Consider the following 56,023-nt stretch of genomic DNA (forward strand, 5'->3'; position numbering starts at 1 on the left):
CTCAACGTCGCGCTATTGGGCACCGGCGAGATCCCGGCCTTCGCCGGGATGACGGATAATCATTTCTCGAAAACAAACTCGCGAAAACTGTCCATCAGCGACGCCCAGGTGTTGAAGGTTTCGCCGACGTTCGCGCGCGGAATGCCCTCGAAATCGAGGTCGACGTCCATCTCGAGCACCGGATCGCCCGCGTCGTCACGATAGGCGCGGGCGAATCGCTTTTCCTTGTTCCATTGATTGAGCCGTTCCAGCGTGACGTCCTTCGCATCGCTGAAGCCCATATAATATTGCAGCGTCTTGCAGCTTTTGCCTTCGTCGCAGTTCATGAAGAGGACGAGGAATTTGAGGCCGTCGCGATTGCTTTCGATATAGGGATCGTCACCCTCCTTCGCGATGATCGTCGCAGGCCAGCCCTGTGATTCGACGATTGCCTTGATCGTTGCCGGATTTGTCGCGTTGACGAGCTCGGCCTGTGCCGGAGTCGCCGGAACGAGCGCGACGGCGGCAAGTGCGAGGGCTGCGCGAACGGTAATTGGTCCCATGGAAGCTTCCTTTATCAGATCGGGGCCGGAATGCCCGGTAGAACGACCCATTTCCGGTGGCCTATCACAGCGATAGACCCACTCGCCAGCGCGCAATATGCATTTGGTCACTCGCGAAACGAAAATCCTGCCCACAGCGCTTGCGACGCGCGGCGCGCTGGCCTAAAGCGCCCCGAAACCGGGTGCACGTCACCCCAAAAACTGCACAACGGAACTGCGAGCTCCCATGGTCGATCTGACTCAGTATCTGCCGATCCTGATATTCCTGGTCATTGCGGTCGGGTTGTCGGCGGCGTTCGTCTTCCTGCCGATGGGCGTCGCGCGGCTGACGGGGGCGCACAAGCCCGATCCGGCGAAGCTGACCGAATATGAGTGCGGTTTTCCGGCGTTCGAGGACGCGCGCAGCCAGTTTGACGTGCGTTTCTATCTCGTCGCCATCCTCTTCATCATTTTCGACCTCGAAGCCGCCTTTCTCTTTCCCTGGGCGGTGAGCCTCGAGGAAATCGGCTGGGCGGGCTGGGCCACGATGATGATTTTCCTCGCCGAGCTGACCATCGGCCTGATTTATGCCTGGAAGAAAGGGGCGTTGGATTGGGAATGAGCAACAGCACCATCCTGATGCCCGGCCAGATGCCGGTGGCGCCGGGGACCAACCCTGACCAATCGTTTTTCGACGATTTGAGCAGCGAGGTCGGCGACAAGGGCTTCCTCGTCACCTCGACCGAGGATCTGTTCAACTGGGCGCGCACCGGCTCGCTCTGGTGGATGACTTTTGGCCTCGCGTGCTGCGCGGTGGAGATGATCCATGTCAACATGCCGCGTTACGACATGGAGCGTTTTGGCGCCGCGCCGCGCGCGTCCCCGCGCCAGTCGGACGTAATGATCGTCGCAGGCACCCTCTGCAACAAGATGGCGCCCGCACTCCGCCGCGTGTACGACCAGATGTCGAACCCCAAATATGTGATTTCGATGGGCAGCTGCGCCAATGGCGGCGGCTATTATCATTATAGCTATTCGGTTGTGCGCGGCTGCGACCGCATCGTTCCCGTCGACATCTATGTCCCCGGATGCCCGCCGACCGCCGAGGCGCTGCTCTATGGTGTGATGCAGTTGCAGCGGAAGATCCGCCGCACCGGGACGATCGAACGCTGATGGCCCATCCCGCTCCCCTGATCGCGCCCCGTGCGGGGCTTGCCGCCGCGCTCGAAAAGCTGCTCGGCGACGATGTGCTCGCGCATGTGTTCAACGCGGACGAAGACAGCATCACCGTCCGCCGCGAGTCCGTCGCGGGCGTGATGATCGCGCTGCGCGACAATCTGGATTACCAGCAGCTCATGGAAATCGCCGGGGTCGACTATCCCGACCGCGCCGAGCGGTTCGAGGTCGTCTATCACCTGCTGAGCGTCACCAGGAATCACCGCCTGCGCGTGCGCGTGTCGACCGACGAGGCGACACCGGTGCCGAGCATCGTGCCCGTCTGGCCGGTTGCCGGCTGGCTCGAACGCGAAGTGTTCGACATGTATGGCGTGCTGTTCGCGGGCAACCCCGACCTCCGCCGCATCCTGACCGACTATGGCTTCCAGGGGCATCCGCAGCGCAAGGATTTTCCGCTGACCGGTTATACCGAACTCAGGTACAGCGAAGAAGACAAGCGGGTGGTGTACGAACCCGTGCGGCTGGCGCAGGATTTCCGCAATTTCGACTTCCTGTCCCCATGGGAAGGCGCCGATTATGTGCTGCCGGGCGACGAAAAGGCTGGCGGGACGGGCGAGGCGCCGGGCAAGGGCGCGCCCACGCCGATGACGTCGAAGGAGGTCAAGGCCGCCGACGACAAGGCGAAGGCTGCGCCGTCGCCGACTCCCAAGACGACCGAGAAGCCCGCCGACACCGGCGCGGGCAACAAGGCGAACAAGGCTGCCGCCAAGCCGAGCAAGGACGGGGCGAAGGCGAAAGCCGACGGTGAAGCCAAGACGCCCGCGACCAAGAAGGCCGAGAAGGCTGCGCCCAAGGCGAAAGCGCCCGCCAAGCCGCGCGCGCCGCGCAAGCCGAAAACAGGAGGTGACGCATGACCGATTCTCCTCAGGTCAAGCACCACGGCAGCGACATGTTCGAGGGTTATCCGGTCGACACCGCGAACACCGCGGGCGATCAGGCCGTCACCAATTATACGATCAACTTCGGCCCGCAGCACCCCGCGGCGCACGGCGTGCTGCGCATGATCATGGAGCTGGACGGCGAGATCATCGAGCGCGTCGATCCGCACGTCGGGCTGCTGCACCGCGGCACCGAAAAGTTGATCGAGTACAAGACCTATTTGCAGGCTTTGCCCTATTTCGATCGGCTCGATTATTGCTCGCCGCTGGGCATGGAGCATTCTTACGTGCTCGCGATCGAAAAGCTGCTCGACCTGGAGGTGCCCGAACGCGCGCAGTATCTGCGCGTGCTGTTCGCCGAGCTGACGCGCATCTGCAACCATATGCTCAACATCGGCAGCCACGTCATGGACGTTGGCGCGATGACCCCGAACCTGTGGGTGTTCGAGCTGCGCGAGGATTGCCTGAACTTTTTCGAACGCGCGTCGGGCGCGCGGATGCACAGTGCCTATTTCCGCCCCGGCGGGGTCCACCAGGATGTCCCCGAAAAGCTGCTCGTCGATATTGGCGAATGGTGCGAGACGCGGCTGCCCAAGCTGTTCGGCGACGCGATGAGCCTGGTGATGGACAATCGCATCTTCAAGCAGCGCAACGTCGATATCGCGACGGTGTCGAAGGAAGACGCGCTGGCCTGGGGTTTCTCCGGCCCGATGATCCGCGGCAGCGGCATCGCGTGGGATCTGCGCAAGTCGCAGCCCTATGACGCCTATGCCAAGATGGATTTCGAAATTCCGGTGGGGACGAAGGGCGATTGCTACGACCGCTTCATCGTGCGCGTTCAGGAAGTCTATCAGTCGGCGAAGATCATCAAGCAATGCCTGCGCGACATGCCAAGCGGCCCGATCGCCAGCCTCGACCGCAAGGTCGTGCCGCCGAAGCGCGGCGAGATGAAGCAGTCGATGGAATCGCTGATCCATCACTTCAAGCTCTACACCGAGGGTTTCCACGTCCCTGCGGGTGAAGTCTATGTCGCGACCGAAAGCCCCAAGGGTGAATTCGGCGTCTATCTGGTCAGCGACGGCACCAACAAGCCATACCGCTGCAAGATCCGCCCGACGGCGTTTTCGCACCTTCAGGCGATGGATTTCATGTGCAAGGGCCACATGCTCGCCGACACCACCGCGATTATCGGCGCGATCGACGTCGTGTTCGGGGAGTGTGATCGGTGAGCGATCTTCCCCGTTTCTGGAATCAGGTTCACGCGCAGGACGCGAAATTCGGCCGCGCCCCGAAGCAGGCGCCTTCGGTTTTCTGGGAGCGTTATCTGTTCTTGGGCGCTTTTGTCGTGGGTATCACCGCGATCTGGCAACTCTACGCATTCGGTCAGATGCCGCTGAAAGCAAGCCTTCAGAACCTGGCAGTGATCCTGTTTCTGACCGCTGTGGGGTTTTATCTGCGTAAGCGGAGGCAGCGTTTGGCGCTGGCCGAAAAAACATTCTACGCTGGAAAGATTACGGCGCATGGCTGACGCACCCCAAATCCCTGACGAAGCCGAAACCCGCGCGCGCTGGGGCGCTTTTGCGTGGACGGCGGAAAATGCCGAAAAGGCGAAGGCGATCATCGCGCGCTACCCCGCGGGGCGCCAGCGTTCGGCGGTGATGCCGTTGCTCGACCTTGCGCAGCGGCAGGTCGGCGCCGAAACGCAGACGCAGGGCTGGCTGCCCGTGCCGGTGATCGAATATGTCGCCGCCGCGCTCGATATGCCCTTCATCCGCGCCTATGAGGTCGCGACCTTCTACACGATGTACAATCTCGTCCCCGTCGGCCGCTATCATGTGCAGGTCTGCGGCACGACGCCGTGCCTGCTGCGCGGGTCGGACGATGTCATGGCCGCGTGCAAGAATCGCGGCATGGTCAAGGGCAAGACCACGCCCGACGGCCTGTTCACCTTGAGCGAGGTCGAGTGCATGGGCACCTGCACCAACGCGCCGATGGTCCAGATCAACGACGATAATTACGAAGATCTTGATTACGACAGCATGACGCGCATTCTTGACGACCTTGCCGCGGGCAAGACGCCGAAGGCGGGCACGCAGATCGCCGGACGGCATACGAGCGAGCCCGAGGGTGGTCCGACGACGCTGGTGGCGATGGTCGAAGGCAATCACGACTATCGGAAGGAGTGGGGAGCATGATCAACGCTTCATTCCTTCGTCATGCTGAACTTGTTTCAGCATCCATTTTTTCTTCGCCTGTTGGCGTGCGCGCCGAATGGACCCCGGATCGAGTCCGGGGTGACGATATGGGAGGGGCCGCATGAGCCTCCAAGACAAAGACCGTATCTTTACCAATCTCTATGGCTTTCAGCCGTGGAACCTGAAATCCGCGCAGGCGCGCGGTGATTGGGACAATACCAAGGATTTGATGAAGCGCGGCCAGGACGCGATCATCGAGGAAATCAAGGCGTCGGGGCTGCGCGGCCGCGGTGGTGCGGGCTTTCCGACCGGGCTCAAGTGGAGCTTCATGCCAAAGGAGCCGCGCGCCGACCGACCGAGCTTCCTCGTCATCAACGCCGACGAATCCGAACCCGGCTCGTGCAAGGACCGCGAAATCATCCGTCACGATCCGCACAAGCTGATCGAAGGCGCGTTGATCGCTGGCTATGCGATGCGCGCGCGCGCCGCGTACATCTATATCCGCGGCGAATTCATCCGCGAGGCCGAAACGCTGTTTGCGGCGGTGCAGGAGGCGTATGACGCCGGGTTGCTCGGCAAGAATGCGGCGAAGTCGGGCTATGATTTTGACGTCTTCGTCCACCGCGGCGCCTGCGCGTACTTTTGCGGCGAAGAAACCGCCATGATCGAAAGCCTCGAGGGCAAGAAGGGCCAGCCGCGCCTGAAACCGCCGTTCCCGGCGGGTGCGGGCCTCTATGGCTGTCCGACGACGGTGAACAATGTCGAAAGCATCGCGGTCGTCCCCACGATCCTGCGGCGCGGCGCGTCGTGGTTTTCGTCCTTCGGGCGCGAGAATAACAAGGGCACCAAACTCTTCCAGATTTCGGGCCATGTGAACAAACCCTGCGTCGTCGAAGAGGAAATGAGCATCCCCTTCCGCGAGTTGATCGACAAGCATTGCGGCGGCATTCGCGGCGGCTGGGACAATCTGCTCGCGGTGATCCCCGGCGGTTCGTCGGTCCCGCTCGTCCCCGCGGCCGAGATCATGGACTGCCCGATGGACTTCGACGGGCTGAAAGCGGTAGGATCGGGGCTTGGCACCGCCGCCGCGATCGTGATGGATAAATCCACCGACGTCGTTCAGGCGATCAGCCGCATCAGCTATTTCTACAAGCATGAAAGCTGCGGCCAGTGCACGCCGTGCCGCGAAGGCACCGGCTGGATGTGGCGCGTGATGGAGCGCCTGCGCACCGGCGACGCCGACATCAGCGAGATCGACACTTTGTTCGACGTGACCAAGCAGGTCGAAGGTCACACCATCTGCGCGCTCGGCGATGCGGCGGCGTGGCCGATCCAGGGCCTGATCCGACACTTCCGCCCCGAACTCGAACGCCGCATCCGCGAGAATGGTGGTGCGCTGGAGGCGGCGGAGTGAAGCCAAACCTCTCTTTCCTCGTCACCCTGAACTCGTTTCAGGGTCCATGGCCGGTCGGTGCGGCAAGCGCAGCGGCTATGGATAGCGATGGGCCATGGATGCTGAAACAAGTTCAGCATGACGAATTTGGGGCGAGTACCAATGCCTAAAGTTACCGTAGATGGCGTAGAACTCGACGTTCCGCAGGGCGCGACCGTTCTGCAGGCGTGCGAGATGGCGGGGAAGGAAATCCCGCGTTTCTGCTACCACGAACGCCTGTCGATCGCCGGCAATTGCCGCATGTGCCTCGTCGAAGTGTCGCCTGGGCCGCCGAAGCCGCAGGCATCGTGCGCGCTGCCGACCGCCGAGGGGCAGGTGATCCGCACCGACAGCCCGATGGTCAAGAAGGCGCGCGAAGGGGTGATGGAGTTCCTGCTCATCAACCACCCGCTCGACTGTCCGATCTGCGATCAGGGCGGCGAGTGCGATTTGCAGGACCAGTCGGTCGCCTATGGCCGCGGCGCGACGCGCTATGACGAGAACAAGCGCGCCGTCACCGAGAAATATATGGGTCCGATCGTCAAGACGGTGATGACGCGCTGCATCCAGTGCACACGCTGCGTCCGCTTTGCCGAGGAGGTCGCGGGCGTCGAGGATATCGGCGCGATCTATCGCGGCGAGAATATGCAGATCACGTCCTATCTGGAACATGCGATCCAGAGCGAACTCAGCGGCAATGTCGTCGACCTCTGCCCCGTCGGTGCGTTGACGTCGAAACCCTATGCGTTCGAGGCGCGCCCGTGGGAGCTCACCAAGACGCTGGGCATCGACATGATGGATGCGGTCGGCACCAATGTCCGCATCGACAGCCGCGGGCGGCAGGTGCTGCGCGTGCTGCCGCGCGTCAACGACGATGTGAACGAGGAATGGGCGAGCGACAAGACGCGCCACCATGTCGACGGGCTGGTCCGCCGCCGTCTCGACCGTCCCTATGTGCGCAAGGGCGGCGCGCTCGTCGAGGCAAGCTGGGCCGAGGCGTTCGATGCGATCAAGGCGGTGAACGCTGGATCGTCGGTCGCGGCGATCGCCGGCGACATGGCCGATTGCGAGACGATGTTCGCGGCCAAGGTGCTCGTGAATGCACTCGGCGGCAGCCTACTCGAAGGACGCCAGACCGGGCTCGATTACGACGTCACCAGCCTGTCGGCGGTCAATTTCAACACCACCATCGCCGAGGCCGAAAATGCCGACGTGATCCTGCTCGTCGGCACCAACCTCCGCTGGGAAGCGCCGCTGATCAACACGCGTGTCCGCAAGGCGGTGTGGAAGAAGGGGGCAAAGGTCTTTGCGATCGGCCCCGAAACCGACCTCACCTACAAGACCGAATGGCTCGGTGACGACGCCTCGCTGGTGGCGAAGCTGCCGAAGCATGTACTCGACGCGCTGAAGGGCGCCGAACGGCCGATGCTGATCTTCGGCGGCGGCGCGCTGTCGGTGCCCGGCGTCCACGGCGCTGGCCTTGCGCTCGCCAAGACGGTGAATGCAGTCAAGGACGGCTGGAACGGCTATAACGTCGTCCATTTCTCGGCCGCGCGCATGGGGTCGCTGATGCTCGGCTATGGCCTCGCCGGCGGGATCAAGGATGTGATCGCGGCGAAGCCGAAGCTCGCCTTCTTCCTCGGCGCCGACGAGGTTGATTTCGCGGCGTTGCCCGATACGTTCAACGTCTATGTCGGCCATCATGGCGACAAGGGCGCGCATGCCGCCGACGTCATCCTGCCCGCCGCGGCGTGGACCGAAAAGGACTTCACGACGGTCAACACCGAAGGCCGCGTCCAGCGCAGCGAGAAGGCGGTGTTCGCCCCCGGCGATGCGCGCGAGGACTGGAGCATTTTCCGCGCGCTTGCCGACGCGCTCGGCGTCAGCCTCGGCTTCGACAGCTTCGACGAATGCCGCGCGGCAATGGTCGCCGCGGTTCCGGCGCTCGGCGTCGAGGGGCTCGCCGATTATGGCTGGACGGTGCCCAAGCTGCCCGCCAAGCCCGAGGCGCGTGCGATCCCGTCGCCGATCAAGGATTTCTACCTAACCAACGCCATTTGCCGCGCGTCGCCGACGATGCAGCGCTGCTCGGAAGAGCTGATCCATGGCGTCGATTTTGCGGAGGCCGCGGAATGACCCCGGTACATGCCATCGCGTCTGTGCTGTTCGTCAGCATGGGCTACGCAGTCTGGCGCGGCTTCAACCCCAGGGGCAAATCCGAAAAGCCCGGCCCGCATAACGGCTGGCGCAATCAGGACGGGGCGGGGAAATGAGCTGTGTTCTGAAAATCATCGTCATGCCGGACTTGCTCCGGCATCCATCGACCCCGGACCAAGCCCGGGGTGACGACAGGGGGTCGTCGCTGTGACCGAATTTTTCCAATCGCTTGGCATGTCGTACGAATGGGCCTGGGGGCTCGCGACGATTTGCGGAATTTTGCTCATCGCGCTTCCGCTGATGCTCGCCGTGGCGATGATCATCTATGCCGACCGCAAGATCTGGGCGGCGATCGCGCTGCGCCGCGGCCCGAACGTCGTTGGGCCCTTCGGCCTGCTCCAGTCGTTCGCCGATGGTCTGAAAGTGTTCCTGCAGGAAACGATCATTCCGAGTTCGGCCAACCGCGGCCTGTTCCTGATCGCGCCGATCATCACCTTCACCGTTGCGCTGCTCGCCTGGGCGGTGATCCCGTTCAATTCGGGTGCGGTGCTCGCCGACATCAACGTCGGGCTGCTCTACATCCTCGCCATCTCGTCGCTCGGCGTCTATGGCGTGATCCTGTCGGGCTGGTCGTCGAACTCCAAATATCCTTTCTTCTCCGCGCTTCGCGCCTCGGCGCAGATGATCTCCTACGAAGTGTCGATCGGCTTTATCCTGATCGGCGTTGTGCTGTTCGCCGACAGCTTCAACATGAATGAGATCGTGAAAGCGCAGCAGGGGCACGGGCTCGGCTTCGTCAACGCCTTCGGCTTCAACCTGCTGCTTTTCCCGCTCGCGGTGATGTTCCTGATCTCGGCGCTCGCCGAAACCGCGCGCGCGCCGTTCGATTTGACCGAGGCCGAGAGCGAGCTCGTCGCGGGCTATCAGACCGAATATTCATCGATGAGCTTTGCGCTCTTCTGGCTTGGCGAATATGCGAACGTCCTGTTGATGGCGACGCTCAACGCGCTGCTGTTCTGGGGCGGTTGGCTGCCCCCGGTCGATTGGGCGCCGCTCTATGCCGTTCCGGGCATCATCTGGCTGTTCGCGAAGATCCTGTTCTTCTTCTTCGTCTTCAGCTGGGTCAAGGCAACCGTCCCGCGCTACCGTTATGACCAGCTCATGCGGCTGGGCTGGAAAGTCTTCCTGCCGATTTCGCTTCTCTGGATCTTCCTGATCTCCGGCTACCTGATGCTGACGAGGTATTCATGAGCACCATCGCCCACTTCGTCAAAAGCTTCACCTTGTGGGAGTTTGTGAAGGCGCACGCCCTCACGCTCAAATATTTCTTCAAGCCGAAGGCGACGATCAACTATCCGTTCGAGAAGAACCCGCTGTCGCCGCGGTTCCGCGGCGAGCATGCGCTGCGCCGTTATCCGAACGGCGAGGAACGCTGCATCGCGTGCAAGCTGTGCGAAGCGGTGTGCCCGGCGCAGGCGATCACGATCGAGGCCGAGCCGCGCGACGACGGTAGCCGCCGCACGACGCGCTATGACATCGACATGACCAAGTGCATCTATTGCGGCTTCTGTCAGGAAGCGTGCCCGGTCGATGCGATCGTCGAGGGGCCGAACTTCGAATTCGCGACCGAAACGCGCGAGGAACTGCTCTATGACAAGGCCAAGCTGCTCGCCAACGGCGACAAATGGGAACGCGCGATTGCGGCGAATCTTGCCGCCGACGCGCCCTATCGGTAAGGGCGCGCGCACATGATTCAGCTTATCGCCTTTTACCTTTTCGCCAGCGTCGTCATCGCGTCGGGCGCAATGGTGATTTTTGCGCGCAATCCGGTCCACAGCGTCATGTGGCTGATCCTTGCCTTTTTCAATGCGGCGGGGCTGATGCTGCTCGCGGGCGCCGAGTTTATCGCGATGCTGCTCGTCATCGTCTATGTCGGTGCGGTCGCGGTGCTGTTCCTGTTCGTCGTGATGATGCTGAATATCGATTTCGCCGAGCTCCGCGCCGGTTTCGTGCGCTATTTGCCGCTCGGCGCGCTTGTGGCGATCATCCTGGCGGCCGAGTTGGTCTTCGCGGTCGGCGCGTGGAGCGCGGGCGGGGTCGATCTTGCAGCACGTGCCGCGCCGGTCGTCAGCGACAAGAGCAATATCCAGCAGGTCGGCGAGCTTCTGTACACGCGCTACATCTTCCTGTTCGAGGCGGCGGGTATCGTCCTGCTCGTCGCGATGATCGGCGCGATCGTGCTGACGCATCGTACGCGCGGCGGCGTCCGCGCGCAGAATATCGCGCAGCAGGTGCGCCGCCGTCCACAGGATGCGACGCGCCTGGTCGATCCGGGCACCGGGCAGGGGGTTGAGCTGTGATTTCGGTCGGGCATTATCTTGCCGTTTCGGCGGTGCTGTTCACGCTGGGCGTGCTCGGCATCTTCATCAACCGCAAGAATATCATCGTCATCCTGATGGCAATTGAGCTCATTCTGCTGGCGGTGAACATCAACCTCGTCGCGTTCAGCGCGGCGCTGGGCGACATGGTCGGCCAGGTATTTTCGATGTTCGTGTTGACCGTCGCGGCGGGCGAAGCCGCGATCGGTCTCGCCATTCTCGTTATCTATTTCCGCGGCCGCGGCACCATTGCCGTCGACGATGCCAACCGGATGAAGGGGTAAGCCGGTGATCCAGGCGATCGTATTCCTGCCGCTCTTGGCGGCGCTTGTCGCAGGCCTTGGCCAGCGCGCCATCGGTACCACCGCGTCGAAAATCGTGACGACGGGCGCGCTCTTCACCAGCTGTGCGCTGAGCTGGCCAATCTTCCTCTCGTTCGTGATGGGCACCGGCGAGGCCGAGGTCGTCACCGTGCTGCACTGGGTGAGCTCGGGCGCGCTCCAGTTCAACTGGGAGCTGCGCGTCGACACGCTGACTGCGGTGATGCTCGTCGTGATCACGACGGTGTCGGCGCTCGTCCACCTCTATAGCTGGGGCTATATGGAGGAAGACCCCGACCAGCCGCGCTTCTTTGCCTATCTTTCGCTCTTCACCTTCGCGATGCTGATGCTCGTCACCGCGAACAATCTGGTTCAGATGTTCTTCGGCTGGGAAGGCGTCGGTCTCGCCTCCTATCTGCTCATCGGTTTCTGGTACAAGAAGCCGAGCGCGAATGCTGCGGCGATCAAGGCGTTCGTCGTCAACCGCGTCGGCGACCTCGGCTTCATGCTCGGTATTTTTGGTACCTTCCTGGTGTTCGGTACGGTTTCGATCCCCGAAATTCTGGCCGCTGCGCCGGGCATGGCGGGCAGCACCATCACCTTCATGGGGATGCGCCTCGACACGATGACGATCCTCTGCCTGCTGCTGTTCATCGGCGCGATGGGCAAGTCGGCGCAGCTTGGCCTTCACACTTGGCTGCCCGATGCGATGGAAGGCCCGACCCCGGTGTCGGCGCTGATCCACGCGGCGACGATGGTAACCGCGGGCGTCTTCATGGTGTGCCGCCTCTCGCCGATGTTCGAAACGAGCGAAGTCGCGCTCGGCGTGGTCACCTTCGTCGGTGCCGCAACCTGTCTGTTCGCCGCCACCGTCGGCACGACACAGTGGGACATCAAGCGCGTCATCGCTTACTCGACCTGCTCGCAGCTCGGCTATATGTTCTTTGCCGCGGGCGTCGGCGCCTATGGCGCGGCGATGTTCCACCTGTTCACGCATGCTTTCTTCAAGGCACTGCTGTTCCTCGGTGCGGGCTCGGTCATCCATGCGATGCACCATGAACAGGACATGCGCTATTACGGCGGCCTTCGTAAGCATATCCCGCTGACCTTCTGGGCGATGATGGCGGGCACGCTGGCGATCACCGGCGTCGGGATCGCGGGCGTCGCGGGCTTTGCCGGCTTCCACTCGAAGGACGGTATCCTCGAGGCGGCCTTTGCTGCCGGTGGTGGCGGCGGCCAGGTCGCTTTCTGGGTCGGCATCTTCGCTGCGCTGCTGACGAGCTTCTATTCGTGGCGCCTTGTCTTCCTGACCTTCTACGGCAGGCCGCGCTGGGAAGAGAGCGAGCATATCCAGCACGCGGTTCATGGCGAGCATGAAGATCCCTCCGAAGAACATTCGGCCGACGATCATGCCCATGCGCCCCACCCCCACGACGCGCACGGCGACGGCACCGCAGGCTATCACCCGCACGAAAGTCCGCTCAACATGCTGATCCCGCTCGGCGTCCTGTCGATCGGTGCTGTGTTCGCGGGTTTTGTTTTCGCGCACCCGTTCATCTATCCCGAAGAAGGCATGGCCTTCTGGGCGGGCAGCATCGCGTTCGACGAGCATCTGATGCACGCCGCCCACGAGGTGCCGACCTGGGTGAAGTGGACGCCGTTCACGGTGATGGCGATCGGCCTGTTCCTCGCGTGGAACAGCTACATCCGCAATACCGCGCTTCCGGCAAAGTTCGTGGCGCAGTTCAAGCTGCTGCACCAGTTCCTGTACAACAAATGGTATTTCGACGAGCTCTATAACGTCCTCTTCGTGAAGCCTGCCTTCTGGATTGGCCGCTTCTTCTGGAAGAAGGGTGACGAAGGCACCATCGACCGCTTTGGTCCCGATGGCGCCGCGGCGCTCGTCCAAGGGGGGACCCGTCTCGCGGTCCGGCTGCAATCGGGTTATGTTTATGGATATGCGTTTGTGATGCTGCTCGGTCTTGTCGGACTCGCCAGCTGGGCCATGGTGAATTTCCTGTGAGCGGCTTTCCCATTCTTTCGCTGATGCTGGCGGTCCCGCTGGTCGCCGCCATCCTCTGCCTCTATGCGGGCGACCGCAACGCGCGGATGATCGCGCTTGCAGCAACCTTGATCGACTTTGCGCTGGGCGTCGTGCTGTGGGCGAATTTCGACATCGGCGGTGCGCAGTGGCAGTTCACCGAACGCGCCGACCTGTTCGGGCGTTTTCAGTGGGCGCTCGGCATCGACGGCATGGCGCTGATGCTGATCATGCTCAGCGTTTTCCTGATGCCGCTCTGCATCCTTGCGAGCTGGGACGCGATCACCAAGCGCGTTGGGCTGTACATGGCGATGTTCCTCATCATGGAAGTCGTGATGATCGGCGTCTTCATGGCGCAGGATCTGCTGCTTTTTTACATTTTCTTCGAGGCGGGCCTGATTCCGATGTATTTCATCATCGGCATCTGGGGCGGCGCGAACCGCAAATATGCGGCGTTCAAATTCTTCCTCTACACGCTGCTGGGATCGGTTCTGATGCTGGTCGCGATGATCGTGATGATCATGGAAGCGGGCACGACCGACATTCCGACGCTGCTCAACTATGATTTCCCGGCGGGGATGCAAACGTGGCTGTGGCTTGCCTTCTTTGCGAGCCTTGCGGTCAAGATGCCGATGTGGCCCGTCCACACCTGGCTTCCCGACGCGCATGTGCAGGCGCCAACCGCGGGGTCGATGATCCTGGCGGGCGTGCTCCTGAAACTTGGCGCCTATGGCTTCCTCCGCTTCATGATGCCGATGTTCCCCGACGCATCGGCCGAGCTGATGTGGCTGGTCTTCATCCTGTCGATGATCGCGGTGGTCTATACCAGCCTCATCGCGCTGGTTCAGAACGACATGAAGAAGCTGATCGCCTATTCGTCGGTCGCGCATATGGCGATCGTCACCGCGGGGCTCTTTGCTTTCAACCAGCAGGGGATCGAAGGCGCGCTGATCATCATGCTCAGCCATGGTGTCGTTTCGGCCGCGCTCTTCTTCTGTGTCGGTGTGATCTACGACCGGCTCCACACGCGCGAGATCGACCGTTATGGCGGGCTCGCGGTGAACATGCCGGCCTATGCGCTTTTCTTCATGCTGTTCACCATGGCGTCGATCGGCCTGCCGGGGACCAGCGGTTTCGTGGGCGAATTTCTGAGCCTGCTCGGCATCTATGAAGCGTCGAGCGTCGTTGCCTTCGTGTGCACCACCGGCATCATCCTCGGCGCCGCGTACATGCTCTACCTCTATCGCCGCGTCGTGTTCGGCGAACTGACCAAGGACGATGTGAAGGCGATGCCCGACCTCAATCCGCGCGAATGGGCGATCATGGCCCCGCTCGCCGCCGTGGCGCTGTGGATGGGCGTCTATCCCGAAAGCTTCCTCGCGCCGATGCGCGGCGACGTCACCACCGTTGTTGCGCGCCTTGCCCCCGCGAAGCCCGCGGGCGACGCCCAGCTTGCCGCCGGCACGCCGAAGGCGGCCGAGGATCAGGGCGATGCGGCGCACGGCTCCGCCCATGCGGGAGGCGCGAAATGACCGCCGACCTCGCCCTCATCTGGCCCGAACTGATTTTGACAATCGGCGGGCTCATCACGCTGATGCTCGGCACCTTCATGGGCGACCGCCAGGTCGGGCTCTATCAGCTGAGCGCGTTGCTGACGCTCGGCGCTGCGACCGCTGCTGTCGTCGCGCTGTTCGGGGTCGAGGCGACCGTTTTTTCGGGCACGCTCTCGGTCGATAGTTTCGGCGGCTTTGCCAAGCTGCTGATCTATGCCGCGAGCTTCGTCTGCATCCTGATCGCACCGCGATTCTTCACGGGCGGAATGCGCGCCGAATATCCGACGCTCATCCTTTTCGCCGCGCTCGGCATGGGCATCATGGCCGCGTCGCGCGACCTGATGACGCTCTATGTCGGGCTCGAGCTCAACAGCCTTGCCGCTTATGTGCTCGCGAGCTTCATGCGCACCGACGAGCGGTCGAGCGAAGCGGGGCTTAAATATTTCGTCCTTGGCGCACTGGCATCGGGGATGCTGCTCTACGGTATTTCGCTGCTTTACGGCTTCTCGGGCACCACCGATTTTGCTGGCATTGCACAGGCAATGGGCGGCGAGCCGGGTATCGGCCTCATTTTCGGCATCGTGTTCGTACTCGCGGGCCTCGGTTTCAAGATCAGCGCGGTGCCGTTCCATATGTGGACCCCCGATGTCTATGAAGGCGCGCCGACGCCGGTGACGACCTTTTTCGCCAGCGCCCCCAAAGTGGCGGCGATGGCGCTGATGACGCGCGTAATTGTCGATGCAATGGGCCCCGCGATCGGTGCGTGGCAGCAGATCATCATCTTCCTCGCGCTCGCGTCGATTATCCTCGGTGCGGTGGGCGCGATCGGGCAGAAGAATATCAAGCGCCTGCTCGCCTATTCGTCGATCAACAACGTCGGCTTCATGCTCATCGGTCTTGCCGCCGGAACGCAGCAAGGTGTGGAAGCGGTTCTGACCTATTTGCTCGTCTATGTCGTGACGACGCTCGGTGCCTTCCTCGTCGTGCTCCAGCTGCGCGACGCCGACGGCGACCAGGTCGAAAGCATTCCCGCGCTCGCCGGCTTGTCGCAGCGGCGACCGGGGCTTGCCGCGGCACTGTCGGTCTTCCTGTTCAGCCTTGCCGGCATTCCGCCGCTCTTCGGATTTTGGCCGAAGTATCTGGTGTTCGAGGCCGCGGTGAACGCGAACCTCGTGCCGCTGGCGGTTGCCGGGATCGTCGCGTCGGTGATTGGCGCCTTCTATTATATCGCGATCATCAAGACGATGTATTTCGACGATCAGTCCGACGTCGACGTCACCGGCGGCGGCAATGTCGTCGAAGGCACGATCGTCGCGGCGAGCGCGCTCTGGCTCTCGGCGATCGGCTATCTGTTCATCCCGATCCTCGCAGTGGCGTCGGCGCGCGCCGCGTCGGTGCTCTTCTGATCCCGCCGATCGAGCGTATCGCGCAGACAGGTTCGACCAACGCCGACCTGCTGGCGCGGCTGGCGGGCGGCGAGCATGTCGGCGAGGGCCATTGGCTCGTCGCCGACCGGCAGACCGCAGGTCGCGGGCGCCTCGGGCGTGCCTGGGGTGACGGGCAGGGCAATTTCATGGGTTCGACCGTGGTGCAACTGCGCGGCAGCGACCCGTCGCCCGCGACACTCGCGCTCGTCGTCGCGGTCGCGCTGGCGAAGGTGGTGAAGATCTTCGCACCCTCGGTTGCGCTCGAACTCAAATGGCCGAACGATCTGCTTGTGGGCGGCGCGAAATGCTCGGGCATCCTCCTCGAGCGTAGCGGCGACAGCGTCGTGATCGGTATCGGGGTCAATCTGGCGTCGGCGCCTCAACTGCCCGACCGCAAGACCTTCTGCTTCGCCGAAAGCGGCGTTGCGATCGACCGCGACCGCTTCGCCGACGCGCTGGCCGTCGCGCTGGTCGATGCGCTCTGGACCTGGCGGCAGGAAGGTGTCGAGAGCATCGTGCGCGCCTGGCTGCCGCTTGGCCATCCGGTCGGAACGCCGCTCCGCGTGTCCGAGCAGGACATCGACGGGACGTTCGACGGGCTCGCGCCCGACGGCGCACTGCGCTTGCGCCTCGCGGACGGCCAAGTCATGCTGATCCATGCGGGAGACGTTGAATTGCGGCGTCCGCTCAAGGAGGGGAAATAACCTTGCTGCTTGCGATCGATGTCGGCAACACCAATGCCAAATTTGCGCTCTTTCGCGGCAACGAGCTGCTCGCACGCTGGCGCATCGCAACCGACGACCGCCGGACCGCCGACGAATATATGGTGTGGCTCGATCAGTTGATGCGGATCGAGGGGCATGATCGCGCCGATGTTGACGCCGTGATCATATCGACCGTGGTGCCGCGCGCGCTCCACAATCTTCAACTGTTGGCTCACAAATATTTCAGTGTCGACGCGTTGGTGGCGGGCCGCGAACCCGTGAGCTGGGGCATCGCGCTCAAGGTCGACGAACCGCAGTCGGTGGGCGCCGACCGCGCGTGCAACGCGATCTCGGCGCAGGCGGTCGAGCCGGGCAAGGACAAGCTGGTCATCAGCTTCGGCACCGCGACGACGCTCGATCATATCGGCCCCGATGGCGCTTATATGGGCGGGATCATCGCCCCCGGGGTCAACCTGTCACTGGAAGCGCTGGTGGCCGCGGCGGCGAAACTGCCGCGGATCGCCATCGAAGCCCCTGCAACGGACAGCGTTATCGGGCGGACCACCGAAAGCCAGATGCACATCGGCGTCTATTGGGGCTATGTGTCGATGATGGAAGGGCTGATCGCGCGCATGAAGGCCGAGATCGGCAAACCGCTTACGGTCATCGCGACGGGCGGCCTCGCGACGCTTTTTCAGGAACAGGCACATCTCTTCGATCGCATCGAACCCGATTTGACCCTCAACGGACTGATGCATCTTTATCATCAACGGAAACGAACGACATGACGACTCCGGGCAAGGAGCTGCTTTTTCTCGCATTGGGCGGATCGGGCGAGATTGGGATGAACGCCAATCTCTATGGTTGCGACGGCAAATGGATCATGCTCGATCTCGGCGTGACCTTTGGCAGTCACGATTATCCCGGCATCGACATCGTCATGCCCGACCTTGAGTTTATCGAGGATCGCAAGGCGGATTTGCTCGGCATCGTGCTCACGCACGGGCACGAGGATCATATCGGAGCCATCCCCTATCTCGCCGCCGACCTGGGCGTGCCGCTCTATGCCAACCGCTTCACCGCGGGGCTGATCGCGCACAAGCTCGCCGAAGAGGGGCTGGAGGAGGAGGTCGAGATCAAGGTCGTCGACATCGACGCCAACTTTCAGGTCGGCCCCTTCGGTATCCGCCTGATGCCGCTCGCGCACTCGATTCTGGAAATGAGCGCGGCGGTGATCGACACGCCCCATGGCCGTGTGTTCCACACCGGCGACTGGAAACTCGACGACGATCCGGTGCTCGGCACGCCATCGACCGCCGCGGCGCTCACTGCGATCGGCGACGAGGGCGTCGATGTCCTTGTCTGTGATTCGACCAATGCCTTCAACCCACAGCCATCGGGCAGCGAGGGCGGGGTCAAGGACGGCCTGCTCGAAGCCGTCGGCGCGGCAAGGGGCAGGGTGGTCGTCACCACCTTTGCGTCGAATGCCGCGCGGCTCAAGACGCTGGGCGAGGTCGCGAAAGCGACGGGGCGCAGCCTGTGCGTCGCGGGGCGTTCGCTCGACCGCATATTGGGTGTCGCGCGCTCGGTCGGCTATCTTAAGGATTTCCCCCCGACGGTCGATTTCGACGAGGCGATGCGCCTGCCGCGCGACAAGGTGATGGTCATTGCAACGGGGGGGCAGGGTGAACCGCGCGCTGCGCTGGCGCGCATGGCGGCCGACATCCACCAGATCAAACTCGAACCCGGCGACACCGTTATATTCTCGTCAAAGCAGATTCCCGGCAACGAGGTGGCGATCGGCCGCATCATGAACCAGCTCGCCGCGAAGGACATTCTGACCGTCACCGAAAAACAGGCGCATATCCACGTCAGCGGGCATCCGGGGCAGCCCGAACTTGCCGCGCTCTATGGCTGGTTGCGCCCGAAGCTCGTTCTGCCCGTGCACGGCGAGATCCGCCACATGCACGAACAGGCGCGCTTTGCGCTCGAAAAGGGTGTTCCCGACGCACTTGTGCAGGAAAATGGCGACCTGGTGCAGCTCGCTCCCGGCACGGCCAAGATCGTCGAGCGCGTCCGCGCGGGGCGGTTGATCCTCGACGGCGACGTCATCCTGCCCGCCGATGGCGAGACGATCAACGAACGGCGGAAACTATCGCTTCACGGCCAGATTTCGGTCGCGGTGATCTTTTCCGGCAAGCGCTTCGTCGACTGCGCGGTCAGCTATCGCGGCGTCCCCGTCGAGGATGAGCGCGAAGCCTTCATCGACGAAATGCGCGAAGCCGCGGAGCAGGTCGCCATGGGTCCGGCGCGCGACGAGGACAAGCTGCGCGAGGCAATCCGGCTGGGCGTGCGCCGGGTCGCAACCGACTGGACAGGTAAGAAGCCCGTCGTCGACGTGATGCTCGTTGAAATCGGACAGGGCGCCGACCGATGAAATGGACTTCGGCGCTCGCGATCTTCACCCTCTTCTGGGTGTTCAGTGCCTTTTTCGTGCTGCCCTTCCACGGCCGCCGCGCAAGCGATGACGACACGCCGCTCGTCGCCGGCCAGGACCGCGGCGCGCCTGCCACCATCCGCCCGGGCCGCATCCTGTTGCAGATGACGATCACCGCCGCCGTCGCCTTCGCGGCTTATTATGTGGCCTATGTGAATGGCTGGGCCGATCCCGACGTGCTGACGGGGCGGGTTTGATTTCCGGCAGGTTGTACCGAACCTTGCCATCGGCTTTGGGTATGCGGAGTTTCCCTCACTTGTCCGTCATCCCGGCGAAGGCCGGGATCTCGCCGGTGCGGTAAACCGTTAGGGTGGGATCCCGGCCTTCGCCGGGATGACGATGAGGGAAAAGGCTGCTCTCGCTCGGTTGCCGCCTAGCTCCGCAGCCGGTCGATCGATTGCGCGAGCGCCACATAAAGCTTGCCGATGTCCGACGAGAGCAAGGTCACGCTGATCGCCGACCCGTCGCGCGCGCCGATGAGCAGGCGGAGCATCGCTTCAAAGTCGTGAATGAACTGGTTGACCGCGGCGTGGAAGCCATCGTCATTCTGGTAAAGGCGCAGGATTTCCTTGGCCTCGCTGTTTTCGACCAGCTTGACCGCGCGGCGGGCAAAGACGCCGCGATCGCCCTTCAGATAGGCGTCCCATGCGGTGTCGCTGACTTCGCTCGACAGGATCTTGGTCACGTCGATTGCGGTTGATTTGAGCGCTTCGGTGAGCACGCCGACCTGTTTCGCGAGCGTGTCGCGGTCCGATGCCGCGATCGCCTGTTCAGCTTCGCTCACGCGCTGTTCGACGCTCGCGCTCGTATCCATGATTGTGACCAGCTGGCGCATCAGCCGGTCGGCGGCGCCGTTCGCCGCGGCCACCGCACGCGTCGAGGCCGCCTCAATCGCCGCAAGCTGCGCTTTCACTTCTGTATGGAACGCCGTGTCGAGCGCCTCGCTCGCCGCGGCCTGCATCGTTTCGCGCGCGCTCGCAACAAGGCGTTCGAGCGTCAACCGCGCTTCGTTTGCGGCCGCCTCGGCCGTTGTCCGCACCTCCGCGAGCGTTGCAATCATCCGGGCGCCGCCCTGTTCGCTGAATTCGTCGGCGCCGCCGCGCAGTTTGGCCAGCGCGGTTTCGGCTTCGACCAGCGCAGCGTTGAACCGGTCTGCCACGGCCTGCTGCGTTTCGGCATGGCTTGCCATACGCGTTTCGTTCGACTCGATCGTCGCCTGGACCGCGTTGACGTGCGACACGGTCGATTGGGCAATGAGCTCCGACGATTCAAGCAGCGGACGCAGATCGGAAAGCGCCGATTGCGTTGCCTGGCCGTGCGCGGCGATACGATCGAGCGCGTGCGGCAGCGTTTCGTCGAGCTCGCGGGTCACGGCATCGAGCGCCAGCAGAAGCGATTCGGCATGGCCGATAAGTTGCGCCGCCGAGCCGTTGCTGGTCTGCACCTGCTCCATAAAGGCCGCGAGCTGCGCCTTCGTTTCCTCGATCGAACGCGCGATGACGCCCGTGCTGGCATCGACGTTGACGTTCAGGGTTTCGAGCTGCCTTTCGGTTTCCGCGACATGGGCGGCAAGGCGTGCGGCGAGCGCGTCGCTGGCGTCGGCGTGCGCCGACAGCTGTGCTCCCATGGCGTCGCCGGCGTCGCGTGCTGCCGCGATCTTCGAGTCCATCAATGCGGCCGCGGTTTCGACAGCTTCGCGGAAACGCCGCCAGCCATCGTCGGCCTGTGCCGTCAATGCGGCGAGCGTATCGGTCATGTCGCCGCGCGCGGCCGCTGCGGTTTCCGTCAACCGCGCGAGCGCCGCATCGTGGGCGGCGGCAACTTGCGCCGAAGCGGCGATCAGCCCGCCTTCGGTTTCCTTCGTCTGCTCCTGAAGTGCGACAATCGCTTCCAATATGCCTTCGGTGGAGGCCTGCCCCGCTTGGGCCGTCCGCGCCGCCTCCTCGCCCAGTGCAGCCAGCTTTGCTTCGAGGCTGGCGCCCTGCTGGTGCGCGACGAGACCCGCTTCGCGGAAATTGACCGCAAGCCGCTGCGCGACATCGTCGATCCGCGGCAGCCCGGCGAGAAGCCCGTCCATCCGCTGCATCGCAATATCACCCGATCGCGCGAGTTGATCGTGCGCATTGGCGATCACCGATGCGTTGCCGGCCAGCTTGTCGCTGCTTTCGTTAAGCCGCATCACAGTATCGAGGCCAAGCTGCTGAACGCTTCGCGCCTGTTCGCCAAGCTGTCGTTGCGCATCGGCCAGATGCAGGCCCAATGCGTGCATCGACTGGTTGAGCGCGAGATTTTCGGCGCGCAGCGCCGCAGCGACGCGCGCGAAACGAGCCTGTTCGGATCGGCTCGATCGCAGCCAAAGCATCCAGAGCAGCGCCAGCAGTGCGAGTGGCGTCGCGAGTGTCGCGATGAGCGCCGGCCAATCGGCGAGTGGCGGGTTTTGCACAAAGCCATCGGTTGCGACCCCGAGTGCGAAGCCTGTCCACCCGAGCGCGAGAAGGAGCAGAAGCGCAGGCGCGCCGCGGTCCAGCCATGCGGGGGCGTCGGGCGTTTCGGCTTCCATGTCCTCGATCTCGTCGATCGGCGTCATATCCAGCCATTCGCGATCGCCCGCAATGTCCGCGTCGGATTGAGCCGCGCGATCGCCCGCCGCATCGTCGACCGGCGCCGCGTCGGCGGCTTCCTGGTTTGCCGCGGAATCCCGCCACAATCCCACGATTTTCTTTTCCCCTGCCATCGCGCCATCTTAGCATCAAATGCCCGCCATGAAACGGAAACTTAACCACGCGCTGCCAAAGCTGTGGAATGTCGTTCGACAGCGGCCCTCTCGATCGCTATCTGAGCGCCGCCTGCGGCGACGATCCGGCAATGGCGGCCGATCTTCGCAAGGCCTTTGCCGATAGCGCGCGCGAATTGGCCGACCTGCTCCGCCGCGCGCGGTGCGATGCCAATTGGGAAATGGCGGCGCTGCGGCTGAAAAGCCTTGCCGCGACCTTCGGGATTATCCCGCTTATCGAACTTGCCGAAGCCGCGATGGCGGGCGCGCCGGGCGATCCCGCTGCGCTACGGGCGATCAACCGCGCGATCGACGAGATCGCCTAGACCTTTTCTGACGGCTTGGCGGGTTCAATCCCGGTTCAGCCATACCCGGCCAAAGATTTATCGATAGCGTCCGTCTTGCCATGGCAACGCGACGGGTTTAGCCGCGTTAACGACACGCGGCCGAACCTGTTAGCGCGGTGGACGGTCGGCGAGTTTCAGAGGAGAGATTTCGATGTTCAACCGTTTCCGCTCGATGCCTGCAACGGCGATCGCCGCCGTGCTGGGTTGCGCGCTGATGACGACCGCGACCCCCGCTGCGGCCCAGAAAAAACCCAAAAAGGAAGAGGCCGCTAAGGGCCAGGCGCTCAAGCCGAGCAAGGGTTTCGGTCCGGCACTCAAGAAGTTGACCGAAGCGACCGGTGCCAAGGATGCGGCGGCGTTGCAGGCGGCACTGGGCGAGGCGCAGGCGAGCGCGACGTCGGCCGACGACAATTATCTTGTTGCTTTCTACCAGCTTCAGCTCGGCATTCTGAACAAGGACACCGCCATGCAGGGGCAGGGGCTCGACGGAATGATCGAGTCGGGGCTGACGCCCCCCGAAAATGTCGCGACCTATAATTTCTATTCGGGCAATTTCGCCTATGGCGCCAAAAATTACGCCAAGGCGATCCAGCGCCTCGAAGCGGCGAAGGCGGCGGGTTCGACCGAATCGGCGCTGCCTGCGATCCTGATGGACAGCTATTTGAATGCGGGACAGATCGACAAGGGCTGGGCGATGGCGAAAGCGGGTATCGAATCCGCGCGCGCCGCGGGAACGAAGCCGTCGGAAGAGCTGTACGTCCGCCCGGCGCAAGCCTTCCAGAAGGCAAACCGGACCGAGGAAATGCTCGACGTGCTGACGATGCGTGTCGAAGATTATCCGTCGCCCGCAACGTGGCGCAACACGCTGTATATCCTGTTGCAGCAATCGGGCGGCGACAAGGAGCTCAATTTCGATATTCTTCGCCTGATGCGCGCGACCAATGCGATGACGGAGCGTCCCGAATATCTCGAATATGTCTCGCTCGCGGTCGAAGCGGGCTATCCGGGTGAAGCCGTGGCGGTGATCAAGCAGGGACAGAATAGCGGCGTGATCCCGAAGGGCGATACGCATTTCGGCAATATCCTGGAAGCGCAGACGCCGCGCGCGGCGACCGACGCGGCTGCCGTCGCCGCCGATGCCGGCAAGCCCGCTACGCTGAACAACCCCAAGGCCGCGCGGTCGACCGGCGATGTGCTGGTCGGCATCGGGCAACCCGCGAAGGCCATCCCGCTCTATGAAGCCGCGGTAAGGGGTGCGCCGACCGATGCGGTGGCGCAGTTCCGCCTGGGCGTCGCGCAGGCACTCGCCGGGCAGGGCGATGCCGCCGTGGCGAGCTTTGCCAAGGTACAGGGCAACCGCGCGCGGCTTGCGAAGCTGTGGACCGTTCGCGCCAAGGCTGCTGCGCCCGCCGCCAGCTGATCGCGACAACATAAAATGAAAGGGCGCCGTTCCGGAAAGGACGGCGCCCTTTTTCTTTGATGATGGGAATCAGATTTCGACGGGAATTCCCGCAAGCTGTTTGGCCGTGCGGATCGTCAGCGATGTCTTGACGCTGGTGACGTTCGGCGCCGACGTCAGATGGGCCGTCAGGAACGACTGAAAGCTTTGAAGATCGCGCGCGACGACTTTCAACAGAAAGTCGATTTCGCCGTTCAACATATAACATTCGCGCACTTCGGGGAGTCCGCCGACATAATCCTCGAAAGCCTTAAGGTCTGATTCGGCCTGGCTGCGCAGGCTGACCATGGCGAACACGGTGATTCCATAACCGAGTTTCGCGGCGTCGAGGTCGGCGTGATAGGAACGGATGACGCCCGCCTCCTCGAGTGCGCGGACGCGCCGCAGGCAAGGGGGGGCGGTCAGCCCCACCGTTTGCGCCAGCTCCACATTCGTCATGCGCCCGTTTTTCTGCAATTCGCCTAGTATCTGCAGATCAATCTGGTCGAATTTCTGACTAGCCATCGTTGAAACATCCGCTTTCCAAAATCGCCGAGACCATAATAATATTTCAGACGATTGCAATTGTCCCACAATGTGACGTGGATGGTTAATGCACTTTCGTGACCGCGGGATTCACGCTAGCCGGTAAGCATAGGGTAACTAACAAGCGTGCGGGGCTGGTTTTGTGTGACTGCTGACTCGATGATCGCCACCATCTTGCGCCAGGAACCCGCCGACCGCCGGGCGCGCGTCACGGCATGGCGACAGCTTTCCGATATTCTGGCGCAGCGCGGTAATCAACTGGACGAAGACGATATTCGCCGCAGCCTGCACGCGCTCGCGGTTTTGCGCCCCCATGTGCCGGAGGCTGTGCGCCGCGACTGCGCGCGCGCGATCGCGCGCCACGGTCGCTTCGCGCCGCTCGTTGCGCTTTACGCCAATGATGTTCCCGCGGTTTCGGTATCGATGCTGCGCGAGGCGAAGCTCAGCGAAGCTGATTGGCTGGCGCTTTTGCCCGCGACGAACGCCATGGCGCGGTCGGTGCTAGCAGGGCGGCGCGACTTGCCCGACAGCGTGGCTCGCGCCTTGGCCGCGCTGGGCAGCGCATCGGTCGCGCTGCCTCAGCCGGCGGTGAACGAGGCCGCTGAACCTGCGCCAGACCAGGTTGCGAAGGCAGAGAGCGGAACCGAAGCTGCGCCAAGCCAGATCAGCGAACTCGTCCGCCGGATCGACAAATATCAGTCGCGCCGCGGCCAGCCCACGCTGACGCGCAATCCACGCCGGTCGTTCCAGTTCGAAACAGGCCCGGACGGCGTTATCCACTGGGTCGATGGGGTGACCCGCGGCGCGGTGATCGGGCTGTCGATCGCCGATGCGGCGTTCGGCGGCGAACCCGGCACCGACGGCGCCGCGGCGGGTGCCTTTCGTCAGCGCGCCGAAATCGCCAACGGGCGAATGTGGTTGGAGGGGATGGCGGATGAGGCCGGCGAATGGCGCTTCTCCGCGCTGCCTTGGTTCGACGTGGCAACGGGACAGTTTCGCGGCTATCGCGGGTCGGCGCGGCGACCGCAGTATAATGAACTGCCCTATGGGCGCGCCCAGGCCGAAGACTCGGGCGATTCGATCCGACAGCTGATCCACGAACTGCGCAGCCCCCTCAACGCAATTTCGGGCTTTGCGCAGATCATCTCGGGCCAGATGTTCGGCCCGGTCAGTCAATCCTATCGCACGATGGCCGAAACCATTGTCGCTGACGCGGCCTCGGTGCAATCGATCATCGACGATCTGGAGACCGCGGCGCGACGCGGCAACGCGGATCCCGCGCGGGCGGTAGCGGAAATCGTCGATGTCGGCGCGATCGTGAAGCAGGTCGAGGGCGACCTCGCGGCTCTTCTCGCGGAGCAGCGTATCGAAATGACGCTTGCGCGTGTCGGCAGCGGTCCCTTCCTGGGGCGCGCGAGCGACGCCGACGCCCGGCGGATGGTCGGCCGCCTGCTGACCGCGCTTGTCGACATTTGCGAACCGGGCGGAATTTTGGTCGGCCAGCTCGTTACCGAGGCACCGCATGACGACATGCTCCAGCTGCGCCTCGTCCGGCCGGCGGCGATCCGGTTCGCCACCGCGGCCGATCTGCTCGATCCGGGTTTCAGTCCGGAAGGAGAGGCTCCCGGCGCCGCGGTGCTCAGTCTGGGTTTCTCTCTTCGTCTTGTCGACAGTCTGGCGCGATCGATCGGCGGTCGGCTCGATATCGGGCATAACGCCTTGACCTTGTACCTGCCGTCCGCCACCTCGGAACCCGACGCCGAACGGGAGGTCCAGCAGGGCGAGTAGTCCGTGCGTCGGGCCGCGGCAAAAGGGGGCAAGGTGCAGCCTGCGGGCAATTTTTTCACATATCCACCGGTGTCGGAGTTGATCCGGCTCGGCGATGGCGAACATCCGCGTTTCTGGGTTACGATCGATACCGAGGAAGATTTCGATTGGGACGCGCCATTCACGCGAAGCGGGCACCGGCTGACGTCGGTTCCCGCGCTCGCCGATTGCCAGGACTATTTCCAGCGTGCCGGGGTCCGGCCGATCTATTTGGTCGACTGGCCCATTGTGACTGACGAGCGCGCGGTCGACATTCTGGGCGCGGCTGCTGGTGCGGGCCGCTGCGAAATTGGCGCGCAGCTTCATCCCTGGGTGACGCCGCCGCACGACGAAGAGGTCAATGCGCGCAACAGCTATACGGGCAATTTGTCGACGGCGTTGCAGCGCGCCAAGATGACGATGCTGCGCGACGCTATTCGCGACCGTTTCGGCGCGGCACCGATCGTGTATCGTGCCGGGCGTTACGGACTGGGCCCCGAAACCGCTGCGATCCTTGCCGAACTGGGCTTCCGCTGCGACACCTCCGTGCGGTCGGCGTTCGACTATCGCGCGGGCCATGGCCCCGACTATCGCACCGCCCCGCTCTACCCATGGTGGGTGCACGCCGGCGTCGGCGCCGTGCTCGAGATGCCGGTGACGACCGTGTTCGGCGGGCTGCTCGGCCGCGCCGGGGCCGCATTTTATCATCGTGTCGCGCGCAGCGGATCGCGCGCCGGTGCCGCGCTCGCACGGTTCGGCCTGGTCGAGCGGATCGCGCTGACCCCCGAAGGCATTCCCGTCAATCGCGCGGTCCGGGCGATCGACATCGCGATCGAGATGCGGCTACCGGTACTCAATTTCTCCTTTCACTCGCCGTCGCTTCAACCGGGGAACACGCCCTATGTTCGTTCGCGGAGCGATCTGGAGCGCTTCTATCGCTGGTGGGACATCGTCCTCGACCACCTTGCGCGGCGCGGCATCGAAGCGACAACGGGGGCAGAGATCGTGGCGATGGCCGAAAGGAAAGCTGCGGCCTGATCCTTGGCGCTTGCCAATGCGCCGCAGGCTCCGCTATCGCCCGCTCATCCCCCAGCGGGTTGCCACGGGGGGCCTGTAGCTCAATGGTTAGAGCTGGCCGCTCATAACGGCTAGGTTGCGGGTTCGAGTCCTGCCGGGCCCACCATTTTCTGCCATTTGCAGCCGATACCGAGCGACTCCGCAGGGCCCGCGGAAATGGCGGGCGAGCGACCGCGCGTGTGCCGATGGCAAGCAAATGGGAAAAGTGGTCGGGGAGACAGGATTCGAACCTGCGACATCCTGCTCCCAAAGCAGGCGCGCTACCGGGCTGCGCTACTCCCCGACGACCGGACCCGCGCCTTAGACAGCGCGCGCGTGCAAGTCCATCCCGCGCGCACAGCGGACAAAGAAAAAGGCGGCCTTCCGTATAAGGAAGACCGCCCGTTTCGTTTCGGTCAACGCCCCGAAGGGCTGTGACTTACTTGGCTTCTTCGGCCGGAGCAGCAGCGGCGTCAGCCGGAGCAGCAGCGGCTTCCGCGCCAGCGGCAGCAGCTTCGGCGCCTTCGGCAGCGGCTTCGGCGCCAGCAGCAGCGGCGTCGGCGCCTTCTTCGGCAACCGCTTCAGCAGCCGGAGCTTCGGTGGTGGCTTCTTCAGCAGCCTTTTCACCGCAAGCGGCGAGGGCGAACATGCTGGCAGCAACGGCGATAGCAGCAAATTTCTTCATGATGTGTGGGCTCCCTAAAATGCCTTTCCGCGATGGGAAATTTCCCGAACCGCGAGCGGCGGGATTTAGTCGTTCCGCGTGAATCGTCAACAAAAATAATTGAGATGGCCGCGCGTGGCGGATTTCTGTCACTTTGCCGAAACAAAGGTCGAAGCGCCACCAAGGCGGGACGTGGAGAATCGGAAAAAGCCCTGCCTTGCGGCCCTGTCGGGAAGCTCCCGGACATATGCGCCGATTGCCAAGACAGCGCCCTTTCGCTAACCGGCGCGCAACTCTCCCGGCCGCGCAGCGCGGCCCAGCCAAATACCGGAGCATTGCATGGCCGCCCAATATAGTTTCGTGATGAAGGGTCTCAGCAAGACCTATCCCGGCGCGCAGAAGCCGACGCTCAACAACCTCAGCCTGCAATTTTATCCCGATGCCAAGATCGGTATCGTCGGCCCCAACGGGACGGGCAAATCGACGCTGATGAAGATCATGGCCGGGATCGACAAGGATTTTGCCGGCGAAGCCTGGCCCGGCGAGGGCATCACGGTCGGCTATCTGGCGCAGGAGCCGCAGCTCGATCCCAAGAAAACGGTCAAGGAAAATGTCATGGACGGCGTTCGCCCCGTCGCCGACATGCTCGACCGCTTTAACGAGATCAGCGCTTTGATGGCCGATCCCCCGGCCGACGCCGATTTCGACGCGCTGATGACCGAAATGGGCGAATTGCAGGAAAAGATCGACGCGGTCGACGGCTGGACGCTCGACAACCAGCTTGAAATCGCGATGGAAGCGCTGCGCTGCCCGCCGGGTGACTGGAGCGTCGAAAATCTGTCGGGCGGCGAAAAGCGCCGCATTGCGCTTACCCGCCTCCTGCTCGAAAAACCGTCGATCCTGCTGCTCGACGAACCGACGAACCATCTCGACGCCGAAAGCGTCGCGTGGCTGGAAAAGCACCTGGTCGATTATCCGGGCAACGTCATTCTCGTCACCCACGACCGTTATTTCCTCGATAACGTCGTGAACTGGATCCTCGAACTCGATCGCGGCCGCTACTTCGTCTATGAAGGCAATTATTCGACCTATCTTGAAAAGAAGGGCAAGCGCCTCGAACAGGAAGCGCGCGAGGACGCCGGCCGCCAGAAGGCGATCAAGGACGAACTCGAGTGGATCCGACAATCGCCCAAGGCACGGCAGGCGAAGTCGAAGGCGCGTATCAAGAGTTTCGACCAGCTGGTCGAGGCGCAGGAAAATCGCGCACCCGGCAAGGCACAGATCGTCATCCAGGTGCCCGAACGGCTGGGCGGCAAGGTGATCGAGGTCAACAATATCTCGAAGGCCTATGGCGACAAGCTTCTGTTCGAAGACCTGTCGTTCACGCTGCCGCCGGGCGGGATCGTGGGTGTCATCGGCCCGAACGGTGCGGGCAAGTCGACCTTGTTCAAGCTGATCACCGGCCAGGAACAGCCCGACAGCGGTAACGTCAGCATCGGCGACACGGTGCGCCTCGGCTATGTCGATCAGAGCCGCGACGCGCTCGACCCGAACAAGAATGTATGGGAGGAAATTTCGGGCGGCCACGACCTGATGTCGATCGGCAAGCACGAGATGCAGACGCGCGCCTATGTAGGCGCGTTCAACTTCAAGGGAACCGACCAGCAGAAGAAGGTCGGTCAATTGTCAGGGGGCGAGCGCAACCGCGTCCACATGGCAAAGATGCTGAAACAGGGCGGCAATGTGCTGTTGCTCGACGAACCGACCAACGATCTCGACACCGAAACGCTGGCGGCGCTCGAAGAAGCGCTCGAAAATTTCGCGGGCTGCGCGGTGGTCATCAGCCACGATCGTTTCTTCCTCGATCGCCTGGCGACGCATATTCTGGCGTTCGAAGGCAATAGCCATGTCGAATGGTTTGAAGGCAATTTCGAAGCCTATGAGGAGGACAAGATTCGCCGCCTTGGCGAAGGCGCCACGCGCCCGCACGCAACAACTTACAAGAAATTGTCGCGTTGAGCGGAATGACCGGGGAAGAGGCTTCGATTTCGTCGCCGATATCGTCGGATGCGATTCGCATGGATGCGGACGCGCTCAACGCCTTCATGGCCGAAGCCTTCCCCCAGTCCGACCCCGGATCGCGTGGTTACGTCGTTTCGGCCGCGCCGGGGCATATACAGGCGCGGATGGACCCGACCGACAAGGCGCTGCGCCCCGGAGGGCTGATTTCGGGACCGACACAGATGGGCTTTGCCGACATGGCGGCCTATGCGCTCGTGCTCGCGCATATCGGTCCGGTCGCCATGGCGGTGACGAGTGCGCTCAACTATCAATTTCTGCGGCCGTGCCGGCCGGGCGCGCTTTTTGCCGACGCGCATATGCTGCGCCTCGGCAAGCGGCTCGCCGTCATGGATGTGCGGATCTGGACCGACGACCCCGCCAAGCCGGTCGGGCAGGCGAATGTGACCTACGCCATCCCGTGACGGGCGCGCGCTTTTAGCGGACCCGCTTGATCCGCATCGGGCCGCCGTCGATCCGTTCGGTGACGAAATTGGGAATGTCGGCGATCATGTCCGACAACCGCGAATAGCCATAGGTGCGGACGTCGAAGCTGGAACGGTTGCCCGCGATCTGGCCGACTTCGCCCAGCAGGGCAAAGCCCTGATCGTCGCGCTTTGCCGCTTTCCAGGCGTTGCCCAGCAGTTCGACGACGTCGGCCGCCACCTCTTTCTTCTGCCCCTGCGCCTTCCCGTTATCGAGGCCCGATCGTTCGGCGTCGATCAGCGCATCGACGTCGATGAAGCGCGAACAGGCGCCCTGAAATCCTTCGGGCGTCTTTGCCGCGCTGCCAAAGCCATAGACGGGAATGCCGTCCTGCCGCACGCGCATGGCGAGCGGCATGAAATCGCTGTCGCTCGACATGATGCCCAGCCCGTCTAGGCGTCCGCGATAGAGCAGGTCCATCGCGTCGATCGTCAGCTTCATGTCGGTGGCATTCTTGCCCTTGGTCAGGTCGAACTGCTGTTGCGGTTCGATCCCGAAATGATGGAGCTGGTCGACCCACCCTTTGAGCGACGTCTTGCGCCAGTTTCCATAGGCGCGGCGGATGTTCACGGTGCCAAGCTCCGCAAGCGCGGTCAGCACCGGGTCGAGCCCGGCGGGCCGTGCATTGTCCGCATCGATCAGCAGGGCAACATTGCCGTCAGCCATTATCGTCTCCGCTATTGCCCGCCGCGACGCGGGTGATCTGGGTCAGGCTGCGGCGGCGAACTGCCCGCTGGCCGGGTCCATGACATGCAGCACGCCATCGCTGATCGCGAAAAAGGCGCCGTGAAGCCGGAGCTTGCCCTGGGCCTCCTTTTCGCGGACGCACGGGAACGTGCGCAGATTGGCGATGCTCACCCCGACCGCGGCCATTTCCATCGCGCGCCCGGCTTCGCGGCTGTCGAGATCGCTATGCTGCGCGCGAACCTCTGCGCTCGCGTCGTCGAGCAGCGCGATCCAATCGGCGATAAAGCCGCCCTGACCGGGCTCGGCGCCGTGCATCGACTGGTGGAGCGCCGCGTTGCAGCCGCCGCACAGGCCGTGGCCCATCACGACGATTTCCTCGACCTTCAGAAACTGCACGGCAAATTCCAGCGCCGCCGAAACGCCGTGGCGTCCCGGCGTCGTTTCAAAGGGCGGGACCAGCGCGGCGACGTTGCGCACCACGAATATCTCGCCAGGGTTTGTGTCGAAAATCTGCGAGGGTTCGACGCGGCTGTCCGAACAGGCGATCACCATCACCTTTGGCGATTGCCCCTCGGCCAGTTCGCTCCAGCGGTCGCGTTGTTCCTGCCAGCCACCGGTCCGAAACCGCTGATAGCCATCGAGCATGTCTGTAAAGTGAGTCATGCGCGCGCTTTAGCATAGGTAGAGAGGTTGAGAAGAGCGTCGCGCGCGACTATGTGGGCCCGATGAACGCCCCGTTGCAACCACCGCCCAGCCAACGCGCCCGCAAACCCGACTGGATTCGCGTGAAGGCACCGACCAGTCCCGGTTATGCCGAGACGCGCAAGCTGATGCGCGAGCTCAATCTGCATACGGTGTGCGAGGAAGCGGCTTGTCCGAATATCGGCGAATGCTGGACCAAGAAGCATGCGACGGTAATGATCCTGGGCGACACCTGCACGCGCGCCTGCGCTTTCTGCAACGTCAAAACGGGAATGCCGCGCCCGGTGGACCTGCTGGAGCCCGAACACACCGCCGCTGCCGCCGCCAAAATGGGATTGACGCATATTGTCATTACGTCGGTCGACCGTGACGATCTGCCCGATGGCGGCGCGAGCCAGTTCGTCAAGGTCATCCAGGCGCTGCGCCGCGAAACGCCGCAGACGACGATCGAGATTCTGACCCCCGACTTTCGTAACAAGCCCGAAAGCGCCGTTGCCGCGATCGTCGATGCGCGCCCGGACGTTTATAACCACAACCTCGAAACCGTGCCGCGGCTCTACCCCACGATCCGTCCGGGCGCGCGCTATTATGCCTCGCTGCGCCTGCTGGAGAGCGTGAAGCGCCGCGATCCGTCGATCTTTACCAAATCGGGGATCATGCTCGGTCTGGGCGAGGAGCGGATGGAGGTTCATCAGGTGATGGACGACATGCGCAGCGCCGACATCGATTTCATGACGATGGGTCAATATCTGCAACCGACGCCCAGCCATGCAAAGGTGATCGACTTCGTGACGCCACAGGCGTTCGATGCCTATGCCCAGATCGCGCGTGCCAAGGGCTTTCTGCAGGTCGCCTCGTCGCCGCTCACGCGCTCCAGCTATCATGCCGGTGACGATTTCGAGCGGATGCGCGCGGCGCGCGAGGCGCAACTGGCGCGCACGGGCAACGGCTGAACGGACATTGCCGAGACATCACGAAACGCGCGATCTGCCGTACAGCGCCGAACAAATGTTCGCGCTGGTGACGGACATTGCGCATTATCCCGATTTTCTCCCATGGGTCGTCGCACTGCGCGTCCGCAGCGACAGCGAGCATGAGAGCGTCGCCGACATGATTGTCGGCTTCAAGGGGCTGCGTGAAAGCTTCTCGTGCCGCGTCCACAAGCAACGACCGCATGAGGTGATCGTCAGCTATATCGACGGCCCGATGAAACATCTCAGCAACGAATGGCATTTCCAGGCCGCCGAGGGCGGTGGTTGCCGCGTCGATTTCATGGTCGATTTCTCGTTCCGCAACCGCATGTTCGAGGCACTGGCCGGACAGATGTTCGACAAGGCGCTGCGCAAGATGATCGCGGCGTTCGAAGCGCGCGCGGACCAGCTTTACGGTGCGGGGAGCGCGACGTCCTCCGAAGGGCGCAGCGCGTCCTTTTCGGGCTGAAGCAGCGCGAGCGCAAACATCGTCGCCGCCTGACGGATCGCGGCACGATCGGTCGACTCGAACTGGATGCGCTGCGTGAAATAATCGTCGGGGTCCTGTCCGCGCAGGGCACGCGCAAAAACGACAAGACCCACCGGCTTCTTTTCGCTGCCCCCCGAAGGTCCGGCGATTCCCGTGATCGCGACCGCAACATCGGCATCGCTGTTCGCCAGCGCGCCCGCTGCCATCGCCCACGCCGTCGCCAGCGACACCTCGCCAAAGGTTTCCAGAATCTCGCCGCTGACGTCGAGCTGCGCCTTCTTGGCCTCACCCGAATAGGTGACGAAGCCCGCGGTAAAAACGTCCGAACTTCCCGCAATGTCGGTCAGCGCTGCCGCCACCATGCCGCCAGTGCAGCTTTCGGCGACGGCGATCTTGCGCCCCGCGGCGCGATTTTCAGCGAGCACGCTCGCAGCCAGTTTTTCACGCGCAGCGAGGCGCGATTCAGCGTCGGACAGCACGGGTTCAAATCTCCGGAAGTTGGATGGTCGCAACGGCCTGGGCCGCGATCCCCTCGCGGCGGCCGGTGAAGCCGAGCCGCTCTGTCGTTGTCGCTTTCACACTAACCCGTCCCGCCGGAATCGCAAGGATTTCCGCGATACGATTGCGAATCGCGACGCGGTGGGGCCCGATTCGCGGGGCCTCCGCGACGATGGTGAGATCGAGGTGGCCGATGCGGCCGCCGTTCGCCGCCACGCGCTCGCCGGCGAAGGCGAGGAAGCGGTGCGACGCCGCGCCGCGCCATTGCGGGTCGCTCGGCGGGAAATGGTCGCCGATGTCGCCATCCCCTAGCGCGCCAAGAATCGCGTCGGTCAGCGCATGAAGCCCGACATCGGCATCACTGTGGCCTTCAAGTCCATGACTATGTTCGATTTTTATACCGCCGATCCACAGCGGCTTGCCTTCGACGAGGCGGTGGACGTCATAGCCCATGCCAACCGCGGCTCGCATCATATCCCTTACCCCCAGCAACCCCGACAGAATCGCCATATCCTCGGCATATGTCAGTTTGTGGAGCCGCGCGTCGCCCTCCACCGTCGCGACCGCGACGCCAAGGCTGCGGACGAGCTGTGCATCGTCGGTCGCCGCTGAACCCGCAGCTTCGGTATGCGCGCGGCGCAAAACGCCGAGGCGAAAGGCCTGCGGCGTCTGGACGCGCGCCAGCCGGTCGCGCGGGACGACATCGCCTGCCTGGGCACCCTCCGCTTCGATCAATGTGTCGGGCACGGGGAGCACCGGGATAACGGCGTCGGCGCTGTCGAGTGCCGCTAGCAAGCGGTCGATCACCGCGGCGCCGAGGCCGGGGCGCGCGGCGTCGTGAACAAGAATGAGCGCTTCGTCGGGCCAATCCGACAATGCGGCCAGCGCATTGGCCACCGACTGCTGGCGCTCCGCGCCGGGGTCGGTAGCGATCCAGCCTTTCGGCAAGAAGCCGGCAGCGGCGGCGACGTCATGGCTGGCAACCAGTACGCCGACCGACACGCGGCGATCGGCCGCCAGCGCGTCCAGGCTCCAGCGAAGCACCGGCTTGCCGCCTAGCGACTCCAGTTGCTTCGGCTGTGCAAAGCCCGCGCGCGTGCCCTGGCCGCCGGCGAGCAGAATCGCGGCGACGGGGGAAGGGGGCAAGGCGGAGGACTCGGACATGACCCGCGCCGGTTAGCGCAGCCGCGGCTTGCGGGAAAGCCGCATAGCGTGTAGGGGCGCTGCTTAAATTTTAGGCACTGCAACGAAAGCTCCCCGCCCATGGCGCCGCTGCGGCCCATCCAGATCGGCAACATCACCATCGCGGATCCCGTGATCCTCGCGCCGATGACGGGCGTTACCGACCTGCCGTTCCGCAAGCTCGTCCGCTATTATGGATCGGGGCTCAACGTCACCGAAATGATTGCGAGTCAGGCCGCGATCCGCGAGACGCGCCAGTCGATCCAGAAGGCCGCGTGGGATCCGGTCGAGGAGCCGGTATCGATGCAGCTCGTCGGCTGCACCCCCTATGAAATGGGCGAGGCGGCCAAGCTCAACGAAGATCGCGGCGCATCGATCATCGACATCAATATGGGTTGTCCGGTGCGTAAAGTGACCAATGGCGATGCGGGATCGGCGCTGATGCGCGACCTGAAGCTCGCTGCGGCGCTGATCGAATCCTGTGTGAAGGCGGTTTCGGTTCCCGTAACCGTCAAGATGCGAATGGGCTGGTGTCACGACAGCCTCAACGCCCCCGAACTTGCGCATATCGCCGAAGATCTGGGGGCAAAGCTGGTGACGGTCCATGGCCGGACGCGCAATCAGATGTACCGCGGCGAGGCCGACTGGGCGTTTGTCCGCACGGTCAAGAATGCGGTCTCGATCCCCGTGATCGTCAACGGCGATATTTGTTCGGCCGACGATGCGCGCCGGGCGCTGGAGCAAAGCGGTGCCGATGGCGTTATGATCGGGCGGGGTGCCTATGGTCGCCCGTGGCTGCTCGGACAGGTGATGGCCGCGCTGCGCGGCGAAGGCGAGCGGCCCGACCCCGGCCTCGACGAACAATATGACGTCATTACATCGCATTATCGCGCGATGATCGACCATTATGGCGAAACAACGGGCGTCAATATGGCGCGCAAGCATCTTGGCTGGTATGTCAAGGGCCTGCACGGTTCGGCCGAGTTCCGGAACAAGGCCAACCAGATCCCTGACAGCAAGGGCGTCCTCGACGCGCTCGAGGCTTTCTACGGCCCGCATCTGACCAAGGCGGCCGCGTGACCGCGCGCACGTCGAGCATCCCAAGCTTTGACCATGACGAGCTGATCCAGTCGCACCCGGTACCGACGTTGTTGATCGACAGCGGCGGGGTCGTGCTGTTCGTCAACGCCGCCGCCGAACAGCTTTGCAATGTCAGCCGGTCGGCGATGATCGGGCGCGTGATCTATGACGTCATCCAGATGGACCGCAGCTATCGCCAGCGAATGAACGACGCCGCGACGTCAGCGCTTTTCGCGCATCGAACCGAAATCACGCTGGGAGGCCGCAAGTCGATCTTTGTCGACATGCAGATGGTCCCCTATGGCCAGAGCGGGCATCGCATCCTCGCGCTCGTGCCGTCGCAAAGCGATGGCGAATTGATGGGCGGCGCGATCGGCCGGTCGAGCCGTGCGGCCGGAGCGGCGGCGTCGATGCTGGCGCACGAGATCAAGAATCCGCTCGCGGGCATCAAGGGCGCCGCGCAGCTGCTGGCGCGCAAAACCGATGCGGGCGGCGAACGCTTTACCACGCTGATCTGTGCCGAGGTCGACCGGATCGCGACGCTGATCGACCAGATGGAGCATTTTTCGCGCGGGCAGCCCATCGCGTGCAGTCCGATCAATCTGTATCAGCCGATCCATCAGGCGATGGAAACTGCGCGCGCGCGCCAGTTTCCAGGTATCCGCTTCGTCGAGGATTTCGACCCGTCGCTTCCCCTCGTCCACGGCAGCCATGACGCCATGGTGCAGATATTGCTCAACCTTCTGACCAACGGCTGCGAGGCGTTGGCGGGGCGCGACGATGGCGTGGTGCGGCTTGCGACCGCCTATCGGCATGGCCTTTCGATCGACAATGGTGACGGCCGCGGCCGCATCGCACTGCCGATCGAGGTGAGCGTCAGCGACAACGGGCCGGGCGTTCCCGCCGACATTCGCGGCGACCTGTTCGATCCCTTTGTGACGACCAAGCGCGAGGGCAGGGGGCTTGGCCTCGCGCTCGTCGCCAAGCTGGCGCGCGATATGGGAGGGACCGTCCAGCATATGCGCGACGGCGAGTGGACGCGCTTTCGGGTTCATCTGCCCGTCGCGCAATCGAAGGAACGGGGATGAGCGACGGCAAGACGATCCTGCTGGTCGAGGATGATCCGGCGATCGCGATGATCATCCGCGAAACGCTCGACGGCGAATGCGGCCTTCTGGCGTCGGTCGGCAGCATCGCCGAGCGCAACGCCTGGCTGGCGGGCCACAGTCCTGACCTGATCATAACCGATGTCGTGCTGCCCGACGGCGACGGCATCGACTCGCTCGTCCACGCGGGCGTCGATCCCATGACGCCGGTGATCGTGCTGTCGGCGCAGAACACACTCGATACCGCCGTCCGTGCGACCGGTATCGGCAGCTATGATTATCTGCCCAAACCCTTTGACCTCGACGAACTGACGGCGAGCGTTCGTGCGGCGCTGCAACGACGCGTCGAGGCTGCGACCGGCGATCCGGCGCCGCCCGCGGACAGTCACGGTCTTGTGGGGCGCGCGCCCGCGATGCAGGCGGTTTACCGGACGATCGCGCGGCTCGCGACCAACGATCTCGCGGTCTTGATCTTGGGCGAATCGGGTACGGGCAAAGAGGTTGTCGCGCGCGCGATACATGCGACGGGGCTCCGCCGTGCCGGCCCGTTCGTCGCGATCAACATGGCGGCGATCCCGCGCGAGCTGATCGAGGCCGAGCTGTTCGGTCACGAAAAGGGAGCTTTTACCGGCGCGCACAGCCGCAGTGCAGGCCGTTTCGAGCAGGCGGCGGGGGGGACGCTGTTCCTTGACGAAATCGGCGACATGCCTTTGGAGGCGCAGACCCGGCTGCTGCGTGTGCTTCAGAGCAACGAATATTCGACCGTCGGCGGCAGCCAGGCGCTGCGTGCCGATGTCCGCGTCATCGCCGCGACGCACCGCGACATGCGCACGCTGGTTGCCGATGGCCGGTTCCGCGAGGATCTTTTCTATCGGCTCAATGTCATCCCCGTGACCTTGCCGCCGTTGCGCGACCGCCGCAGCGACATTGCCGCGCTCGTCCGTCATTTCGTCGAGGTCGGTCGCGGGGCCGGGCTCCCTGATCGGCAATTCGCTCCCGAAGCGATGCAATGGCTGGAGCGCCACGACTGGCCGGGCAATGTGCGTGAACTCGGCAACGTGGTCCAGCGGCTCGCCGTGCTTTCGCGTGACACTGTCGTCACCGCGCGCGAGGTCGAGATGGTGCTGCGCGAAAATGGCGAGAGAGGCGGTGTGGTCGACCCCGCGGTGCTGATAGCGCGCGCGGTCGACGATTGGACGCGCGAGAAGGTGGCGAGCGCCGATCTCGACGGCGAAATCCACAGCCAGCTCGAGGCGATCGTCGAGGCCGCGCTGTTCCGCCGCGTCCTCAGCGATGTCCGCGGCAATCAGCTGGAGGCGGCAAGGCGCCTTGGCATCAATCGCAATACGTTGCGCAAGCGGCTGGCGCAGCTCGAAATCGACCCGCTGCATCCCTGAAATGCCGAGACCCGATCGCGGCTGTGCTGCAAAAGCGTAATTGTGTGTTTTCTATGCAACAGGAATGTCGTATCGAGGCAACAATGACGTCGGCCGCTGCCCCGCCTTTCGACTTGGAACCGGACGCTCAGGATCTGCGCTCGGGCGTATGGCGCTTTGGCGCGCCGGAATATTACGCGCTCGCCGCCATGGTGAGCATTGCGATCGCCACCTATATTTTCGTGACGGGAGACGCGCAAAGCGAACGGTTACTGACGCCTGCGCTGGTCGCCGCGATCATGGTTGCCAACCTCGTGCCGGCGATGGCGCTCATCGTGCTGATCGGCAGCCGCGTCGCGCGCGCACGCGCCGTTCGTTCGATGGCGGGCGGCAACGGGCGGTTGCACGTGCGGCTCGTCGCGCTTTTTTCGTTGATTGCAGCGGCGCCGACCTTGCTCGTCGTGATCTTTGCGTCGCTGCTGTTCCAGTTCGGGGTCGATTTCTGGTTTTCGGACCGGTCGCGCGGCATGTTCGAAAATGCCGCGAACCTTGCCGAAGGCTATTATCAGGAAAATCAACGCCAGGTCGGTGCGAACACCTTTGCGATGGCGACCGACCTTGGCACGCGGCTCCGGCAGTATCCGATCGATGCGCCGGGTTTTAACGACTATTATCTTCAACAGGTGGTGGTCCGCAGCCTCAATGAATCGGCGATCATCGAGATTGGCCGCGACGGCTTGGCGCGGACGGCTACAGCGATCAACCCCGATGACCGGGCGGCCGAAAACCGCCTGAATCCAGCGATGATCGCTCGCCTGAACGCGGGTGAGGACGTCGTCGTCGTCCGGCAGGCCAATCGCATCGAAGCGGCGGCGCGCCTGCCCGGTACCGATCGCGCCTATGTCTATGCGTCGCGCGATACCAATGTGCCGGGTTTCCAGCAATCGGCGCGAGCGGGCGCGGTTCTCGCCGATTACAATCAGCTGTTCGATCGGTCGCAGATGCTGCAACTCCAATTCAATGGCGCGCTTTATCTCGGCTCACTCCTGCTGCTTGCGCTGGCCGTCGTCGCCGCGATCGTGGTCGCCGACCGCATCGTGCGGCCGCTGGGAACGCTGATCGGCGCGACGCGCACCGCCGCGGGCGGCGATCTGTCGGTTCGCGTGATCCCGCCCGCGCGCGACGATGAAATCTCGGTCCTGACGCGCGCTTTCAACCGCATGACCGAACAGCTCGAAGGACAGACCGGGGCGCTCGTCAATGTGAACGAGCAGCTGGAGGCGCGGCGGAGCTTTATCGAGGCGGTGCTGAGCGGCGTTTCCTCAGCCGTCGTATCGGTCGATGCCGAGCGCCGCATCCTGCTTGCCAATGCCGCAGCGGAAAGGCTTATCGGCCGTTCGGCCGACGAAATGACAGGGCTGCCGCTCGACGCGGTCGCGCCCGAGCTCGCGCAGCTGTTGACTGGCAATGAACGCGAGGCGATCGTCCAGCTGGCACGCAAGGATGCCGAACCGGCGACGCTTGCGGCCAAGGCGGTGGGACAGGGCGACGGCTTTGTCCTCAGTTTTGAAGATATTACGCAGCAGCTTCTCGATCAGCGGCGCGCCGCCTGGTCCGACGTCGCGCGCCGCATCGCGCACGAGATCAAGAATCCGCTGACCCCCATCCAGCTCGCCGCCGAGCGCTTGCAGCGCCGGTTCGGTGATCGCGTCGAGGGCGATGCGCCGACGTTCCGCAAACTCACCGACACGGTGATCCGCCAGGTGCATGACATGCGCCGGATGGTCGATGAATTTTCGAGTTTCGCGCGGATGCCCAAGCCGACATTCGGGGTCGAGGATGTACGCGACGTTTTGCGCCAGGCGGTGTTTCTGTTCGAGGTCGCCAAGCCCGACATCGTGTTCACGGTGAAGACGCCAGCGGACATAGAACCGCTCGTCTGCGATCGTCGGCTCTTGTCGCAAGCCGTGACAAACATTGTCAAGAATGCGGTAGAAGCGATTGAAGAAAAATATAAAAACACTGGAGAGGCGGCGATCGGCAATATCAGCGCCGAGCTGGAGGCCGGCGCGAACGACACGATCGTCATTCGCGTAACCGACGACGGGATCGGTTTGCCCGAGGCGCGCGACGCGATCGCCGAACCCTATATGACGACGCGGCAGGGCGGGACCGGCCTGGGCCTGGCGATCGTCAAGAAGATCGTCGAGCAACATTATGGCGAACTGGAATTTTCGGATAATCCGGCGGGGCGGGGAACCTGCGTCACGCTGACGCTGCATCCCGATCGGCTGCGGCCGCTGGCAGGGCAGGGCGGCGAAACTGCCGTCGGCCGGACCGAAACGGTCCCGGGGCGCATCCGAAACCGGCAGGACAAAGAAGATCATGGCGCTTGATATTTTGATCGTCGACGATGAGCGCGACATCTGCGACCTCGTGGCCGGGGTCATGGAGGACGAAGGTTACGAAGCGCGGACCGCGTTCGACAGCGACGCGGCGCTCGAAGCGATCCGCCAGCGGCGCCCGTCGCTCGCGCTCATCGACGTGTGGTTGCAGGGCTCGCGCCTCGACGGGCTGGGACTGGTCGAGGCAATCAAGGCGTTCGACCCGACGCTGCCGATCATCGTCATCTCGGGTCACGGAGGGCTCGACACCGCGGTCGCGGCGATCCGCCGCGGGGCGTTCGATTTTATCGAAAAGCCGTTCGAAGCATCGCGACTGCTGCACCTTGTGGCGCGCGCTACCGAGAATGAACGGCTGAAATTCGAATATGAGCAACTGCGCGAAAAGGCCGGCGCGGCCGAAGAGCTGACCGGCAATAGCGCCGCGATCAACAATGTCCGCGCAACGCTGAAACGCGTGGCGGGGACGGGCAGCCGCGTCCTCATCACCGGCGCGCCGGGTGTCGGGAAAGAGGTCGCCGCGCGTGTCCTGCATGGCTGGAGCGGGCGGCACAATGCGCCGTTCCGCGTGATTTCGTCGGCGCGGATGGATCCCGAAACGGTCGAGCTGGAGCTGTTCGGTTCCGAGACCGAAGACGGATCAATCCGGGTCGGCCTGCTCGAACAGGCGCATGGCGGCACCTTGTTTCTCGACGAGGTCGCCGACATGCCGCTGACGACGCAGGGAAAGATCCTGCGTGTCCTTACCGATCAGAGTTTTACGCGCGTCGGGGGCCGGACAATGATCCGCGTCGATGTTCGGATCATTTCGGGGTCCGCGCGCGACCTGACGACGGAGATTGCCGAGAACCGTTTTCGCGAGGATCTCTATTATCGGCTCAACGTGGTGCCGGTGCATATTCCTTCGCTGCGCGAACGCCGCGACGATATCGCAAGCCTTTGCGATCATTTTTTCCGCCGCTATGCCGCCGATCGCCGCGTTGCGCCGCCCGAGATCAGCGCCGAGGCGATGGCCGCACTGCAGGCCCACGAATGGCCGGGCAATGTGCGCGAGCTGCGCAACGTGATCGAACGAGTGATGATCCTGGCGCCCGGCGACCGGCTGGCACGCATCGACGCCGATATGCTGCCGGCCGAATTGGTGCGGGGGGGAAGCGATATTATGCCCCATTCGGAATCGATCACCGCGATTCCGCTCAAGGAAGCGCGCGAGAATTTCGAGCGCGAATATCTTCGCATCCAGATCAATCGCTTTTCGGGCAATATCTCGCGCACGGCGAGCTTCATCGGAATGGAACGATCGGCGCTGCACCGCAAACTGAAACTTTTGGGGCTTACCGAGAGTTCGGATAGCGAAAGCTAGGCTTAGCGCTGGACGATATGCAGGCTTTGCCGCATATTGTGCGCAAGAAGGTCTTGAATGCCGGGAAACCGGCGCCGTACCCGCGGTTTCACCGCCAAGAACAGGAGGCAAATTTGTCCGATAAAAACCAGAATCTTCAGGATATTTTTCTCAACGCTCTCCGCAAAAGCAAAACGCCGGTCACGATGTTTCTCGTCAAGGGGGTCAAGCTTCAGGGCATCATCACCTGGTTCGACAATTTTTCGCTGCTTCTCCGCCGCGATGGCCAATCGCAGCTGGTGTATAAGCATGCGATTTCGACCGTGATGCCCTCGCACGATTTCGATCTGTCGCTGCTGGGCGACAATCTGCGCGACGCGCCGGCCAGCAAGGGCAAAGCGTTGCAGGACGTGTTCCTGAACGCCGTTCGCCGTTCCGATGAATCGGTGACGATGTTCCTCGTCAACGGCGTGATGCTTCAGGGCGACATCGTTGCATTCGACCTTTTCTGTATGCTGCTCGAACGCGAGCGGCAGGTGCAGCTGGTCTACAAACACGCCATTTCCACGGTTCAGCCAAACGGACCGATCAACCTGACCGACAATGGCGACGACGACGCGGACGACGCTTGATCGACGCCACAATCGACACGGAAGAGGTCACGCGCGGCGCCCGCGCGATGATCATCGTGCCCGAATGGCATAGCCAGCGGCTTGCCCGCGACGCGGACGCGCGCGCCGGTGAGGCGAGGGGGCTTGCGCTCGCCATCGGGCTCGACGTGGTGGCGGTCCACACGCTCCGGTTGCGGCAGACGCGCGCGGCGACGCTGCTGGGCGTGGGCCAGATCGACGTGATCGCGCCCGATATTGCGGCGAAAGACGTCCAACTGGTCGTGGTGGACGCCGCGCTCACTGCGATCCAACAACGCAATCTCGAGACCGCCTTCGGCGCAAAGGTGATCGACCGGACTGGGCTGATCCTCGAAATTTTCGGCGAGCGCGCCGCGACGGCCGAGGGGCGGTTGCAGGTCGAGCTCGCCCACCTCGATTATCAGGCCGGGCGGCTGGTTCGCAGCTGGACGCACCTTGAACGCCAGCGTGGCGGTTTCGGCTTTCTGGGCGGCCCTGGCGAAACGCAGATCGAGGCGGACCGACGGATGATCCGCAGCCGCATGGCGCGTATCCGGCGCAGCCTGGAGGATGCGCGGCGCACACGGCAACTCCAGCGCTCGAAGCGCCAGCGCGCGCCGTGGCCGGTCATCGCGCTCGTCGGCTATACCAACGCTGGAAAATCGACCTTCTTCAATCGCTTGACGGGAAGTGACGTCATGGCGGAAGATATGCTGTTCGCGACGCTCGACCCCACGATGCGCGAGATTCGCTTGCCGGGCATCGACAAGGCGATCCTGTCGGATACGGTGGGGTTTGTCTCTGACCTGCCCACCGAGTTGGTTGCGGCATTCCGCGCGACGCTGGAAGAAGTGACGACCGCCGACCTGATCGTCCATGTCCGCGACATCGTTCACCCCGACACCGAGGCGCAATATGACGATGTGCGCGCGATCCTCGATTCGCTGGGGGTCAACGGACCGCAGGATGCCGACGACGCCGATGTTGCGGCGGCGATCCCGCAGATCGAAATCTGGAACAAGATCGACACCGCTAACCCCGAACAGCGCGCGATCGTCGAGGAAATCGCCGCACGGCGCGGCGACGTCGCCGTCATTTCGGCTGTCACGGGCGAGGGGGTGGAGGCCGCGCGCGCGCTCATGGCGTCACAGCTCACCGCGCGGCACCAGCTTCAGCGCATCCATCTTCGTTACGAACAGGGCGACGCGATGGCATGGCTCCACGCCCGCGGTGAGGTGCTCGCCGACGAACCCGAGGGCGAGGGGCATGTGCTGACGGTCAGGCTGGATCCAGCGGACCGGGCGCGATTTGATCGGCTATGGCCACCGCCGACCGCTTGACGGCCTGCCAATGCGTTTCCTGAGCGTCGAGCGACAGCCCGGCGATCGACCCACCGGCACGCGCTTCCATCGCCGCGAAACGCCGTGCGAATTTGAGGTTGGCGTCGCGCAGCGCCGTTTCGGCATCGACCCCCAGCTTGCGGGCATAGTTGACGACCGCAAACAGCAGGTCGCCGATTTCCTCGTGGCGCGCGGCGTCGTCGGCGGCCTCCGCCACTTCGGTGAGTTCCTCCGCTATTTTGTCGCGCGGTCCCATGGTGTCGGGCCAGTCGAAGCCGACGCGCGCCGCGCGCGCCTGAAGCTTTTGGGCGCGCAGCAGCGCGGGGAGTGATAATGCAACACCGGCAAGCGCACCCTGCGGTCCGTCGGCCGCGCGCTCGTCGGCCTTGATCGCTTCCCATTGGCCGCGCACGTCATCTCTCGCAGCACTCCCAAAGATGTGCGGGTGACGCCGCTCCATCTTGTCGCTGATCGCGTTCGCGACGTCATCGAAACCGAACAAGCCTTCGTCGGCCGCGATCTGGCTGTGAAAAACGACCTGGAGCAAAAGGTCGCCCAGTTCGTCGCAGATTACAGCGGGCTGCCCGTGCGCAATGGCGTCGGCGACTTCATACGCTTCCTCGATCGTATAGGGCGCGATCGTCGCAAAATTTTGCGCCAGATCCCATTCGCAGCCGCCGTCGGGGTCGCGCAGCCGGCGCATGATGGAAAGCAAACGATCGATAGGGGATATGTCGGTCGTCTCGGGCATGTATTTATCCGATAATATATATTATGTTAAGTGAACGGTGCTCAGGTTACGGCCTGCCAGGTCCGGATCACGAGGAACACCAGTCCGAATATCGCCACCCACGCCAGCCCCATCTTCAGCCAGTCGGCCATCGGAAGCCTTCGCGCCAACAGCGCGCTGAGCACGAGCGTGAACGCGCCGACGAACCAGATCAACTGTACGGTCGTATCGCCCGTCATAACTGCACCTCCAGCCCGTCATAACCCGGTTCGACGCCGCCCGGCAATTCGGCCGCCAGATCGGCATAGTCCATCGTATTGTCCATATGCGTGATGATCGCGCGCGGATGACCGACTTTGCCGAGCGCTTCGAGCGTCATCGCCAAATGCGGGTGCGTCGGGTGCGGATAGCGGCGCAGCGCGTCGATAACGAACAGGTCGACGCCCTGAAAAAAATCGACCATTTCCTCGGTAAATTTCGAAAAATCAGTCGCATATCCGATCTTGTGCGCACCATCGCTGAAAATCAGGCCGCTCGCCTTGATCGGCCCGTGCGGCATTTCGACTGCCGACACCTCAATCGGCCCGATCGACTGGTGATCGGCCAGTTCGACAGGCTCGACCGACGCCGGATAACCGGCATTCCCCGCAAAGGCGTAGGTGAAGCGCCATTTCAGTATGTCGAGTACATGATCGCGCGCGTAACAGGGCACGGCACTGCCGCGCAGGTGCATGATCTGGCGCAGGTCGTCGAGCCCGTGCGTATGATCGGCGTGTTCGTGCGTCCAGATGACAGCGTCGACCTCTCCCACCTGGGCATCGAGCAGTTGCAAACGCATATCGGGGCTGGTGTCGACGAGGATGCGAAAGCCCCCGAGCGACACAAGAATCGACGCACGGCTGCGCAAATTGCGCGGATTGTCGGGGTCGCACTGCCCCCAATCATTGCCCAGCCGGGGAACGCCCGACGAAGTGCCGCAGCCGAGAATCCGAACCTTCATGCGCCGTGGGGCATCATGGCGCCGCCTTGTTGAAAAGATTATAGAAATTGGTGCTAGTGTCCGCAGCCAGTACCGCCGCATCTTCGCCCCGCAGTTCGGCGAGAAACACCAGCGTGTCGGCAACGAAGGCCGGTTCTCCCGTCTTGCCGCGGTGCGGGACGGGGGCAAGGAAGGGCGAATCGGTTTCAATGAGCAGCCGATCGCGCGGCAGCCATTTGGCCGTTGCCTGCAACGCGGCGGCATTTTTGAACGTCACGATCCCCGAAATCGAGATGTAGAGGCCGAGATCGAGCGCCTTGCGCGCGAAATCGTCGCTCGCCGTGAAGCAGTGAATGACCCCGGGAAAGGCCGCCTGCGCCATCGCTTCACCCAGCAGCGCGAGCGTGTCTGCCTCGGCATCGCGTGTATGCACGATGACGGGAAGCCCGGTTGCCTGCGACGCATGGATGTGACGGCGAAAGCTGTCCTGTTGCCGCGCGCGGTCGCTCTTGTCGTAATAATAGTCGAGCCCGGTTTCGCCGATTCCGATCACGCGCGGATGCGCGGCGCGTTCGACAAGCTTTGCGGTATCGACATCGGGATGCTGATCGGCGTCGTGCGGGTGGATGCCTACGCTCGCCCATACATCGTCGTTGGCTTCCGCCGCAGCGAGCACATCGTCCCACTCGCTCTCGCGCGTGGCAATGTTGAGCATCGCGGTCACGCCCCGCGAACGGGCGCGAGCCAGCACCTCGGCTTGCTGTTCGGCAAGCCCCTTGTAGTTGAGGTGGCAGTGCGAATCGACGAGCATCACGCCGCCCCTTCCGCCTCCGGTAGTTCGAGGCGTGGGAAGATGGGAACAGGCTGGGCCACTCTGAAGCCGCTCTGCACAAGTTTCGCGAACCAGTCCGCATCGGCAAGCGCCGCGAAGTCGCGCGCATCCTCGGCGACGCCCATCTGGTCGAGCAGCTTGTCGGCGGCAGCGGGCACAACCGGACGGATTGCGATGGCGAGTGCGCGCACGGCTTGAAACAGCGTCATAAGCACGGCCCGCATCCGCTCGGGATCACTCTTGCGCAGGGCCCAGGGCGCCTGAGTGTCGACATATTGATTGCAGGCGAACACCGCCCGAATCCAGTCTTCGATCCCGACCGAGAATGCGAGCGCGTCGAATTCGCGCGGTAGCCGCGTACGCGCCATGTCCAGCACGTCCGCGATCAAATTGATGTCGTCCTCGGCTGGCGCCCAGTCGGTCGACAATATGCCATCCAGGTTTTTGAAAATCATCGACAAGCTGCGCTGCGCCAGATTGCCGAAGCTGTTGGCGAGATCGGCGTTCGCGGTGCGCACGATCGCCTCGGCCGAATAGCTGCCGTCCTGACCGAAGCTGACTTCGCGAAGCAGATAATAACGCAGCGCATCGACGCCAAAGCGATCGGCGAGCGCCATCGGGTCGACGACGTTGCCCAGCGACTTGGACATTTTTTCGCCGCGATTGAGCAGAAAGCCATGGCCGAACACCTGCCGCGGCAGCGGCAGGTTGGCGCTCATCAGGAAGGCCGGCCAGTAAACCGTGTGAAAACGCACGATATCCTTGCCGATCATATGGATGTTGGCCGGCCAGAAGGTGCTGAAATCGCTCGCAGGATCGGGGTAACCCAGCCCCGACAAATAGGTGGTCAGCGCATCGACCCACACATACATGACATGGCCCGGCGATCCTGGCACCGGCACGCCCCAATCGAAGCTGGTCCGCGATACGCTCAGATCCTTAAGGCCCCCCTCGACAAAGCGCAGCACCTCGTTGCGGCGGCTTTCGGGGCGGATGAAGTCGGGATTGTCGCGATAGAGGGCAAGCAAACGATCCTGATAATTCGACAGCCGGAAAAACCAGCTTTCCTCGACGGTCCATTCGACGGGCGTTCCCTGCGGCGACAGGCGGGCGCCCCCTTCCCCCTCGGTCAGTTCGCTCTCGTCGTAAAAGGCCTCGTCGCGAACCGAATACCACCCTTCGTAGAGGTCGAGATAGAGATCGCCATTGGCGTCCATCGCGCGCCAGATCGCTTGCGACGCGGCGTGATGCGCCTTGTCCGACGTGCGCATGAAAATGTCATAACTGATGTTCAGCTTGGCATACATATCACGGAAATATCCGGACATTTCGTCTGCGAGGTCGATCGTCGCCCGGCCCTGGTCGCGCGCAGTCTGAAACATTTTCAGCCCATGTTCGTCGGTTCCGGTGATCAGGCGGACGTCGCGGCCGCGGGCGCGCTGGAAACGGGCCATGACATCGGTGGCGATCGCCTCATAGGCATGGCCGATATGCGGGCGGCCGTTGGGATAGCTGATCGCGGTCGTGATATAAAAGGGGGCGCTGGTTTCGGACATGCGCGCGCCTTAGCCGCTGCCGCGCGGAAGGGAAAGCGTCACCGTGCCGATTGGCTCGAACGGGGCGCGAGCTCGGCCAAACAATTGCCGATCTCGAAACCCACCATCGTCCCGTCGTAGGAACCGCGGATCGCGTCGCGGACCGTGCGCTGCACGCGGTCCCACTGCGCGACGACGGGCGCAATCTCCTCAATCCGGCGTTCGCGCGCCAGCGCGGCGAGCAGTCCGGGCACTATATCGATCACCAGTTCGAGCCGGGCGCGATTGGCGGTTCCCCCCACCTCACGCGCCAGCGCCTCGCGCAACCGGTTTTCAGGATCGCCCGACGCGGCGATGGCGAGCAGCTTTTTCTCCATCGCCGCGACGTCGCTGTCGATCAGCGCCAGCGCCTTGCCGGGCACGCCGCCCGAAGCGGCGACGATCGCGCGTGCGTCGCCGATGTCAAGCATCGGGCGCAGCCCGTGCAGCCATGGCAGCATGACGTCACGGTCAACCGGTTGAAAACGAAGGATACGACAGCGCGAGCGGATCGTCGGCAGCAAGCGTCCGGGCGAATGACTGACCAACAGGAACAGCGTTTTCGCGGGTGGCTCTTCGAGGGTCTTGAGCAACGCATTGGCGCCGTCATTTTCAAGGTCGTCGACCGCGTCGACGATGATCACGCGCCAATCGCCGAGCGATAGCGAAAGGTACAGGCGGCGGATCATGCCCCGAATCTGGTCGATCGTGATGTTGCGCGCGAGGTCCTTGCCCTTGTCCTTCGGCTGGCGGGTCAGCCGGATGATTTCGGGATGGTTGCCTGCATCGACCAAGCGTGCGGCCGCGTCGTCGCCGCGATCGTCGAGCGCCGCTGCCCCACGCTCGCCGCCCGCTCCGTGGGTGACGAGAAAGCGTGCCGCGCGCTCGGCAAAGCTCCCCTTCCCCATCCCCTGCGGCCCGGCAAGCAGCCAGGCGTGATGGAGGCGCCCGCCCTGCCAGGCTTCGAGAAAGGCCTTTTCGGCGTCCTGATGGCCGATCATGGCAACCATTCGGCCAGCCCCGCCAGAATAGCCGCGGTAACGTCGGGAGCGGGCGCATCGGCCTCGACGACCCGCCATCGCATCGGTTCGGCCGCCGCCATTTCGAGGAAGCGCGCGGCGAGGCGCGCCTGATAGTCGGCGGGCTTGTTCCCCATGCGATCGCTGTCCCCGCGCGCTGCCAACCGCCGCGCGGCCTCGGCTGCACTCACCGTCAGCAGGAAGGTGCGATCGGGCAGCAGGGCTTCGGATCCGAAGCGATGGAGCGCGAGGACCTCGGCGTCGGTGATCCCGCCTCCCCCACCCTGATAGGCGCGGCTCGAATCGACGAACCGGTCGCACAGCACCCATGCACCGCGGGCGAGCGCCGGACGGATCGTGCGTGCGACATGGTCAGCACGCGCCGCGGCAAAGAGCAATGCCTCGCTGCGCGCGTCCCAGCGGTCGTCGTTCCCTTCCATCAGCAGGGTACGGATCGCCTCGGCACCCGCGCTGCCGCCGGGTTCGCGCGTCGTCACCACCTCGATCGACCGCGCGGCCAACGCCGCGGCCAGCGCGCGGATCTGCGTCGACTTTCCGACGCCTTCGCCGCCCTCCAGCGTGATGAAACGCGCGCGGTTCATGTCGTCAGCCCGTGTTGAGGGAAGATGTCGTGCCGCCGCCGCATACGGTCGCGGTAGCCCGCCCGACGAATTTTGTCATCTGCGCATAGCGCCCGTAGCCGGGCTCTTTCGACTCGCCTGTTGCCCCGCTGCGGTTGCGGCGCGCGTTGCGAAGCCCCAATCCATAAGCTTCTGCGCTTCCTCCGCCCGCGCCTTTTGGCTGGTGAGCCCTGCGACCACCATGATCAGGCGCCGCCCGCCGCGTTCGGCCGAACCGAGAAAACAATAGCCCGCCTCGCGCGTATAGCCGGTCTTGAGACCGTCGGCGCCGTCGAATCGGCCCAGAATCGGGTTGCGATTTGCCTGAACGATCGGGCGGCCGTCGGGCGAAACGCCATGTGTCAGTTCGGGAATGGCGAAATAGCGCGCATAGCCTTCAGGATGGTCGCGGATGAGCCGCTCGGCGAGCGTTACGAGATCGGATGCGCTGACCCTGGTAATACCGCCGTCGGGCCAGCCATTGGGGGTACCGAATCGGCTTGACATCATGCCAATATCAGTTGCCACTGCATTCATTCTTTTGACAAAAGCCTCCTCGCTTCCGTCGATTCCGATTGCCAGGACGGCGGCTGCATCATTGCCCGAAACGGTGATCAGTCCCTTCAGCAGATCGTCGACCGACACGCGCTCGTTCGGGCTTAGGAACATGCTCGACCCGCCGGTACTGCTGTTCCATTTTTTCCACGCCGCCGGGCTGACTGTGAATTTGGTATCGCGGGTCAGCTTCCCTTTACCGAGGAGGTCCAGGACGACATAGGCGGTCATCACCTTCGCCATCGATGCGGGGGCAAAGCGTTTGTCGGCGCCGCGCGAAAAAAGAATCGCACCCGATTCAAGATCCTTGAGCATCACGACCGGCGCCTGCGTCGTATAAGGGGCCGGTGCCGCGCTGGGCGGGTGCGCGGGGTTCGCACTCGCCGCCGGAACGGCGGCCGACGCCGCAATCGACAAGGCCAGCGCCGCCGCGACGTCCCGGAAGGCCCTGGCGCCCATCGTCAACGGTCGCGCCGGGTCAGCGCATCGCGAAACCCCTTGCTTCGCGCGGTGCCCAGCGCGCCGCTGGCGTCCGCCTCGGTCGCGAAGGGACCGATACGAACGTGCCAAAGCTTGCCCGCTTTGGCCACATAGCCACCGACCAGCTTTGCCGCGGCATCGGCGCGAGCTTCGGTGCTGAACGCCCCGACCTGAACAATATATCGGCCCGATTCCGGCGCGGGCTTTGCCGCGGCGGCGGGCGTTACCTTCGGTTCGCTCGTTTCTTCATTGCCGCGGATCTCCATGCGATCGTCGCCCGGCTTTGCGTTTGCCGATGCGATCGGCGGCGCCGGTTGGCTCGCCGCCTTGGGGACGGGCAGCGCCTGTGCCTTGGTGCGCAGGATCGCGAGCAGGGATGCCGGGGTCGCGATCCGTTCGGGAACCGCCCTTCCGGCGCGAAGCTGCGCGCGCTCGGCGGCGGGCGGGTTGGTCCGGCGTACACGAACCGCCGCGACGCCTTCGTCAAGCCCGAGTTGTGCCGCAGCCGCGGGGGACAGCGCGATCAACCGGTCGTTGACCATCGGGCCGCGGTCGTTGACGCGGACCAGGATCGTCCGCCCGGTATCGAGTTTTGTCACCTCGACATAGCTGGGCAGCGGCAGCGTCTTGTGCGCGGCGCTGATCCATGCCGGATCGAAGGTCTCGCCATTCGCGGTCGTTTTGCCGGCGGCATCGTCGCTATAGACCCCGGCATAACCAACGTCGTCATAATCGGTGATCGCGGCTGGTGTGTAACTTGTATCGCCGATCTTGTACGGCTCACCGATGACAACCGGACCATCGGCGACGCCCGGCGCTGCAGCAGGATAAGGCGCCGTGTTTGCGTCATTCGCCCCGCCGACGGCGCTGCATCCCGACAGCATCATTATTGTGCCTGCGATCAGGCCCCCGCCCTTAACGATCGATTTCATCCGCCAGCAACCCCACAGACAATGCGTAAAAATTGGAACAATTATAGTCCAATATCGCACGATAGTTACCGGTCAGCAAATAGGCGGTCCGCCCCGGACCATCGGGTTCGAGCAAAGTGGCCTGGATATTGCTGTCGGGCCAGCGCCCATCGACCGGTCGGATCCCGGCGGCGCGCCATTCGGCCATCGTGCGCCAGCGGCTATGCCGTTCGAAAACGCGGGGGCATCGCGTAGGGGTCAGACGGTTCGCGAGGGCACCGCGATCGAAGCCTGCCGGGACGTTTACCGCGACCCCCCACGGCTGGCCTGCACGCCAACCGGCATTGCGCAAATAGGAACCGATCGACTCGATTGCATCGGCCTCGCTCGACCAGATGCGCGCCACGCCGTCGCCATCGCCGTCCTCGGCGACGCGCAGATAGACCGAGGGCAGGAATTGCGGATAACCGAAGGCTCCCGCCCAGCTGCCTTTCAGCACGCCGCGCGGAACGCCGCGTTCAACCATCACCATCGTCGCAATCAGTTCGGGCTCGAACAGGCTTCGGCGGCGCCCTTCATAGGCCAGGGTGGCGAGCGCTTCGGGCAGGTCGAAATTCCCCGTGACCTGGCCATAAGCGGTTTCGTGCCCGTAAATGGCGATCATGATGCTGGTCGGTACGCCGGTGCGCTGTTCGATCCGCGACAGGAGCGGTAGCAGCCGGTCGTGGACGCGCCGACCGCCGCCAATCCGGGCCGCATCGACATGTTTTGCCTTATAGGGTGCAAAAGCCGGGATCGGCGCGTTCGGGCTGGACGGCGATCCCAGATTGTCGCGGTCGAGCGCAACGACGCGCGCATTATAGCGCAGCCCGGCGGTGACGCGGTCGAACGTCGCGCGTGATACCCCGCGCGCCTGCGCCTTGGGCCACAGCGACTGGACATAGGCGTCGAACCCCGCATCGCCGCTCTGTGCGTGAAGCGGTGCAGAGGCGGTCATCATCCATGCCGACAGGATGGCCGCAGGAAGCGCAAAAAGTCGGCGAATTTTGAAACTGCTGGCGTGCATCATGTCCCCACCCATAGGGCCGCTGTCGCACAGATGCGAGCGCCTTGGCTAGATCGCCGCAGGACAAGGCGAGTCATTCGTGCGGTGGGTCGTTCGCGCAAGGTTTCGCTTGCCGCGGGGCGCCTGCGCGCTATTGCGGCGACGCAAGGACAGGTGGCCGAGTGGTTTAAGGCAGCGGTCTTGAAAACCGCCGTGGGTGCAAGCTCACCGTGGGTTCGAATCCCACCCTGTCCGCCATCAGGCGAAATGCAGTCGCCGGTATTTTCCGCGAAAATAGAGCAAAGGATCGCGATGCGGTTCGAATTGCGCGCGGACGACGCGGCCGACAAGAATGAAATGGTCGCCAGCCTCGTGCAGCGATTCGCGCTGGCACTCGAACGAGACGAGCGAGCCACCCAACAGCGGCACGCCGGTCTGACCGGGCGCCCACGGCTGATTGGCAAAACGGTCCTCGCCCCTGGTCGCAAAACGATTCGATGCCGGTTGCTGGCCAATCTGCAGCACATTGACGCCGAAATGCGCGGCGCCGCGAAGCGCGGGCGCGGTTCCCGCAGTGTTGGCGATACAAACGAGCAGCAACGGCGGATCGAGCGATACCGACGTAAAGCTGTTCGCGGTGAGGCCGACCGGCATTCCCTTCCCGTCGAGCGCGGTGACGATCGTTATGCCGGTCGCGAAACAGCCCATCGCATCGCGGAGCGTGCGCGGGTCCGACCCGGCCTTGAACTCCATCGCCTCCCGCGGCTGGCGGCGTTCGAGAAATTCGAGCAGTTGCCCCAGCAGTGCTTCGTTGCGATCCGCCGCCAGTTCGAGGTCGCATTCGTTGATGTCGGCGCTCTCTCCGACAGGTAGCGCGGCGTTGAACGTATCGCTCACCGCGCTGCACTGTGCCGGGGCGAAACCGCCGCGCACAACGAGCGTCGGAAGCGCCAGCCGCCCCGCGACGCCGCTCGCAATGGCGTCTTCATCGACCGGCATGTCGACGAGGACGAGGCCTGCGGCGAGCTGTGCGCCGTCGATGGTCAGCGCGCGCGTCGCGATCCATCCGCCCCGTTCGGCCGCGACGACCGTTGGGCGCGAACCCATCTGGGCGAGCACGGCGCGCAGATCCTCGATATGCGCATTCAGGTCCGCGCCGCCATCATCGTCGCGAAGGTCGAGATTGACGACCCGCCGCCCCGACAGGACAAGCGCCTCTGCGACGTCGCGCCAGACCGAGCGCGCTTGCCCCGGCGCAGGGACCAGGAGCACCGCGGGATCATTTTCGTCACCCAACAAGTCGGCGAACAGGGTGACACCGCCGAAACCCTTATATTCGATGAAGCTCAAGCATCCCCCTTGCCGCGCCGGCGGGCGCGAGCGCCGGCGGGCTTCGATACGGTCAGATCGCGAAGAATCGGATCATATCGAAAGCCGATGCCCCGCGCCAGCGTGGACGCGGATCAGGCCCGCAGCGATGCGAGCCGCTGATCGACGATGGCATCGGCTTCGGCGATGATCCGGTCGATCAATTCCTTGCAGCTCGGAATGTCGTGGATCAATCCCTGCACCATCCCGGCCCAGAAGACGCCCTTCGAAAGATCGCCCGTTTCGAGGAGTTCGCGTCCTGCCTTTCCGTTCACCAGCTCGGCGACATCGGCAAAGGTCGCGTCGGGCACCGCAAGGCGGCGCACGACCTCTTCGCTCACCGCGCTTTTGCCGACGCGCGCGGTGTTCTTGAGGCTGCGGAAAATGAGGAAACTGCCGCGTTCGTCATTGTCGATATAGGCCTGTTTTACATTGTCGTGGATCGGCGCTTCCTTCGTGGCGCAGAAGCGCGTGCCCATGTTGATACCCTCGGCGCCAAGCGTCAGCGCCGCGATCAACCCGCGCCCGTCGCCGAACCCACCCGATGCGAGCATCGGGATTTTCACCTTGTCGGCGGCGGCGGGGATCAGAATCAGCCCCGGAATATCGTCCTCGCCGGGGTGCCCCGCACATTCGAACCCGTCGATCGAGATGATGTCGCAACCCGCGCGCTCGGCCGACAGGGCGTGGCGGACCGCTGTGCATTTGTGCAGAATTGTGACGCCATGGGGTTTCAGCATCTCCCAGATTTCGCGCACCGCCTGCGTCCCCGCCGTCTCGACGATCTTCACCCCGCCATCGATGATCGCCTGCGCATAGGCCTTGTAATCGGGCGCGTTGATCGTCGGAAATACCGTCATGTTCACCCCGAACGGCTTGTCGGTCATCGCTCGGCAGCGTTCGATTTCCTCGCGCAGCGCATCGGGCGTCGGCTGCGTCAGCGCCGTCAGGATTCCCAGGCCGCCGGCGTTCGATACTGCGCTCGCAAGTTCGGCGTACCCCACGCTCTGCATTCCGCCCTGGACGATCGGGTGCTCGATACCCAGCATGTCGGTAATACGTGTCTTGAAAGCCATGGCGCGTCCTTTCGTAATATAATTGCCCTTACGGCATTGTCGCCTTCGCACATGAATTAACTTGACGCTTACGTCAACGTCGGGTTGAGAGAAGTTGCATAGATCGCGAAGGGAATCGGAATGACGGCAAGCGAAGGCATATCGGAACGGGCGCTCGCCATTGCGGCAAAAGTCGAAGCCTTCGTTCGCGAAACCGTGATTCCCTATGAAGCCGATCCGCGGCGCGACCATCACGGCGCACCGACCGACGAGCTGGTGATGGAGATGCGCGACCGTGCGCGCGCCGCGGGTGTGCTGACCCCACACATTCTCGGCGACGGCAGCCACCTCAACCAGCGCGAAACCGCGGTCGTGCTGATCAAGAGCGGCCTGTCGCCGCTCGGCCCGCTGGCGTGCAACACGATGGCGCCAGACGAGGGCAATATGTACCTGCTCGGCAAGGAGGGCAGCCCCGAACTCAAGGAACGGTTCCTGAAGCCGATGGTCGCGGGCGAGGTTCGTTCGGCCTTTTTCATG

General features: G+C 63.6%; 56 protein-coding genes and 3 tRNA genes. 38 read left to right on the top strand and 21 right to left on the bottom strand.

Annotation, left to right across the window (positions count from 1 at the left end; translation table 11 throughout):
- Positions 1-59: 59 nt before the first annotated feature.
- Positions 60-542, bottom strand: coding sequence for a YbjN domain-containing protein (locus tag RIA72_RS03465; RefSeq protein ID WP_350030973.1), 483 nt, complete (start codon positions 540-542; stop codon positions 60-62).
- Positions 543-768: 226 nt separating this feature from the next.
- Between RIA72_RS03465 and RIA72_RS03470 the strand changes: the two genes are divergently transcribed.
- From RIA72_RS03470 to RIA72_RS03565, 20 genes are all read left to right on the top strand, one after another.
- Positions 769-1,143: an NADH-quinone oxidoreductase subunit A gene (locus tag RIA72_RS03470; RefSeq protein ID WP_350030974.1), complete on the top strand. Its 375-nt coding sequence runs from the start codon at positions 769-771 to the stop codon at positions 1,141-1,143.
- Positions 1,140-1,694: a NuoB/complex I 20 kDa subunit family protein gene (locus RIA72_RS03475; RefSeq protein WP_350030975.1), complete on the top strand. Its 555-nt coding sequence runs from the start codon at positions 1,140-1,142 to the stop codon at positions 1,692-1,694. The genes RIA72_RS03470 and RIA72_RS03475 overlap by 4 nt, the downstream gene beginning before the upstream one ends.
- Complete coding sequence (locus RIA72_RS03480; protein WP_350030976.1) at positions 1,694-2,611, top strand: NADH-quinone oxidoreductase subunit C; 918 nt, start codon at positions 1,694-1,696, stop codon at positions 2,609-2,611. The genes RIA72_RS03475 and RIA72_RS03480 overlap by 1 nt, the downstream gene beginning before the upstream one ends.
- A 35-nt stretch (positions 2,612-2,646) precedes the next feature.
- The gene (locus RIA72_RS03485) at positions 2,647-3,864 is read left to right on the top strand and encodes an NADH-quinone oxidoreductase subunit D (protein WP_350031029.1); all 1,218 of its coding nucleotides are present in this window, start codon (positions 2,647-2,649) and stop codon (positions 3,862-3,864) included.
- On the top strand, positions 3,861-4,163 hold the full coding sequence (locus RIA72_RS03490; protein ID WP_350030977.1) for a hypothetical protein: 303 nt from the start codon (positions 3,861-3,863) through the stop codon (positions 4,161-4,163). The genes RIA72_RS03485 and RIA72_RS03490 overlap by 4 nt, the downstream gene beginning before the upstream one ends.
- On the top strand, positions 4,156-4,830 hold the full coding sequence (locus tag RIA72_RS03495; RefSeq protein WP_350030978.1) for a complex I 24 kDa subunit family protein: 675 nt from the start codon (positions 4,156-4,158) through the stop codon (positions 4,828-4,830). The genes RIA72_RS03490 and RIA72_RS03495 overlap by 8 nt, the downstream gene beginning before the upstream one ends.
- Positions 4,831-4,951: 121 nt before the next feature.
- Positions 4,952-6,244, top strand: coding sequence for an NADH-quinone oxidoreductase subunit NuoF (gene nuoF, locus RIA72_RS03500; protein WP_350030979.1), 1,293 nt, complete (start codon positions 4,952-4,954; stop codon positions 6,242-6,244).
- A gap of 141 nt (positions 6,245-6,385) precedes the next feature.
- A complete protein-coding gene (gene nuoG / locus RIA72_RS03505; protein ID WP_350030980.1) occupies positions 6,386-8,398 on the top strand; it encodes an NADH-quinone oxidoreductase subunit NuoG in 2,013 nt (670 codons plus the stop codon).
- The gene (locus RIA72_RS03510) at positions 8,395-8,535 is read left to right on the top strand and encodes a hypothetical protein (RefSeq protein WP_350030981.1); all 141 of its coding nucleotides are present in this window, start codon (positions 8,395-8,397) and stop codon (positions 8,533-8,535) included. Before nuoG ends, RIA72_RS03510 begins: the two co-directional genes overlap by 4 nt.
- Before the next feature lie 91 nt (positions 8,536-8,626).
- The gene (gene nuoH / locus RIA72_RS03515) at positions 8,627-9,670 is read left to right on the top strand and encodes an NADH-quinone oxidoreductase subunit NuoH (protein ID WP_350030982.1); all 1,044 of its coding nucleotides are present in this window, start codon (positions 8,627-8,629) and stop codon (positions 9,668-9,670) included.
- On the top strand, positions 9,667-10,155 hold the full coding sequence (nuoI, locus tag RIA72_RS03520; RefSeq protein ID WP_350030983.1) for an NADH-quinone oxidoreductase subunit NuoI: 489 nt from the start codon (positions 9,667-9,669) through the stop codon (positions 10,153-10,155). The genes nuoH and nuoI overlap by 4 nt, the downstream gene beginning before the upstream one ends.
- 12 nt (positions 10,156-10,167) lie before the next feature.
- Entirely contained in the window at positions 10,168-10,779 is a 612-nt protein-coding gene (locus RIA72_RS03525) for an NADH-quinone oxidoreductase subunit J (protein ID WP_350030984.1), read from the top strand.
- The gene (nuoK, locus tag RIA72_RS03530) at positions 10,776-11,081 is read left to right on the top strand and encodes an NADH-quinone oxidoreductase subunit NuoK (RefSeq protein WP_350030985.1); all 306 of its coding nucleotides are present in this window, start codon (positions 10,776-10,778) and stop codon (positions 11,079-11,081) included. The genes RIA72_RS03525 and nuoK overlap by 4 nt, the downstream gene beginning before the upstream one ends.
- Positions 11,082-11,085: 4 nt before the next feature.
- Positions 11,086-13,140 (top strand): NADH-quinone oxidoreductase subunit L, encoded by a 2,055-nt coding sequence (nuoL, locus tag RIA72_RS03535; protein WP_350030986.1) that lies wholly within the window; start codon positions 11,086-11,088, stop codon positions 13,138-13,140.
- Positions 13,137-14,690 carry an NADH-quinone oxidoreductase subunit M gene (locus RIA72_RS03540; protein WP_350030987.1) on the top strand — a complete coding sequence of 518 codons (1,554 nt, stop codon included), beginning with the start codon at positions 13,137-13,139 and terminating at the stop codon, positions 14,688-14,690. The genes nuoL and RIA72_RS03540 overlap by 4 nt, the downstream gene beginning before the upstream one ends.
- The gene (gene nuoN, locus RIA72_RS03545; protein ID WP_350030988.1) at positions 14,687-16,117 is read left to right on the top strand and encodes an NADH-quinone oxidoreductase subunit NuoN; all 1,431 of its coding nucleotides are present in this window, start codon (positions 14,687-14,689) and stop codon (positions 16,115-16,117) included. Before RIA72_RS03540 ends, nuoN begins: the two co-directional genes overlap by 4 nt.
- A 17-nt stretch (positions 16,118-16,134) precedes the next feature.
- A complete protein-coding gene (locus tag RIA72_RS03550; RefSeq protein ID WP_350031030.1) occupies positions 16,135-16,842 on the top strand; it encodes a biotin--[acetyl-CoA-carboxylase] ligase in 708 nt (235 codons plus the stop codon).
- Between the two features lie 2 nt (positions 16,843-16,844).
- Entirely contained in the window at positions 16,845-17,630 is a 786-nt protein-coding gene (locus RIA72_RS03555) for a type III pantothenate kinase (RefSeq protein WP_350030989.1), read from the top strand.
- Entirely contained in the window at positions 17,627-19,279 is a 1,653-nt protein-coding gene (locus RIA72_RS03560; RefSeq protein WP_350030990.1) for a ribonuclease J, read from the top strand. The genes RIA72_RS03555 and RIA72_RS03560 overlap by 4 nt, the downstream gene beginning before the upstream one ends.
- Positions 19,276-19,536, top strand: a complete 261-nt coding sequence (locus tag RIA72_RS03565) for a DUF1467 family protein (RefSeq protein ID WP_350030991.1) — start codon at positions 19,276-19,278, stop codon at positions 19,534-19,536. Before RIA72_RS03560 ends, RIA72_RS03565 begins: the two co-directional genes overlap by 4 nt.
- Before the next feature lie 176 nt (positions 19,537-19,712).
- Here RIA72_RS03565 and RIA72_RS03570 read toward each other — a convergent pair whose 3' ends face one another.
- Complete coding sequence (locus tag RIA72_RS03570; protein WP_350030992.1) at positions 19,713-22,073, bottom strand: coiled-coil domain-containing protein; 2,361 nt, start codon at positions 22,071-22,073, stop codon at positions 19,713-19,715.
- A 68-nt stretch (positions 22,074-22,141) separates the two neighbouring features.
- Here RIA72_RS03570 and RIA72_RS03575 point away from each other — a divergent pair, with 68 nt between their 5' ends.
- Together RIA72_RS03575 and RIA72_RS03580 are read left to right on the top strand one after the other, a co-directional pair.
- Entirely contained in the window at positions 22,142-22,438 is a 297-nt protein-coding gene (locus tag RIA72_RS03575) for an Hpt domain-containing protein (RefSeq protein WP_350030993.1), read from the top strand.
- A gap of 172 nt (positions 22,439-22,610) precedes the next feature.
- On the top strand, positions 22,611-23,879 hold the full coding sequence (locus RIA72_RS03580; protein WP_350030994.1) for a tetratricopeptide repeat protein: 1,269 nt from the start codon (positions 22,611-22,613) through the stop codon (positions 23,877-23,879).
- Positions 23,880-23,948: 69 nt separating this feature from the next.
- Here the strand turns inward: RIA72_RS03580 and RIA72_RS03585 are convergent, their stop codons facing one another.
- Positions 23,949-24,422 (bottom strand): Lrp/AsnC family transcriptional regulator, encoded by a 474-nt coding sequence (locus RIA72_RS03585; RefSeq protein WP_350030995.1) that lies wholly within the window; start codon positions 24,420-24,422, stop codon positions 23,949-23,951.
- A 180-nt stretch (positions 24,423-24,602) separates the two neighbouring features.
- On the opposite strand from RIA72_RS03585, the gene RIA72_RS03590 reads away from it, so the two are divergent.
- The 3 genes from RIA72_RS03590 (at position 24,603) to RIA72_RS03600 (ending at position 27,432) form a co-directional block, all read left to right on the top strand.
- Positions 24,603-26,231 (top strand): histidine kinase dimerization/phospho-acceptor domain-containing protein, encoded by a 1,629-nt coding sequence (locus RIA72_RS03590; protein ID WP_350030996.1) that lies wholly within the window; start codon positions 24,603-24,605, stop codon positions 26,229-26,231.
- Between the two features lie 3 nt (positions 26,232-26,234).
- Positions 26,235-27,287, top strand: coding sequence for a polysaccharide deacetylase family protein (locus tag RIA72_RS03595; RefSeq protein ID WP_350030997.1), 1,053 nt, complete (start codon positions 26,235-26,237; stop codon positions 27,285-27,287).
- Positions 27,288-27,356: 69 nt separating this feature from the next.
- Positions 27,357-27,432: transfer RNA gene (locus tag RIA72_RS03600), tRNA-Ile, on the top strand.
- Positions 27,433-27,532: 100 nt separating this feature from the next.
- Here the strand turns inward: RIA72_RS03600 and RIA72_RS03605 are convergent.
- Together RIA72_RS03605 and RIA72_RS03610 are read right to left on the bottom strand one after the other, a co-directional pair.
- Positions 27,533-27,609, bottom strand: a tRNA-Pro gene (locus RIA72_RS03605).
- A 135-nt stretch (positions 27,610-27,744) separates the two neighbouring features.
- Positions 27,745-27,990 (bottom strand): hypothetical protein, encoded by a 246-nt coding sequence (locus tag RIA72_RS03610; RefSeq protein ID WP_350030998.1) that lies wholly within the window; start codon positions 27,988-27,990, stop codon positions 27,745-27,747.
- A 318-nt stretch (positions 27,991-28,308) separates the two neighbouring features.
- On the opposite strand from RIA72_RS03610, the gene ettA reads away from it, so the two are divergent.
- Positions 28,309-29,988, top strand: a complete 1,680-nt coding sequence (gene ettA / locus RIA72_RS03615; protein ID WP_350030999.1) for an energy-dependent translational throttle protein EttA — start codon at positions 28,309-28,311, stop codon at positions 29,986-29,988.
- Positions 29,989-30,047: 59 nt separating this feature from the next.
- Positions 30,048-30,452 carry a PaaI family thioesterase gene (locus tag RIA72_RS03620; RefSeq protein ID WP_350031000.1) on the top strand — a complete coding sequence of 135 codons (405 nt, stop codon included), beginning with the start codon at positions 30,048-30,050 and terminating at the stop codon, positions 30,450-30,452.
- Positions 30,453-30,465: 13 nt separating this feature from the next.
- Here the strand turns inward: RIA72_RS03620 and RIA72_RS03625 are convergent, their stop codons facing one another.
- On the bottom strand, positions 30,466-31,179 hold the full coding sequence (locus RIA72_RS03625; protein ID WP_350031001.1) for an NYN domain-containing protein: 714 nt from the start codon (positions 31,177-31,179) through the stop codon (positions 30,466-30,468).
- A gap of 42 nt (positions 31,180-31,221) precedes the next feature.
- Positions 31,222-31,863, bottom strand: a complete 642-nt coding sequence (locus RIA72_RS03630) for a carbonic anhydrase (protein WP_350031002.1) — start codon at positions 31,861-31,863, stop codon at positions 31,222-31,224.
- A gap of 62 nt (positions 31,864-31,925) precedes the next feature.
- Between RIA72_RS03630 and lipA the strand changes: the two genes are divergently transcribed.
- Both lipA and RIA72_RS03640 read left to right on the top strand, forming a co-directional pair.
- Complete coding sequence (gene lipA, locus RIA72_RS03635) at positions 31,926-32,855, top strand: lipoyl synthase (RefSeq protein WP_350031003.1); 930 nt, start codon at positions 31,926-31,928, stop codon at positions 32,853-32,855.
- A 7-nt stretch (positions 32,856-32,862) separates the two neighbouring features.
- The gene (locus RIA72_RS03640; RefSeq protein ID WP_350031004.1) at positions 32,863-33,342 is read left to right on the top strand and encodes a type II toxin-antitoxin system RatA family toxin; all 480 of its coding nucleotides are present in this window, start codon (positions 32,863-32,865) and stop codon (positions 33,340-33,342) included.
- Here the strand turns inward: RIA72_RS03640 and RIA72_RS03645 are convergent.
- Complete coding sequence (locus tag RIA72_RS03645; RefSeq protein WP_350031005.1) at positions 33,285-33,842, bottom strand: CinA family protein; 558 nt, start codon at positions 33,840-33,842, stop codon at positions 33,285-33,287. The genes RIA72_RS03640 and RIA72_RS03645 overlap by 58 nt on opposite strands.
- 4 nt (positions 33,843-33,846) lie before the next feature.
- Positions 33,847-35,025, bottom strand: a complete 1,179-nt coding sequence (locus RIA72_RS03650; RefSeq protein WP_350031006.1) for a bifunctional 2-C-methyl-D-erythritol 4-phosphate cytidylyltransferase/2-C-methyl-D-erythritol 2,4-cyclodiphosphate synthase — start codon at positions 35,023-35,025, stop codon at positions 33,847-33,849.
- A gap of 99 nt (positions 35,026-35,124) precedes the next feature.
- On the opposite strand from RIA72_RS03650, the gene dusB reads away from it, so the two are divergent.
- The 7 genes from dusB to hflX all read left to right on the top strand — a co-directional run bounded on the left by dusB (position 35,125) and on the right by hflX (position 44,318).
- A complete protein-coding gene (dusB, locus tag RIA72_RS03655; RefSeq protein WP_350031007.1) occupies positions 35,125-36,123 on the top strand; it encodes a tRNA dihydrouridine synthase DusB in 999 nt (332 codons plus the stop codon).
- Positions 36,120-37,211: a two-component system sensor histidine kinase NtrB gene (locus RIA72_RS03660; RefSeq protein WP_350031008.1), complete on the top strand. Its 1,092-nt coding sequence runs from the start codon at positions 36,120-36,122 to the stop codon at positions 37,209-37,211. Before dusB ends, RIA72_RS03660 begins: the two co-directional genes overlap by 4 nt.
- Entirely contained in the window at positions 37,208-38,626 is a 1,419-nt protein-coding gene (locus tag RIA72_RS03665; RefSeq protein ID WP_350031009.1) for a sigma 54-interacting transcriptional regulator, read from the top strand. The genes RIA72_RS03660 and RIA72_RS03665 overlap by 4 nt, the downstream gene beginning before the upstream one ends.
- 83 nt (positions 38,627-38,709) lie before the next feature.
- Positions 38,710-41,001, top strand: coding sequence for a sensor histidine kinase (locus RIA72_RS03670; RefSeq protein WP_350031010.1), 2,292 nt, complete (start codon positions 38,710-38,712; stop codon positions 40,999-41,001).
- Positions 40,991-42,370, top strand: a complete 1,380-nt coding sequence (gene ntrX / locus RIA72_RS03675) for a nitrogen assimilation response regulator NtrX (RefSeq protein WP_350031011.1) — start codon at positions 40,991-40,993, stop codon at positions 42,368-42,370. Before RIA72_RS03670 ends, ntrX begins: the two co-directional genes overlap by 11 nt.
- Positions 42,371-42,387: 17 nt before the next feature.
- On the top strand, positions 42,388-42,981 hold the full coding sequence (gene hfq, locus RIA72_RS03680) for an RNA chaperone Hfq (protein ID WP_502957929.1): 594 nt from the start codon (positions 42,388-42,390) through the stop codon (positions 42,979-42,981).
- Positions 42,982-43,028: 47 nt separating this feature from the next.
- Entirely contained in the window at positions 43,029-44,318 is a 1,290-nt protein-coding gene (gene hflX, locus RIA72_RS03685) for a GTPase HflX (RefSeq protein ID WP_350031032.1), read from the top strand.
- Here hflX and mazG read toward each other — a convergent pair.
- From mazG to RIA72_RS03735, 10 genes are all read right to left on the bottom strand, one after another.
- Positions 44,257-45,069 carry a nucleoside triphosphate pyrophosphohydrolase gene (mazG, locus tag RIA72_RS03690; protein ID WP_350031012.1) on the bottom strand — a complete coding sequence of 271 codons (813 nt, stop codon included), beginning with the start codon at positions 45,067-45,069 and terminating at the stop codon, positions 44,257-44,259. The genes hflX and mazG overlap by 62 nt on opposite strands.
- Before the next feature lie 41 nt (positions 45,070-45,110).
- Positions 45,111-45,287, bottom strand: a complete 177-nt coding sequence (locus RIA72_RS03695; RefSeq protein ID WP_350031013.1) for a hypothetical protein — start codon at positions 45,285-45,287, stop codon at positions 45,111-45,113.
- Positions 45,284-46,048 carry an MBL fold metallo-hydrolase gene (locus RIA72_RS03700; RefSeq protein ID WP_350031014.1) on the bottom strand — a complete coding sequence of 255 codons (765 nt, stop codon included), beginning with the start codon at positions 46,046-46,048 and terminating at the stop codon, positions 45,284-45,286. Before RIA72_RS03700 ends, RIA72_RS03695 begins: the two co-directional genes overlap by 4 nt.
- A gap of 13 nt (positions 46,049-46,061) precedes the next feature.
- Positions 46,062-46,838, bottom strand: a complete 777-nt coding sequence (locus RIA72_RS03705; protein WP_350031015.1) for a TatD family hydrolase — start codon at positions 46,836-46,838, stop codon at positions 46,062-46,064.
- Positions 46,838-48,415 (bottom strand): methionine--tRNA ligase, encoded by a 1,578-nt coding sequence (gene metG, locus RIA72_RS03710; protein WP_350031016.1) that lies wholly within the window; start codon positions 48,413-48,415, stop codon positions 46,838-46,840. The genes RIA72_RS03705 and metG overlap by 1 nt, the downstream gene beginning before the upstream one ends.
- Before the next feature lie 38 nt (positions 48,416-48,453).
- On the bottom strand, positions 48,454-49,443 hold the full coding sequence (locus RIA72_RS03715) for a DNA polymerase III subunit delta' (RefSeq protein ID WP_350031017.1): 990 nt from the start codon (positions 49,441-49,443) through the stop codon (positions 48,454-48,456).
- Positions 49,431-50,054 carry a dTMP kinase gene (gene tmk, locus RIA72_RS03720; protein ID WP_350031018.1) on the bottom strand — a complete coding sequence of 208 codons (624 nt, stop codon included), beginning with the start codon at positions 50,052-50,054 and terminating at the stop codon, positions 49,431-49,433. Before tmk ends, RIA72_RS03715 begins: the two co-directional genes overlap by 13 nt.
- Positions 50,055-50,129: 75 nt before the next feature.
- Positions 50,130-51,086, bottom strand: a complete 957-nt coding sequence (locus tag RIA72_RS03725; RefSeq protein WP_350031019.1) for a D-alanyl-D-alanine carboxypeptidase family protein — start codon at positions 51,084-51,086, stop codon at positions 50,130-50,132.
- 2 nt (positions 51,087-51,088) lie between these two features.
- The gene (locus tag RIA72_RS03730) at positions 51,089-52,039 is read right to left on the bottom strand and encodes a septal ring lytic transglycosylase RlpA family protein (RefSeq protein WP_350031020.1); all 951 of its coding nucleotides are present in this window, start codon (positions 52,037-52,039) and stop codon (positions 51,089-51,091) included.
- Positions 52,023-53,015, bottom strand: a complete 993-nt coding sequence (locus RIA72_RS03735; protein ID WP_350031033.1) for a lytic murein transglycosylase — start codon at positions 53,013-53,015, stop codon at positions 52,023-52,025. Before RIA72_RS03735 ends, RIA72_RS03730 begins: the two co-directional genes overlap by 17 nt.
- Before the next feature lie 216 nt (positions 53,016-53,231).
- Here RIA72_RS03735 and RIA72_RS03740 point away from each other — a divergent pair.
- A tRNA-Ser gene (locus tag RIA72_RS03740) sits at positions 53,232-53,321 on the top strand.
- On the opposite strand, the gene RIA72_RS03745 is transcribed toward RIA72_RS03740, so the two are convergent.
- Positions 53,322-54,413: a flavin reductase gene (locus RIA72_RS03745; RefSeq protein ID WP_350031021.1), complete on the bottom strand. Its 1,092-nt coding sequence runs from the start codon at positions 54,411-54,413 to the stop codon at positions 53,322-53,324.
- Between the two features lie 113 nt (positions 54,414-54,526).
- Complete coding sequence (locus RIA72_RS03750; RefSeq protein ID WP_350031022.1) at positions 54,527-55,507, bottom strand: NAD(P)H-dependent flavin oxidoreductase; 981 nt, start codon at positions 55,505-55,507, stop codon at positions 54,527-54,529.
- 120 nt (positions 55,508-55,627) lie between these two features.
- On the opposite strand from RIA72_RS03750, the gene RIA72_RS03755 reads away from it, so the two are divergent.
- Positions 55,628-56,023 (top strand): acyl-CoA dehydrogenase family protein (locus RIA72_RS03755; RefSeq protein WP_350031023.1); only part of this gene is annotated, 396 nt, incomplete at its 3' end.

It is taken from the genome of Sphingopyxis sp., from assembly GCF_040216815.1.
Lineage (GTDB): Bacteria > Pseudomonadota > Alphaproteobacteria > Sphingomonadales > Sphingomonadaceae > Sphingopyxis.

Excerpts from the sequence above, each read along its gene's own strand:
- RIA72_RS03625 (WP_350031001.1), bottom strand. The coding sequence starts at position 31,179 with ATGGCTGACGGCAATGTTGCCCTGCTGATCGATGCGGACAATGCACGG.
- RIA72_RS03590 (WP_350030996.1), top strand. The coding sequence starts at position 24,603 with ATGATCGCCACCATCTTGCGCCAGGAACCCGCCGACCGCCGGGCGCGC.
- ettA (WP_350030999.1), top strand. The coding sequence starts at position 28,309 with ATGGCCGCCCAATATAGTTTCGTGATGAAGGGTCTCAGCAAGACCTAT.
- RIA72_RS03695 (WP_350031013.1), bottom strand. The coding sequence starts at position 45,287 with ATGACGGGCGATACGACCGTACAGTTGATCTGGTTCGTCGGCGCGTTC.
- RIA72_RS03630 (WP_350031002.1), bottom strand. The coding sequence starts at position 31,863 with ATGACTCACTTTACAGACATGCTCGATGGCTATCAGCGGTTTCGGACC.
- RIA72_RS03485 (WP_350031029.1), top strand. The coding sequence starts at position 2,647 with ATGTTCGAGGGTTATCCGGTCGACACCGCGAACACCGCGGGCGATCAG.
- RIA72_RS03560 (WP_350030990.1), top strand. The coding sequence starts at position 17,627 with ATGACGACTCCGGGCAAGGAGCTGCTTTTTCTCGCATTGGGCGGATCG.
- RIA72_RS03465 (WP_350030973.1), bottom strand. The coding sequence starts at position 542 with ATGGGACCAATTACCGTTCGCGCAGCCCTCGCACTTGCCGCCGTCGCG.
- metG (WP_350031016.1), bottom strand. The coding sequence starts at position 48,415 with ATGTCCGAAACCAGCGCCCCCTTTTATATCACGACCGCGATCAGCTAT.
- RIA72_RS03620 (WP_350031000.1), top strand. The coding sequence starts at position 30,048 with ATGGATGCGGACGCGCTCAACGCCTTCATGGCCGAAGCCTTCCCCCAG.
- RIA72_RS03750 (WP_350031022.1), bottom strand. The coding sequence starts at position 55,507 with ATGGCTTTCAAGACACGTATTACCGACATGCTGGGTATCGAGCACCCG.
- lipA (WP_350031003.1), top strand. The coding sequence starts at position 31,926 with ATGAACGCCCCGTTGCAACCACCGCCCAGCCAACGCGCCCGCAAACCC.
- RIA72_RS03700 (WP_350031014.1), bottom strand. The coding sequence starts at position 46,048 with ATGAAGGTTCGGATTCTCGGCTGCGGCACTTCGTCGGGCGTTCCCCGG.
- RIA72_RS03730 (WP_350031020.1), bottom strand. The coding sequence starts at position 52,039 with ATGAAATCGATCGTTAAGGGCGGGGGCCTGATCGCAGGCACAATAATG.
- nuoN (WP_350030988.1), top strand. The coding sequence starts at position 14,687 with ATGACCGCCGACCTCGCCCTCATCTGGCCCGAACTGATTTTGACAATC.
- RIA72_RS03725 (WP_350031019.1), bottom strand. The coding sequence starts at position 51,086 with ATGGGCGCCAGGGCCTTCCGGGACGTCGCGGCGGCGCTGGCCTTGTCG.
- RIA72_RS03670 (WP_350031010.1), top strand. The coding sequence starts at position 38,710 with ATGACGTCGGCCGCTGCCCCGCCTTTCGACTTGGAACCGGACGCTCAG.
- RIA72_RS03575 (WP_350030993.1), top strand. The coding sequence starts at position 22,142 with ATGTCGTTCGACAGCGGCCCTCTCGATCGCTATCTGAGCGCCGCCTGC.
- ntrX (WP_350031011.1), top strand. The coding sequence starts at position 40,991 with ATGGCGCTTGATATTTTGATCGTCGACGATGAGCGCGACATCTGCGAC.
- mazG (WP_350031012.1), bottom strand. The coding sequence starts at position 45,069 with ATGCCCGAGACGACCGACATATCCCCTATCGATCGTTTGCTTTCCATC.
- RIA72_RS03650 (WP_350031006.1), bottom strand. The coding sequence starts at position 35,025 with ATGTCCGAGTCCTCCGCCTTGCCCCCTTCCCCCGTCGCCGCGATTCTG.
- nuoF (WP_350030979.1), top strand. The coding sequence starts at position 4,952 with ATGAGCCTCCAAGACAAAGACCGTATCTTTACCAATCTCTATGGCTTT.
- RIA72_RS03585 (WP_350030995.1), bottom strand. The coding sequence starts at position 24,422 with ATGGCTAGTCAGAAATTCGACCAGATTGATCTGCAGATACTAGGCGAA.
- RIA72_RS03470 (WP_350030974.1), top strand. The coding sequence starts at position 769 with ATGGTCGATCTGACTCAGTATCTGCCGATCCTGATATTCCTGGTCATT.
- hflX (WP_350031032.1), top strand. The coding sequence starts at position 43,029 with ATGATCATCGTGCCCGAATGGCATAGCCAGCGGCTTGCCCGCGACGCG.
- RIA72_RS03495 (WP_350030978.1), top strand. The coding sequence starts at position 4,156 with ATGGCTGACGCACCCCAAATCCCTGACGAAGCCGAAACCCGCGCGCGC.
- nuoI (WP_350030983.1), top strand. The coding sequence starts at position 9,667 with ATGAGCACCATCGCCCACTTCGTCAAAAGCTTCACCTTGTGGGAGTTT.
- RIA72_RS03610 (WP_350030998.1), bottom strand. The coding sequence starts at position 27,990 with ATGAAGAAATTTGCTGCTATCGCCGTTGCTGCCAGCATGTTCGCCCTC.
- RIA72_RS03715 (WP_350031017.1), bottom strand. The coding sequence starts at position 49,443 with ATGGTTGCCATGATCGGCCATCAGGACGCCGAAAAGGCCTTTCTCGAA.
- RIA72_RS03480 (WP_350030976.1), top strand. The coding sequence starts at position 1,694 with ATGGCCCATCCCGCTCCCCTGATCGCGCCCCGTGCGGGGCTTGCCGCC.
- tmk (WP_350031018.1), bottom strand. The coding sequence starts at position 50,054 with ATGAACCGCGCGCGTTTCATCACGCTGGAGGGCGGCGAAGGCGTCGGA.
- hfq (WP_502957929.1), top strand. The coding sequence starts at position 42,388 with ATGCAGGCTTTGCCGCATATTGTGCGCAAGAAGGTCTTGAATGCCGGG.
- RIA72_RS03525 (WP_350030984.1), top strand. The coding sequence starts at position 10,168 with ATGATTCAGCTTATCGCCTTTTACCTTTTCGCCAGCGTCGTCATCGCG.
- RIA72_RS03735 (WP_350031033.1), bottom strand. The coding sequence starts at position 53,015 with ATGACCGCCTCTGCACCGCTTCACGCACAGAGCGGCGATGCGGGGTTC.
- RIA72_RS03510 (WP_350030981.1), top strand. The coding sequence starts at position 8,395 with ATGACCCCGGTACATGCCATCGCGTCTGTGCTGTTCGTCAGCATGGGC.
- RIA72_RS03565 (WP_350030991.1), top strand. The coding sequence starts at position 19,276 with ATGAAATGGACTTCGGCGCTCGCGATCTTCACCCTCTTCTGGGTGTTC.
- RIA72_RS03705 (WP_350031015.1), bottom strand. The coding sequence starts at position 46,838 with ATGCTCGTCGATTCGCACTGCCACCTCAACTACAAGGGGCTTGCCGAA.
- nuoG (WP_350030980.1), top strand. The coding sequence starts at position 6,386 with ATGCCTAAAGTTACCGTAGATGGCGTAGAACTCGACGTTCCGCAGGGC.
- RIA72_RS03665 (WP_350031009.1), top strand. The coding sequence starts at position 37,208 with ATGAGCGACGGCAAGACGATCCTGCTGGTCGAGGATGATCCGGCGATC.
- dusB (WP_350031007.1), top strand. The coding sequence starts at position 35,125 with ATGGCGCCGCTGCGGCCCATCCAGATCGGCAACATCACCATCGCGGAT.
- RIA72_RS03475 (WP_350030975.1), top strand. The coding sequence starts at position 1,140 with ATGAGCAACAGCACCATCCTGATGCCCGGCCAGATGCCGGTGGCGCCG.
- RIA72_RS03580 (WP_350030994.1), top strand. The coding sequence starts at position 22,611 with ATGTTCAACCGTTTCCGCTCGATGCCTGCAACGGCGATCGCCGCCGTG.
- RIA72_RS03570 (WP_350030992.1), bottom strand. The coding sequence starts at position 22,073 with ATGGCAGGGGAAAAGAAAATCGTGGGATTGTGGCGGGATTCCGCGGCA.